59 protein-coding genes are annotated in these 54189 nt (G+C 67.7%); 26 read left to right on the top strand and 33 right to left on the bottom strand.

What is annotated here, in order from left to right; translation table 11 throughout:
- Positions 1-45: 45 nt before the first annotated feature.
- The 14 genes from AC1RVW_RS10665 to AC1RVW_RS10600 all read right to left on the bottom strand — a co-directional run bounded on the left by AC1RVW_RS10665 (position 46) and on the right by AC1RVW_RS10600 (position 11794).
- Positions 46-477, bottom strand: coding sequence for a hypothetical protein (locus AC1RVW_RS10665; RefSeq protein WP_493199756.1), 432 nt, complete (start codon positions 475-477; stop codon positions 46-48).
- A gap of 24 nt (positions 478-501) precedes the next feature.
- Entirely contained in the window at positions 502-789 is a 288-nt protein-coding gene (locus tag AC1RVW_RS10660) for a hypothetical protein (RefSeq protein WP_493199754.1), read from the bottom strand.
- Positions 786-1781, bottom strand: a complete 996-nt coding sequence (locus AC1RVW_RS10655; protein ID WP_493199871.1) for a glycerophosphodiester phosphodiesterase — start codon at positions 1779-1781, stop codon at positions 786-788. The genes AC1RVW_RS10660 and AC1RVW_RS10655 overlap by 4 nt, the downstream gene beginning before the upstream one ends.
- A 2-nt stretch (positions 1782-1783) precedes the next feature.
- Positions 1784-2383, bottom strand: coding sequence for a DUF1439 domain-containing protein (locus AC1RVW_RS10650; protein WP_493199752.1), 600 nt, complete (start codon positions 2381-2383; stop codon positions 1784-1786).
- Positions 2384-2450: 67 nt separating this feature from the next.
- Entirely contained in the window at positions 2451-5051 is a 2601-nt protein-coding gene (locus AC1RVW_RS10645; protein ID WP_493199750.1) for a PAS domain-containing protein, read from the bottom strand.
- A gap of 161 nt (positions 5052-5212) precedes the next feature.
- Entirely contained in the window at positions 5213-5737 is a 525-nt protein-coding gene (locus AC1RVW_RS10640; protein WP_493199748.1) for a GNAT family N-acetyltransferase, read from the bottom strand.
- Positions 5730-6236, bottom strand: coding sequence for a P-loop nucleotide/nucleoside kinase family protein (locus AC1RVW_RS10635; RefSeq protein WP_493199746.1), 507 nt, complete (start codon positions 6234-6236; stop codon positions 5730-5732). The genes AC1RVW_RS10640 and AC1RVW_RS10635 overlap by 8 nt, the downstream gene beginning before the upstream one ends.
- Before the next feature lie 199 nt (positions 6237-6435).
- Positions 6436-7221: an amino acid ABC transporter ATP-binding protein gene (locus AC1RVW_RS10630; protein ID WP_081271485.1), complete on the bottom strand. Its 786-nt coding sequence runs from the start codon at positions 7219-7221 to the stop codon at positions 6436-6438.
- A complete protein-coding gene (locus tag AC1RVW_RS10625) occupies positions 7205-7858 on the bottom strand; it encodes an amino acid ABC transporter permease (RefSeq protein ID WP_493199744.1) in 654 nt (217 codons plus the stop codon). The genes AC1RVW_RS10630 and AC1RVW_RS10625 overlap by 17 nt, the downstream gene beginning before the upstream one ends.
- A gap of 21 nt (positions 7859-7879) precedes the next feature.
- A complete protein-coding gene (locus AC1RVW_RS10620) occupies positions 7880-8542 on the bottom strand; it encodes an amino acid ABC transporter permease (protein WP_081271487.1) in 663 nt (220 codons plus the stop codon).
- Between the two features lie 116 nt (positions 8543-8658).
- Complete coding sequence (locus tag AC1RVW_RS10615) at positions 8659-9462, bottom strand: transporter substrate-binding domain-containing protein (protein WP_081271488.1); 804 nt, start codon at positions 9460-9462, stop codon at positions 8659-8661.
- The gene (locus AC1RVW_RS10610; protein ID WP_409195169.1) at positions 9459-10250 is read right to left on the bottom strand and encodes a GntR family transcriptional regulator; all 792 of its coding nucleotides are present in this window, start codon (positions 10248-10250) and stop codon (positions 9459-9461) included. The genes AC1RVW_RS10615 and AC1RVW_RS10610 overlap by 4 nt, the downstream gene beginning before the upstream one ends.
- Positions 10251-10346: 96 nt before the next feature.
- A complete protein-coding gene (locus AC1RVW_RS10605) occupies positions 10347-11312 on the bottom strand; it encodes a Bug family tripartite tricarboxylate transporter substrate binding protein (protein WP_493199741.1) in 966 nt (321 codons plus the stop codon).
- 41 nt (positions 11313-11353) lie between these two features.
- Entirely contained in the window at positions 11354-11794 is a 441-nt protein-coding gene (locus AC1RVW_RS10600; RefSeq protein WP_081271490.1) for an OsmC family protein, read from the bottom strand.
- A 229-nt stretch (positions 11795-12023) separates the two neighbouring features.
- On the opposite strand from AC1RVW_RS10600, the gene AC1RVW_RS10595 reads away from it, so the two are divergent.
- Positions 12024-13721, top strand: a complete 1698-nt coding sequence (locus tag AC1RVW_RS10595) for a long-chain fatty acid--CoA ligase (RefSeq protein ID WP_493199739.1) — start codon at positions 12024-12026, stop codon at positions 13719-13721.
- A gap of 12 nt (positions 13722-13733) precedes the next feature.
- Here AC1RVW_RS10595 and AC1RVW_RS10590 read toward each other — a convergent pair whose 3' ends face one another.
- Positions 13734-14216, bottom strand: coding sequence for a tetratricopeptide repeat protein (locus AC1RVW_RS10590; RefSeq protein WP_493199737.1), 483 nt, complete (start codon positions 14214-14216; stop codon positions 13734-13736).
- 118 nt (positions 14217-14334) lie between these two features.
- Here AC1RVW_RS10590 and AC1RVW_RS10585 point away from each other — a divergent pair, with 118 nt between their 5' ends.
- Entirely contained in the window at positions 14335-14859 is a 525-nt protein-coding gene (locus AC1RVW_RS10585) for a thermonuclease family protein (RefSeq protein ID WP_493199735.1), read from the top strand.
- 61 nt (positions 14860-14920) lie between these two features.
- Here AC1RVW_RS10585 and AC1RVW_RS10580 read toward each other — a convergent pair whose 3' ends face one another.
- The gene (locus AC1RVW_RS10580; protein ID WP_493199733.1) at positions 14921-16276 is read right to left on the bottom strand and encodes an NAD(P)/FAD-dependent oxidoreductase; all 1356 of its coding nucleotides are present in this window, start codon (positions 16274-16276) and stop codon (positions 14921-14923) included.
- 156 nt (positions 16277-16432) lie between these two features.
- Here AC1RVW_RS10580 and egtB point away from each other — a divergent pair, with 156 nt between their 5' ends.
- Positions 16433-17689, top strand: coding sequence for an ergothioneine biosynthesis protein EgtB (gene egtB / locus AC1RVW_RS10575; protein WP_493199731.1), 1257 nt, complete (start codon positions 16433-16435; stop codon positions 17687-17689).
- A gap of 2 nt (positions 17690-17691) precedes the next feature.
- Entirely contained in the window at positions 17692-18696 is a 1005-nt protein-coding gene (gene egtD, locus AC1RVW_RS10570; RefSeq protein ID WP_106935094.1) for an L-histidine N(alpha)-methyltransferase, read from the top strand.
- A gap of 569 nt (positions 18697-19265) precedes the next feature.
- Here the strand turns inward: egtD and AC1RVW_RS10565 are convergent.
- Positions 19266-20171: an AEC family transporter gene (locus AC1RVW_RS10565; protein WP_081267237.1), complete on the bottom strand. Its 906-nt coding sequence runs from the start codon at positions 20169-20171 to the stop codon at positions 19266-19268.
- A 117-nt stretch (positions 20172-20288) separates the two neighbouring features.
- On the opposite strand from AC1RVW_RS10565, the gene AC1RVW_RS10560 reads away from it, so the two are divergent.
- The 8 genes from AC1RVW_RS10560 (at position 20289) to AC1RVW_RS10525 (ending at position 27424) form a co-directional block, all read left to right on the top strand.
- The gene (locus AC1RVW_RS10560; protein ID WP_493199728.1) at positions 20289-21263 is read left to right on the top strand and encodes a tripartite tricarboxylate transporter substrate binding protein BugE; all 975 of its coding nucleotides are present in this window, start codon (positions 20289-20291) and stop codon (positions 21261-21263) included.
- A 76-nt stretch (positions 21264-21339) separates the two neighbouring features.
- Positions 21340-22251 carry a site-specific tyrosine recombinase XerD gene (gene xerD / locus AC1RVW_RS10555; RefSeq protein ID WP_081267235.1) on the top strand — a complete coding sequence of 304 codons (912 nt, stop codon included), beginning with the start codon at positions 21340-21342 and terminating at the stop codon, positions 22249-22251.
- The gene (locus AC1RVW_RS10550; protein ID WP_493199726.1) at positions 22226-23011 is read left to right on the top strand and encodes a DUF72 domain-containing protein; all 786 of its coding nucleotides are present in this window, start codon (positions 22226-22228) and stop codon (positions 23009-23011) included. The genes xerD and AC1RVW_RS10550 overlap by 26 nt, the downstream gene beginning before the upstream one ends.
- Complete coding sequence (locus tag AC1RVW_RS10545; RefSeq protein ID WP_493199724.1) at positions 23008-23988, top strand: Bug family tripartite tricarboxylate transporter substrate binding protein; 981 nt, start codon at positions 23008-23010, stop codon at positions 23986-23988. Before AC1RVW_RS10550 ends, AC1RVW_RS10545 begins: the two co-directional genes overlap by 4 nt.
- A 34-nt stretch (positions 23989-24022) precedes the next feature.
- Positions 24023-25015 carry a Bug family tripartite tricarboxylate transporter substrate binding protein gene (locus tag AC1RVW_RS10540; RefSeq protein ID WP_106933919.1) on the top strand — a complete coding sequence of 331 codons (993 nt, stop codon included), beginning with the start codon at positions 24023-24025 and terminating at the stop codon, positions 25013-25015.
- Positions 25016-25089: 74 nt separating this feature from the next.
- A complete protein-coding gene (locus AC1RVW_RS10535; protein WP_493199722.1) occupies positions 25090-25677 on the top strand; it encodes a TetR/AcrR family transcriptional regulator in 588 nt (195 codons plus the stop codon).
- A 94-nt stretch (positions 25678-25771) separates the two neighbouring features.
- Positions 25772-26905 (top strand): thiolase family protein, encoded by a 1134-nt coding sequence (locus AC1RVW_RS10530; protein WP_493199720.1) that lies wholly within the window; start codon positions 25772-25774, stop codon positions 26903-26905.
- 39 nt (positions 26906-26944) lie between these two features.
- The gene (locus tag AC1RVW_RS10525) at positions 26945-27424 is read left to right on the top strand and encodes a MaoC family dehydratase (RefSeq protein ID WP_081267229.1); all 480 of its coding nucleotides are present in this window, start codon (positions 26945-26947) and stop codon (positions 27422-27424) included.
- A gap of 74 nt (positions 27425-27498) precedes the next feature.
- Here the strand turns inward: AC1RVW_RS10525 and AC1RVW_RS10520 are convergent, their stop codons facing one another.
- Positions 27499-28311 carry a ferritin-like domain-containing protein gene (locus AC1RVW_RS10520; protein ID WP_081267228.1) on the bottom strand — a complete coding sequence of 271 codons (813 nt, stop codon included), beginning with the start codon at positions 28309-28311 and terminating at the stop codon, positions 27499-27501.
- A 37-nt stretch (positions 28312-28348) separates the two neighbouring features.
- Here AC1RVW_RS10520 and AC1RVW_RS10515 point away from each other — a divergent pair, with 37 nt between their 5' ends.
- Both AC1RVW_RS10515 and hslO read left to right on the top strand, forming a co-directional pair.
- Positions 28349-28873 (top strand): gamma carbonic anhydrase family protein, encoded by a 525-nt coding sequence (locus tag AC1RVW_RS10515; protein ID WP_081267227.1) that lies wholly within the window; start codon positions 28349-28351, stop codon positions 28871-28873.
- A 37-nt stretch (positions 28874-28910) separates the two neighbouring features.
- Positions 28911-29909 (top strand): Hsp33 family molecular chaperone HslO, encoded by a 999-nt coding sequence (hslO, locus tag AC1RVW_RS10510; RefSeq protein ID WP_493199717.1) that lies wholly within the window; start codon positions 28911-28913, stop codon positions 29907-29909.
- A 27-nt stretch (positions 29910-29936) separates the two neighbouring features.
- On the opposite strand, the gene AC1RVW_RS10505 is transcribed toward hslO, so the two are convergent.
- The 7 genes from AC1RVW_RS10505 to pyrG form a co-directional block, all read right to left on the bottom strand.
- Positions 29937-30911, bottom strand: a complete 975-nt coding sequence (locus AC1RVW_RS10505; protein WP_493199715.1) for a hypothetical protein — start codon at positions 30909-30911, stop codon at positions 29937-29939.
- Positions 30912-30948: 37 nt separating this feature from the next.
- Entirely contained in the window at positions 30949-31620 is a 672-nt protein-coding gene (locus AC1RVW_RS10500) for an AAA family ATPase (RefSeq protein WP_493199713.1), read from the bottom strand.
- Complete coding sequence (gene pnuC / locus AC1RVW_RS10495; RefSeq protein ID WP_493199869.1) at positions 31617-32246, bottom strand: nicotinamide riboside transporter PnuC; 630 nt, start codon at positions 32244-32246, stop codon at positions 31617-31619. The genes AC1RVW_RS10500 and pnuC overlap by 4 nt, the downstream gene beginning before the upstream one ends.
- 135 nt (positions 32247-32381) lie before the next feature.
- Positions 32382-32660 (bottom strand): cell division protein FtsB, encoded by a 279-nt coding sequence (gene ftsB, locus AC1RVW_RS10490; RefSeq protein WP_081267223.1) that lies wholly within the window; start codon positions 32658-32660, stop codon positions 32382-32384.
- A gap of 19 nt (positions 32661-32679) precedes the next feature.
- Positions 32680-33963 carry a phosphopyruvate hydratase gene (eno, locus tag AC1RVW_RS10485; protein ID WP_081267222.1) on the bottom strand — a complete coding sequence of 428 codons (1284 nt, stop codon included), beginning with the start codon at positions 33961-33963 and terminating at the stop codon, positions 32680-32682.
- Between the two features lie 55 nt (positions 33964-34018).
- Positions 34019-34309 (bottom strand): DUF1330 domain-containing protein, encoded by a 291-nt coding sequence (locus AC1RVW_RS10480; protein WP_081267221.1) that lies wholly within the window; start codon positions 34307-34309, stop codon positions 34019-34021.
- A complete protein-coding gene (gene pyrG / locus AC1RVW_RS10475; protein ID WP_081267220.1) occupies positions 34306-35988 on the bottom strand; it encodes a CTP synthase in 1683 nt (560 codons plus the stop codon). The genes AC1RVW_RS10480 and pyrG overlap by 4 nt, the downstream gene beginning before the upstream one ends.
- Before the next feature lie 123 nt (positions 35989-36111).
- Here pyrG and coaBC point away from each other — a divergent pair, with 123 nt between their 5' ends.
- The 4 genes from coaBC to AC1RVW_RS10455 all read left to right on the top strand — a co-directional run bounded on the left by coaBC (position 36112) and on the right by AC1RVW_RS10455 (position 38925).
- Positions 36112-37335: a bifunctional phosphopantothenoylcysteine decarboxylase/phosphopantothenate--cysteine ligase CoaBC gene (gene coaBC / locus AC1RVW_RS10470; protein ID WP_493199710.1), complete on the top strand. Its 1224-nt coding sequence runs from the start codon at positions 36112-36114 to the stop codon at positions 37333-37335.
- The gene (locus AC1RVW_RS10465) at positions 37335-37805 is read left to right on the top strand and encodes a hypothetical protein (RefSeq protein WP_493199708.1); all 471 of its coding nucleotides are present in this window, start codon (positions 37335-37337) and stop codon (positions 37803-37805) included. Before coaBC ends, AC1RVW_RS10465 begins: the two co-directional genes overlap by 1 nt.
- A 2-nt stretch (positions 37806-37807) precedes the next feature.
- Entirely contained in the window at positions 37808-38254 is a 447-nt protein-coding gene (gene dut, locus AC1RVW_RS10460; RefSeq protein ID WP_081267218.1) for a dUTP diphosphatase, read from the top strand.
- A gap of 170 nt (positions 38255-38424) precedes the next feature.
- Positions 38425-38925 carry a glycine zipper 2TM domain-containing protein gene (locus tag AC1RVW_RS10455; protein WP_081267217.1) on the top strand — a complete coding sequence of 167 codons (501 nt, stop codon included), beginning with the start codon at positions 38425-38427 and terminating at the stop codon, positions 38923-38925.
- A gap of 78 nt (positions 38926-39003) precedes the next feature.
- On the opposite strand, the gene AC1RVW_RS10450 is transcribed toward AC1RVW_RS10455, so the two are convergent.
- Positions 39004-39528, bottom strand: coding sequence for an FKBP-type peptidyl-prolyl cis-trans isomerase (locus AC1RVW_RS10450; protein WP_081267216.1), 525 nt, complete (start codon positions 39526-39528; stop codon positions 39004-39006).
- Between the two features lie 14 nt (positions 39529-39542).
- Between AC1RVW_RS10450 and AC1RVW_RS10445 the strand changes: the two genes are divergently transcribed.
- The 3 genes from AC1RVW_RS10445 (at position 39543) to AC1RVW_RS10435 (ending at position 41582) form a co-directional block, all read left to right on the top strand.
- Positions 39543-40685, top strand: a complete 1143-nt coding sequence (locus AC1RVW_RS10445) for a JmjC domain-containing protein (protein ID WP_493199705.1) — start codon at positions 39543-39545, stop codon at positions 40683-40685.
- The gene (locus AC1RVW_RS10440; protein ID WP_493199703.1) at positions 40682-41182 is read left to right on the top strand and encodes a hypothetical protein; all 501 of its coding nucleotides are present in this window, start codon (positions 40682-40684) and stop codon (positions 41180-41182) included. Before AC1RVW_RS10445 ends, AC1RVW_RS10440 begins: the two co-directional genes overlap by 4 nt.
- A gap of 94 nt (positions 41183-41276) precedes the next feature.
- Positions 41277-41582 carry a hypothetical protein gene (locus AC1RVW_RS10435; protein WP_081267213.1) on the top strand — a complete coding sequence of 102 codons (306 nt, stop codon included), beginning with the start codon at positions 41277-41279 and terminating at the stop codon, positions 41580-41582.
- Between the two features lie 86 nt (positions 41583-41668).
- Here AC1RVW_RS10435 and AC1RVW_RS10430 read toward each other — a convergent pair whose 3' ends face one another.
- From AC1RVW_RS10430 to AC1RVW_RS10405, 6 genes are all read right to left on the bottom strand, one after another.
- Positions 41669-42445 carry an MBL fold metallo-hydrolase gene (locus tag AC1RVW_RS10430; RefSeq protein ID WP_285409687.1) on the bottom strand — a complete coding sequence of 259 codons (777 nt, stop codon included), beginning with the start codon at positions 42443-42445 and terminating at the stop codon, positions 41669-41671.
- A 5-nt stretch (positions 42446-42450) separates the two neighbouring features.
- Positions 42451-43542 carry an NlpB/DapX family lipoprotein gene (gene bamC / locus AC1RVW_RS10425; RefSeq protein ID WP_081267211.1) on the bottom strand — a complete coding sequence of 364 codons (1092 nt, stop codon included), beginning with the start codon at positions 43540-43542 and terminating at the stop codon, positions 42451-42453.
- Positions 43543-43686: 144 nt separating this feature from the next.
- On the bottom strand, positions 43687-44577 hold the full coding sequence (dapA, locus tag AC1RVW_RS10420; protein ID WP_106933931.1) for a 4-hydroxy-tetrahydrodipicolinate synthase: 891 nt from the start codon (positions 44575-44577) through the stop codon (positions 43687-43689).
- A 78-nt stretch (positions 44578-44655) separates the two neighbouring features.
- Positions 44656-45225 (bottom strand): class I SAM-dependent methyltransferase, encoded by a 570-nt coding sequence (locus AC1RVW_RS10415; RefSeq protein WP_493199700.1) that lies wholly within the window; start codon positions 45223-45225, stop codon positions 44656-44658.
- 19 nt (positions 45226-45244) lie between these two features.
- Positions 45245-45385, bottom strand: coding sequence for a hypothetical protein (locus AC1RVW_RS10410; RefSeq protein WP_285409689.1), 141 nt, complete (start codon positions 45383-45385; stop codon positions 45245-45247).
- An 18-nt stretch (positions 45386-45403) separates the two neighbouring features.
- The gene (locus tag AC1RVW_RS10405) at positions 45404-46627 is read right to left on the bottom strand and encodes an MFS transporter (protein ID WP_285409690.1); all 1224 of its coding nucleotides are present in this window, start codon (positions 46625-46627) and stop codon (positions 45404-45406) included.
- 158 nt (positions 46628-46785) lie between these two features.
- Between AC1RVW_RS10405 and AC1RVW_RS10400 the strand changes: the two genes are divergently transcribed.
- Genes AC1RVW_RS10400 through AC1RVW_RS10380 form a run of 5 tightly spaced genes read left to right on the top strand, consistent with a single transcriptional unit; the run spans position 46786 to position 52841 of the window.
- A complete protein-coding gene (locus AC1RVW_RS10400) occupies positions 46786-48783 on the top strand; it encodes a DNA topoisomerase IV subunit B (RefSeq protein ID WP_106933934.1) in 1998 nt (665 codons plus the stop codon).
- Between the two features lie 30 nt (positions 48784-48813).
- A complete protein-coding gene (locus tag AC1RVW_RS10395) occupies positions 48814-49272 on the top strand; it encodes a hypothetical protein (RefSeq protein WP_493199697.1) in 459 nt (152 codons plus the stop codon).
- A 19-nt stretch (positions 49273-49291) separates the two neighbouring features.
- Positions 49292-50194, top strand: coding sequence for a lytic transglycosylase domain-containing protein (locus tag AC1RVW_RS10390; RefSeq protein WP_493199695.1), 903 nt, complete (start codon positions 49292-49294; stop codon positions 50192-50194).
- 50 nt (positions 50195-50244) lie between these two features.
- A complete protein-coding gene (gene parC, locus AC1RVW_RS10385) occupies positions 50245-52650 on the top strand; it encodes a DNA topoisomerase IV subunit A (protein WP_493199693.1) in 2406 nt (801 codons plus the stop codon).
- Positions 52650-52841 carry a hypothetical protein gene (locus tag AC1RVW_RS10380; RefSeq protein ID WP_493199691.1) on the top strand — a complete coding sequence of 64 codons (192 nt, stop codon included), beginning with the start codon at positions 52650-52652 and terminating at the stop codon, positions 52839-52841. Before parC ends, AC1RVW_RS10380 begins: the two co-directional genes overlap by 1 nt.
- A 29-nt stretch (positions 52842-52870) precedes the next feature.
- Here AC1RVW_RS10380 and AC1RVW_RS10375 read toward each other — a convergent pair whose 3' ends face one another.
- On the bottom strand, positions 52871-53992 hold the full coding sequence (locus AC1RVW_RS10375) for an MBL fold metallo-hydrolase (protein WP_493199689.1): 1122 nt from the start codon (positions 53990-53992) through the stop codon (positions 52871-52873).
- Between the last annotated feature and the right edge of the window lie 197 nt (positions 53993-54189).

The raw sequence follows: 54189 nt of genomic DNA, 5'->3' as shown, positions 1-54189 counted from the left end.
GCGAGCCGGGACAGGCTCACTGCGGACGGATTACGGGCAGGGAGATCAGGAAATGGGCGGCTTCAGGCCCGGGGCGGGCTCCGCGCTGGCGAAGCGGGTCGCGTGTGCGGCAGGCGGCGCCTGGGGCGCGCTGTGCACGATGTCGACGAGGGGCATGCCGCCGAGTGCCACCGTGTGGCAGACCTGGCAGGCGGTGCAGGTGCCACAGCCTTGGTGGCCGGCGTCGTCGTTGTCGCTGCCGTTGTGCTGCGAGCCGGCGTGGTGGTCGGCCATGGACATGGCCATGTGGTCCATGCCGTCGCCGGCTTCCACCGCCTCCATCGCGTCATGGCAATGGGCTTGGGCGGCCGCCGTTGCCATCGCCGCTGCGGAGGCCGCCGGCAGCGAGTGCCGCACCATCTCTACCGCCATGGCGTCGCCGAGCCAGCCGCGGATGGGCAGCAGGGCGATCATCAAGGCGAGCAGCAGGGTGCGCATGGGGCGGGATGATAAACCGGCGACTCATGCCACCAGCTGGCCACGGGCCTTGTCGGCCCACACCTTCAGGTTGTCGAGCAGGTCCTTCTGGCTGAAGGAGCAGCTTTCCTCGCTGAAGAGCGCGCTCGACTCGAGCCGGTCCAGCAGGTTCAGCAGCACCTCGCGGTAGCGCGGCGGCAGTGCGGCAAGCAGCTCGGCGCTGCCGCGTGCCTCGTTGGACAGCGCGGTGACCGGGCCGCCACCGCTGCCGCCGAGCGCCGCGATGCGCGCGGCCAGGGCGTCGAGCTGGGCCGTGGCGATTTCGCGGCTCATGGCGCGGCCTTTCCGGGTGGCGGCAGGGCCAGACCGCGTTCGCGCATCAGGTCGCGCAGCATGTCGGGGTAGTCGGTGATGATGCCGTCGGCACCCCAGTCCATCAGGCGCTGCATGTCGGCGCGCTGGTTCACGGTCCAGGGCAGCACGGTCATGCCGAGCTTCTGCGCCTCCTTGATGACCGCGGGCGACAGGTCGGCGTAGGCCGGCGACCAGATCACCGGGCCGGTCCCGTTGCCCGACGCGGCCTTGACCATCTGCGGCACCGAGGCGAAGTTCGAAAGCGCCAGGCCGGCGGTCCAGCGGGGGTCCTGCAGCGTGCGCGGCGTGGTGAGATAGGCGCGCGGCAGCTGCGGCGCGAGCTGGCCGACCAGCGCCAGCGTGCGCCAGTCGAAGCTCTGCACGGTCACCCGGCCGGCCATCTTCGCCTTGTCGATCTCGGCCAGCAGCGCGCGCACCATCGGCTCGGGCGCTGCGGTTTCGCCGGGCTTGTTCGGATCGATCTTGGTCTCGATGTTGAAGCGCACCGTGGCCGCATTGGCGCCGCGCGCCTGCACCCGCTCGAACAGCGAGGCCAGCGTCGGAATGCGTTCGCCGTCGCGCGGCTGCTGCAGCGCAAACTGCTTGCCGTAGTTGCTCGACGGGTTCAGCCGGCCCACGTCGTAGGTCTGCAGCTGCGCCAGCGTGAGCGAGCGGATCGCTGCGCCGCTCCTGGGCGCCAGCCAGGCGCCGCTGGCGTCGCGGGTGTGGTCGGGGTTGAGCGAGGTGTCGTGCGAGATCACGACGACGCCGTCGGCCGTGAGCCCGATGTCGAGTTCGAGCGTGGTCACGCCCAGGTCGATGGCGTTGTCGAACGCGGCCAGCGTGTTCTCCGGCGCCAGGCCCCGGCCGCCGCGATGGGCCTCGAGGTCGAAGTGCTGCTTGGCCGTGGGCAAGATGGCCGCGCAGCCGGCGGCGAGCAGCGCCGTGGCGGCGAGGAGGGTGAATTTCATCTTCATTTGAGTTGCACCTTGATGCCGTTGTCCGACACGGTGATGTCGCCGATCTCGTAGGTCTTGCGCCCGACCGTCAGCTCGTCGGCCGTGAAGCTGCGCAGCACCTGGCCTTGCAGCAGTTCCTGTGCGACCACCGCGCCGATCTTCTGCAGCCGCTCGGCGTCGCGTCCCTCGACGCCCTGAAGCTCGAGCCGCTCGGCCTTCGGCTGGTCGAGCCGCAGCGCGCGCGTGGCGGCGTCGTACTTCAGCGCGCTGCTGACCGACACCACGCCCTGCACCGGCGATGCGGCCAGCAGGGGGCTCGCGATGGTCAGCGTGGCGGTGATGGCCGCGCGGTTGTTGCGTGCGTCCAGGCCCAGTTGCGGATCGCGCAGGCCGACCATGAAGATCTCCGCGTAGCGCTCGGCCACCGGAAAGCGCCTGGCGATCTGCGCCTGCAGCTCGTCGCGCGTGGCGGTGTATTCGCTGGTGAAGAAGTTGAAGCCGGCCAGCGCCGCGAAGGGCGCCTGCAGGGCCGTGGCGCCCAGCAGCGCGCGCAGCATCCGGCGGCGCGCGGGCAGGGTCGGGAACGACGGGGAGGGTGGGAAGCGGAATGTCATACGGTTCGTCATGCGGCTCGCGAGCTTGCCACAGCCTGGGCGGGCCCGGATGCCGTGCCGGAAGGGTTCAGCGCTCGATCATCTCCTGCACCTTGGCCACCAGCGCGGCCACGTCGAAGGGCTTGGTGATCACTTCCATGCCGTATTCGAGCAGGCCGTTGCCCACTGCCGCATTCTCCGCGTAGCCGGTGATGAACAGCACCTTCAGCCCGGGGCGGGTCACGCGGCCCGCGTCGGCCACCTGGCGGCCGTTCAGCCCGCCGGGCAGGCCCACGTCGGTCAGCAGCAGGTCGATGCCCTCGTCCGACTGCAGCATCCTCAGCGCGGCGGCGCCGTCGGCCACCGAGACCACGCGGTAGCCGGCGTCTTCCAGCTCCTCGGCCACGATGGCGCGGATGGTGGCCTCATCCTCCACCACCAGCACCACCTCGCCTTCGCCGCGGTGATCGGCCGCCGGCTGCGGCAGCGGCAGGTCGGCCTCGGCCTCGCCGACGAAGCGCGGCAGGTACAGGCACATGGTCGTGCCCGCGCCGGGCTCGGAATAGATGCGCACCTGCCCGCCCGACTGCCGCACGAATCCGTACACCATCGACAGGCCCAGCCCGGTGCCCTGGCCCATGGGCTTGGTGGTGAAGAAAGGGTCGAAGGCGCGCGCCGCCACCTCGCTGCTCATGCCCGTGCCGGTGTCGCTGACGCACACCGAGATGTACTGCCCCGGCGGCAGTTCGCGCTCGGCCGCGCTGCGGTCGTCCAGCCACTTGTTGGCCGTCTCGATGGTCAGGCGCCCGCCGTGCGGCGACATGGCGTCGCGCGCGTTGATGCACAGGTTGAGCACCGCGTTCTCCAGCTGCGAGGCGTCCACCCGCGTCAGCCACAGCCCGCCCGCGCCCACCACCTCGACCACCACCGAGGGGCCCACGGTGCGGCGCACCATCTCCTCGATGCCCGCGACCAGCCGGTTCACGTCGGTCGGCTTGGGGTCCAGCGTCTGGCGGCGCGAGAAGGCCAGCAGCCGCTGCGTGAGCGATGCGGCCCTGCGTACCGCGTCCTGCGCCATGCCGATGTAGCGGCCGGCGTTGTCGAACTTCTGCAGCTGCAGCCGCTTTTCCAGCACCTGCAGGCTGGTGCTCATGCCTCCCAGCAGGTTGTTGAAGTCGTGCGCGATGCCGCCGGTGAGCTGGCCGATGGCTTCCATCTTCTGCGCCTGGCGGAACCGGGCCTCGACCTCCATCAGCTCCTGCGTGCGCTGCGCCACCTTCAGCTCCAGCGACTCGTTGGCCTCGCGCAGCGCGGCCTCGCTGCGCACGCGCTCCGCGGCGGTGCGCGTGCGCGCGGAAATCTCGCGCATGAAGGCGCCTTCCTCGGGCGTCCATTCGCGCACGTGCAGGTGGTTGACGAACAGCAGCGCCACCAGGCGACCCTGCTCCACCACCGGCACGTTCATGAAGGCGCGGGCGTGCCGTGCTTCCAGCGCGCCGGCGGTGGCGGCCGTGCGCGGGTCCAGCCGCACGTCGGGCACGGCCACGAACTCGTCGTTGCGCAGGCTGTCGACGAACGAGCCGTAGTCGCCCAGGTTCAGCACGCCGACCAGCGAGTCGCAGTCGGGCGAGTGCCAGTCGCGTTCCACCCGCAGCTCGCCGGTGTCGTGGTCGACGCTGCCGTACCCAGCGCGGCTCACGCCGAGCGTGGCGGCCAGCATTTCCGCTGCCGCCAGGCCCACGTCGGCCGCGCTGCGCAGGCCCCGCAGCTTGTCGGTGAAGTCGGCGAGCGCCGCGCGCCGGGCCTCCGCGGCCATGCGCGCGGTGACGTCCACGCCCTCCACGAAAACGCCCGACACCGCGCCCGACGCATCGCGGATCGGCTGGAACACGAAGTCCACATAGCACTCGCGCACCGGCCCGTTCGCCTCCACCTGCACGTCGTAGCGCGAGCCGTGCGCGGTGAAGGCCTCGCCGTCGCGGTACACCTTGTCGAGCAGCGCCACGTAGCCCTGGGCCGCCGCGTCGGGCAGCGCCTCGGCCACCGGCAGGCCGACCACCGGCCGGTTGCCGACCAGCCGCAGGTAGCCCGGGTTGGCCAGCACGATGCGGTGCTGCGGCCCCTCCAGCATGGCCATGAAGCTGGGGGCCTGCTCGAACAGCTGCGCGAAGCGCGCGCGGTCGTCCTGCAGCCGGCGCTCGGCCTGCACCTTGGCGGTGGTGTCGATCACCAGCGCCCACACGCCCACAGGGTTGCCGTGGTCGTCCAGCAGCGGCGAATAGTTCAGGTTCATCCACACCTGCTCGGCCACGCCGCGGCGGTTCAGCACCAGCTCCTGGTCCTGGAAGCTCAGGGTGCGCCCGGACAGGCCGACCTTCAGCACATGGTCGTTGAAGGCCGCCGCCTCCGACCAGGCCTCGCGCACGCGCATGCCCAGCACCTGGGGATGCCGGATGCCCGAGAACGCGGCGTAGGCGTCGTTGTAGATCAGCACGCCGTGCTCGCCCCACAGGGTGGCGATGGCCACGTCCGACCTGAGCATGATGGCCACCGCGCTGCGCATGTGGCCGGGCCAGGTCTCCAGCGGGCCGAGCCCGGTGGCGGCCCAGTCGAAGCCGGCGATCAGGCCGGCGAGTTCGCCGCCGCCCGCCAGGAAGGGATATGCCGTTGTCGATGTGCCGTTGAGCATGCGCGCTGCTTTCTACCGCCTGGGGCCGTTCGCCCGTTGTCACCCGTTTTGCCGCCAGCCCGGGAAGCTAGCAGAAGTCGGGCGGGGCATCGGTCGGACAAATCCGCCATGGCGCGGCGGCGCGCAGCCAGACAGGGTGCGGCGCGGCGCCGGTCGAAAGGCTATTCGGCGAGCGGCGGCACGGCCAGTTCGAAGCGGGCGAACGCGCGCTCGCCCTTGTGGACCACGCTGTGCAGCGAGAAGCCGAAGCCTTCGTACAGCGCACGCAGCGGCGCACGGTCGGCCACGCAGTCCAGCCGCAGCCAGGGCCGGCCGAGTCCGCGCGCATGCTCGCGCGCAAAGCCCAGCAGCGCGACCGGCACGCCTTGCCCGGCCCACGTCCTGCGCACCGCCAGCTTGTGCACGAACACCGAACTCCCGCTTTCGATCTCGGGCCAGAAGTGCGGGTCTTCGAGGTCGAGCCGGACGACGCCGGCCATCTCACCGTTATTGCGTGCGATGAAGTAGCCGCCGGCCTCGGTGTCGCGCCGGATGCGCTCGGGGGCGATGTCGCTGGCCGTCCACAGCGGACGGCCTTCGGCGGCGATCCACTGCGCGGCTTCATTCAATACGGCCGCGACGGTGGCGGCTTCCTCGGGGCGGGCTTGCTCGATCTGCATGGAGCCCGAGCTTAGCGGCTCAGGCATGGCGCACCACCTCGAAGCCTTCGTCCGGCGAGGGCGGCACGAAGTGGCTGCTGATCAGCTCGAACTGGGCGTCCGAAGTCTCGAAGGCGTGCGTGCCCGACGCGTTGCGCGCCCGCAGCCGCTGCTTGCAGACCTCATCGGGCACGTCCAGAAAATGCAGCCGGTGCGCTGCACCCGCCTTCTCGAAGATGCCGCGCGCCCAGGCCCGGTTGGCGACAGTGTTCGCGGGAAAGTCGAGCACCACCGACACGCCGGCCGCAAGCAGGGCCGCCACGTGGTCGGCCATCGCCGCCTTCAGCCGGCCGGATGCGCGCACGTAGTCGGGCAGCTCGCGGATCTCGTCCGGGTACAGCGTGGCGAGCCAGGTGTCTTCGCTGATGAGCACGGTGGCAGGCTCGGCCGCGAGGCGCTGGGTGAGGGTCGACTTGCCCGCGGCGATCTTGCCGCAGACCATGTGAAGCACGGGGCGAACTACGGGACGGGTGGGGTTCGATGACATCGTTCGATCTCCTGTCGTGGTCTTGAAGAAAACCCCAGGAGACAAAAAACCCGCCTCGTGGGGCGGGTTGCATGGCGTGAAGTCTGTAGAGGAACCGCGCGCTAACCCACCATCTTTCGAATGGTGCGAATAATCGACGCGATGTGCAGGCAGGCCATGGACGGAGGATAGCCCATGGCGCACGGCGCCCCTCGATCAGTCAGTCATGCAGCGACGACAGGAACTGCTTCAGCTCGGCCGTCTGCGGGTTGCCGAACAGCTCCGCCGGCGGTCCCATCTCGTGCACGCGGCCCTGGTGCATGAAGATCACGCGGTCGCTGACCTTGCGCGCGAAGCTCATCTCGTGCGTGACCATCAGCAGCGTCATGCCCTCGTCGGCCAGCGACTCCACCACGCGCAGCACTTCGCCCACCAGTTCGGGGTCGAGCGCCGACGTGATCTCGTCGCACAGCAGCACGGCCGGCTCCATCGCCAGCGCGCGGGCAATCGCCACGCGCTGCTGCTGGCCGCCGGAGAGCTGGTCGGGCATGGCGTCGAACTTCTCGGCCAGGCCCACGCGCGTGAGCAGCTTGCGCGCCTGCGAGGCGGCTTCGAGCCCGGCGCGCTTCTTCACCAGCGTGGGCGCGAGCATCACGTTCTTGCCGACCGTGAGATGCGGGAACAGGTTGAAGCTCTGGAAGATCATGCCCACGCGCTGGCGCAGCTCGCGCATGGCCATGGCGCTTTCATGCAGCAGGGGCTTGCCGTCGACGGTGAGCGAGCCTTCCTGGAATACCTCGAGCCCGTTGATGCAGCGCAGCAGCGTGCTCTTGCCCGAGCCGCTCTTGCCGATGATGGCGATCACCTCGCCGCGCTTCACGTCCAGGTCGATGCCCTTGAGCACCTCGTTGGTGCCGTAGGACTTGCGCAGCGCGGTGATGCGCACGATGGGCGCACCCACCGAGGTGGCGGGCTGTTGTTGCGATTCGTCAAGCACGGCGGCCATGGGTTTTCCTCTCGAGGGTCTTGGCGTACAGGCTCACGGGAAAGCACAGTACGAAATAAAGCAGGGCCACGCAGCTGAACACCACGAAGGGCTTGAAGGTGGCGTTCGAAATCATGCTGCCGGCCTTGGTGAGTTCGACGAAGCCGATCACCGAGGCCAGCGCCGTGCCCTTGATGACCTGCACCAGGAAGCCGACCGTCGGCGCGATGGCGATCTTCACGGCCTGCGGAAGAATGACGTGGCGCATCTGCTCGCCGAAGCCCAGCGCCAGGCTGCCCGAGGCTTCCCACTGGCCCTTGGGGATAGAAGCCACGCAGCCGCGCCAGATCTCGGCGAGGAAGGCGCTGGTGTACAGCGTGAGCGCCACGCTGGCGGCCGTCCATGCCGACACGTCGATGCCGAACAGCGCAATGCCGAAGTACGCCAGGAACAGCTGCATCAGCAGCGGCGTGCCCTGGAAGAGCTGCACGTACAGGCCCACGGCCTTGTTCGCGAACCTGCCGCCGCGCAGCCGCAGGAACAGCAGCAGCGCCCCCACGATGCCGCCGCCGATGAAGGCGATGAGCGACAGCACGACGGTCCAGCGCAACGCCATCAGCAGGTTGCGCAGGATGTCCCAGAGAGAAAAATCGACCATGGTGAAAGGGCCCGTGTTCGGTCAGCGGCCGAAGAAGAACTTCGGCCCCGCCCAGTCGAGCAGCCGGCGCAACGCGACCGACAGCGCGAGATAGATGAGCGTGGCGACGATGAAGGCTTCGAAGGCGCGGAAGTTGCGGCTCTGGATGAGGTTGGCCGCGTAGCTCAGCTCCTCGGTGGAGATCTGGCCGCACACGGCGGAGCCCAGCATCACGATGACGATCTGGCTCACCATCGCGGGCCACACCTTCTTCAGCGCCGGCGGCAGCACCACCCGCAGGAACACCTGCGACTTGCTCAGCGCCAGGCTCACCGCAGCTTCGATCTGCCCCTTGGGCGTGGCCTCGATGCCGGCGCGGATGATCTCGGTGGAATAGGCGCCGAGGTTCATCACCATCGCGATCACCGAAGCCACCTCCGGCGAGAGCTTGACGCCCGCCGCCGGCAGCCCGAAGAAGATGAAGAACAGCTGCACGATGAAGGGCGTGTTGCGGATCAGCTCCACATACGTGCCCACCACGATGCGCAGCCATGCCGCCCCGTTCGCGCGCGCCCATGCGCAGAAGGTGCCGACGATCATGCCCAGCACGGTGCCCACGGCCGTGAGGCCGATGGTCCACGCCACGCCGCGAAGCAGCAGCGGCCACTCGGAGAGCACCGCACCGAAATCAAACTCGATGTTCATAGGTCAGTCTGTTCGTGGAACGCCGCGGAACCGGCTTCGCCGGGCCGCAGGCGTTGCCCCCGGCGAGGGGGTGTGCGCAGCGACACGAAGTGCGCGAAGCATGGGGGAGTGCCTATTCAGACGGGCAGGTCGCCTGCGGCCTTGCCGAGCCACTTCTTGGACATTGCGTCGAGCGTGCCGTCCTTCTTGGCGGCGGCAATGATCTCGTTCACCTTGGTCTTCAGTGCGGTCTCGCCCTTGGCGACGCCGACGAAGCAGGGGCTGTCTTTCAGCAGCAGCTTGAACTCGGCGCTCACCTTGGGGTTCTTGGCGAGCATGTCGCCGGCGACCGCCGCGCTGGTCGCGATGGTCTGCGTCTGGCCGGCCACGAAGGCGGCGATGGTCGCGTTGTTGTCCTCGAAGCGGCGGTAGTCGACGTTCGGCGGCGCCACCTTGTTCAGCTCCTGGTCTTCCATCGCGCCGCGCGTCACGGCCACGGTCTTGCCCGCCATGTCGGCGAAGCTGGTGAGCTTCATGCTCTTGGCTGCGTACACGGCCTGGAAGAAGGGCGCGTAGGCGGAAGAGAAGTCGATCACCTTCTCGCGCTCGGGGTTCTTGCCGAGCGTGGAAATCACCAGGTCGGCCTTGCGGGTCTGCAGGTAGGGAATGCGGTTGGCGCTGGTCACGGGCACCAGCTCGACCTTCACGCCCAGCTTGGCGGCGATGAGCTCGGCCATTTCCACGTCGAGGCCCTGCGGCTTCATGTTCTTGTCGACCGAGCCGTAGGGCGGGTAGTCGGTCGGCACGGCGATCTTGATGGTCTTGGCCTTGAGCACGTTGTCGAGCGCGTTCTGGGCCTGCGCCGCGCCGGTGGCGGCCAGCATGGCCACGGACACCATGGCGAGCGCGAACTGGCGTTTGGACAGAAAAGAGAAGGTCATAGCAAGGCTCCTAGGTAAGTCGAAGAATCGGAATCGGGGGGCGTGGCGCCCGGCTTGCGGCGCTTGGCCTTTGGCGCCGCAGCCGCGGCGGCCTGGGTGTTCTGCAGCGGCGCCAGCGCGTCGCGCAGCTGCGCGAGCGGGTCGGTGGGCGCCTGCACGCGCAGTGCCGACTGCACCGTGCCGATGTGCTCGGCCATCAGCGCCTCGGCGGCGGCGTGGTCGCCGCGTTCCAGCGCCGCGACGATCTGCACATGGTCTTCGCACGACTGCACCGCATCGTGCGTGGACTGGTAGAGCATGGCGATCAGCGTGGTGCGCGCGGTGTAGTCGCGCAGCGTGTCGGCCAGCAGCGTGTTGCCCAGGCATTCGGCCAAGCACACGTGGAAATCGCCGAGCAGGAAGCTGCGGTTGCCGACGTCGCTCTCTTTCAGTGCGGCTTTTTCACGCTGCAGGTGCGCCTTCAATTGGCGCAGGGCGGCTTTCTCGATCTTCCCGGTGCGGCCCGCGCTGCCTGCGCTCCGAATGAGCCCCAGTTCGATGACGCGCCGCGCCTCGAAGGCTTCGCGCGCTTCGTCCTGCGAAGGCTCGATGACGAACCAGCCGCGCCGCGCGCTCACCGTGACGATGCCGCGCGCCGCCAGCCGGGTGAGGGCCTCGCGCACGATGGTGCGGCTGCAGTCGAACAGCATCGCCAGTTGCTGCTCGCCCAGGCGCGAACCCGGCGCGAGCTTCTGCGCCATCACCGCTTCGACGATGCGTGCACTGATTTCGGATGCGGAAATGGCCATATGCCTGCATACCAGCAGCTTCTGTGCCAACTGGTATGCAAGCTGTGTGCACCTGAATGGAGCGCAGGCCCGGTGCGGAGGCCTTGAACGGAACCCTCAGTCCATCCGCGCGCCGGACGCCTTCACCGCCTTCTCCCAGCGCGGCGTTTCCGTTGCCAGGAAGCGCGCGAAGTCCTCGCTGCCCAGGTAGGCCGGGTCGGCGCCCTGGCTCACCATGCGGTCGCGCACCTCGGGGTTGTTCAGCACCTGCCTGAAGGCGTCGCCGAGCTTGGCGACCACGTCTTTCGGCGTGTCTTTCGGGGCGAGAAAACCGTAGAAGCCCACCACCTCGAAGCCCTTGACGCCCGACTCGATCACGGTCGGCACCTCGGGCAGGGCGGGGTTGCGTTCGCGGCTGGTCACGGCCAGCGCGCGCACCTTGCCCTGCTTGTGATAGTTGGCCGCCTGCGGAATCGATTCGGCCATGAACTGCACCTGCCCGCCCATCAGGTCGGTGAACGCCGGGGCGCTGCCGCGGTAAGGGATGTGCACCATGAAGATGCCGGTGGCGGTCTTGAACATCTCGGGCACCAGGTGGCTGATGCCGCCGTTGCCGGCCGAGCCGTAGTTGACCTGGCCCGGCCGCGCCTTGGCGTAATCGACGAATTGCTTGAGGTTCTGCACCGGCAGCTTGGGCGTGACCAGCAGCGCCAGCGGCTGCATGGCGGTGCGGGCGATGGGCACGAAGTCGCGCTGCGTGTTGTAGGGCAGCTTGCTGTAGAGCGCGCCGTTGATCACCGCCACGCCGGTGTTGGCGAGCATCAGCGTGTAGCCGTCGGCGGGGCTCTTGGCGACCGCGTCGGCGCCCACGGAGCCGCCGGCGCCGGGCTTGTAGTCGATGATGATCGGCTGGCCGAGCACGGCGTGCAGCTTGTCGGTCAGCAGGCGCGCATGCTGGTCGAGCGGGCCGCCGGCCGGAAAGCCGATGACGAGCTTGATCGGCTTGTCGGGGTAGGCGGCCAGCGCTGCGGTGCCGAGGCTGAAAGAAAGGACCGCCAGGGCGGTCCGGATGGGCTTGTTCATGATCCGTCTCCTTGTTGTGGAGACGATCATAAGCAGCCCGGTCAGCCGGCCAGCGTGGCTTTCAGCGTGATTTCGGGCACGCTCGCCAGCGCCTTCGACAGCGGGCAGCCGGCCTTGGCGGCGGCCGCGATCTGCTGGAACTTCGCTTCGTCGAGCTTCGGCACTGCGGCGTCGAGTTCGAGCGCGATGCGGTCGATCTTGAAGCCCTCGCCATCCTTGGCCAGCCGCACGGCGGCACGGGTGTCGATGCGGGTGGCGGTGAAGCCTTCTTTCTCGAGCGCGAAGGCAAAGGCCATCGTGAGGCAGGCCGCGTGGGCCGCGCCGACGATTTCCTCGGGGTTGGTGCCGCGCTTGTCGTCCTCGAAGCGGCTGGCGAAGCCGTAGGGGTAGTCCTTGAGTGCGCCGGTCTCGGTGCTGACCAGGCCCTTGCCGGTCTTGCCGGCGCCTTCCCAGTGAACGCTTGCGTGCTTGTCTGCTGCCATGTCGACTCCTTGGTGCGGTGGGTGGGGGGAAGGGCAGGTATCGCCGATGGGCCGCCCGTTGTCTGTAGTCGCATGGCGCAAGCGTGTATCTCGGCGGTGTCAGAAAAATTGGCGTCACCTAGGCGACGCTCCACGGGCTTCCCCGATGGGAGCGGCGTGATTGGCGGCTTAGGCTGCGTGCAGCCGCTTTTTTCCTCTCTCCCCTCTGCTTTCCCCGCCTGTTCTCACCATGCAACAACGCCCGCATCACAAGTTCTGGCCCAAACGCCTTCCGCATTCGATCACCGTCCCCGCCACCTCGCTCTGGCACAACCTGGCCACCTCGGCCGCCCGCTACCCGGACAAGCCGGCGCTCGTGTTCTTCGGCCGTGTGCTCAGCTATCGCGAATTCGCTGAACAGGCCGAGCGCCTGGCCGGGGCGCTGCATGCGCTGGGCGTGCAGCGCGGCGACCGCGTGATCCTGGACATGCAGAACTGCCCGCAGCTGGTGATTGCGCATTTCGCGATCCTGCGCGCCAATGCGGTGGTGGTGCCGGTCAACCCGATGAACCGGGCCGAGGAGCTCAAGCACTACATCACCGACCCCGACGCCAAGGTGGCGATCATCACCGGCGACCTCGCGCCCGAGCTTGCCAAGGCCAGCAACGCACTGCCGCCCGAGCAGCGGCTGTCGCACATGATCGTGACGCAGTTCACCGACGCCTTCGACGCCGACATCTCCGGCGAGGACGCCCCGGCACCGGCCTGGAAGGAATGGCTCACCACGCGCCATCCGCTGCCCGCGCTGGCCGGCGGCGAGGCGCTGGCCTGGACCGACGTGCTGGCCGCCGGCCATCCGCCGCCCGCGCACGTGGTGGGCGCCAACGACATGGCGCTGCTGCCCTACACCAGCGGCACCACCGGCTTGCCCAAGGGCTGCGTGCACCACCATTCGAGCCTGATGCACAACGCGATGGCCGGGCAGCTCTGGGGCTGTTCCACCTCCGAGACGGTGGTGCTGGCGGTGGTGCCCATGTTCCACATCACCGGCGTGGTCAGCATGATGCACACCGCCATCCTGGCGGCGGCCACGCTGATCATCATGCCGCGCTGGGACCGCGACGTGGCCGGCCGGCTCATCTCGCGCTGGAAGGTCACGGCCTGGACCAACATCCCGACCATGGTCATCGACCTCATGGCCAGCCCCAACTTCGCGAGCTACGACCTGTCGAGCATGACCTACATCGGCGGCGGCGGCGCGGCCATGCCGCAGGCCGTGGCGCAGCGCCTGTTCGAGCAGTACGGGCTGAAGTACCAGGAAGGCTACGGCCTCACCGAGACCGCCGCGCCCTCGCACACCAACCCGTCGGACCACCCCAAGCAGCAGTGCCTGGGCATTCCGTTCATGAGCACCGACGCGCGGGTGGTCGACCCCGACACCCTAGCCGAAATGCCCATCGGCGAATCGGGCGAGATCATCATCCACGGCCCGGAGGTGTTCCAGGGCTACTGGAAACGGCCCGATGCCACCGCGGCGGCTTTCGTCGAGTTCGAGGGCAAGCGCTTCTTCCGCTCGGGCGACATGGGCCGCATGGACGAGGACGGCTACTTCTTCATCACCGACCGCCTCAAGCGGATGATCAACGCCAGCGGCTTCAAGGTGTGGCCGGCCGAGGTCGAGCTGCTGATGTTCCGCCACCCCGCCATCCAGGAGGCCTGCGTCATCTCGACCAAGGACGACTACCGCGGCGAATCGGTCAAGGCGGTGGTGGTGCTGCGAGCCACGCACAAGGACACCACCGAGCAGCAGATCATCGACTGGTGCCGCGAGAACATGGCGGTCTACAAGATTCCGCGCAAGGTGCAGTTCGTGGATGCGCTGCCCAAGAGCGGCAGCGGCAAGGTGATGTGGCGGCTGCTGCAGGAAGACGAGAGCCGCGCGAACTGAGGAGGGCGGGCCTTATTTCGTGAGGCGCAGCGACTTCAGCAGCGCCCCCGCCTCGGTGCGTCCGTTCGGCGTGATGGACTGCGAGGCCACCGCCTTGCCCAGGTAGTCCACCACCTTGTGCCGGTTCTGGTTCGGACCTTCCCACAGGAAGAGCCGGCCCAGTTCCAGCGCAGCGTCGCCGTCGCCCTGCGCATAGGCCTTCTCGAACCAGAAGCGCGCCCAGCGGAAGTTGCCCTCGTCGCGATAGCAGATGGCAAGGTTGGCGCAGCCCGCCACGTCGCCTGCCTTGGCCGCTTTGCGATACCAGTCGCGCGCCGCCTCGGGATTTTTCTTCACGCCGATGCCGTGGTCGAGGAAATAGCCGACGCTGTTCAGCGCGTGGGTCTCGCCCGCCGCCGCGGCCTTGAGGAACAGCGAGAGGGCCTTCTTGTGCGCGCCGGCATCCCATGCGTCGTTGGCCGCGAGGAACCAGTCGTCCTGGGTGGGTTCTTGCATGGTGCGTGCTCTCCTTCGAAACGTGGTTCAAAAGAAAAAGTCTGTGTACCGGCCGGTTCCGGCGAGTGGATCACTTAGCCTCGATCGGTCCCGCATTCTGCCTATCTCCCGCTTCTTCATGCATTCGCGCGCGCTGCTGCTTTCCTGCCTTCTTGCCTTCCTTCCCCTCCTGACCCAAGCCGCCCCGCGTTCCTGCCTCGTCGTGGGCATCAGCGACGGCGACACGCTCACCGCGCGCTGCGGGCGCATCGGCGCCTACGAACGCGTGAAGGTGCGCATCGCGGCCATCGACGCCCCCGAGAAGGCGCAGCCGTACGGCCAGCGCAGCCGGCAAGCGCTCGGCAGTCTGTGCTTCAACGAAACCGCGCTCATCACCGAGGTCGACACCGACCGCTACGGCCGCACGGTGGCCGACGTCAGCTGCAACGGCGAGGACGTCGGCAGCCGCATGGTGTCCGACGGCTGGGCCTGGGTCTACGACTACAACAAGCTCGCCACCAGGCGCGGCGGCGGCCTCTTCAAGCTGGAGGCCAGGGCCCGGGGCAAGCGCCTGGGCCTGTGGGCCGACCCGAGGCCGACGCCGCCTTGGGAGTGGCGCCGCAGCGAGCGCGACTCGCGGCAACACGGTTTCTTTTTCTTCTGAACCTCAGCGGGCGCCGCAGCCCTGGCAGCGCAGCGCCGGCTGCACATCGGCGCCCGGATCTTCAGGATTCGCCCTTGCCCTGCACGTCGGCCACCACGCGCGCATTGCGCTGGAAGCTCCAGTAGGCGCCGGCCCAGTCCATCATCACGACGATGCGGTTGCGAAAGCCGATCAGGAAGTACGCGTGCGCGAACAGCCAGAACAGCCACGCCAGGCGGCCGCTGAAGCGCAACGGACCGAAGGGCGTGCCCAGGTCGACCACGGCCGAGTTGCGGCCGATGGTGGCCAGGTTGCCGTAGTCGGCGTAGCGGAACGGCACCGTCGGCTGGCCTGAAATGCGGCGCAGGATGTTGGCCGCCGCCGCGCGCCCCATCTGCTTGGCGCCGGGCGACACGCCGGGCACCGGCTTCGGCGGCTTGCCGGGCGCATGGCTCATGGCGGCGGCGAGGTCGCCCACCACGCTGATCGATGAATAACCCGCCAGGCTCAGGTCGGGCTCGACCTTGATGCGGCCCGCGCGGTCGCATTCGACGCCGGTGGCGGCGCCCAGCATGCGCCCCAGCGGCGAGGCCGCGACGCCGGCGGCCCACACCACGCAGCTGCTATCGATTCGGTAGCTGGCCGCGGGCGCGCCGTCCGCGCCGCCGCCAGTCTGCACTTCGAGGCCGGTGGGGTCGATGGCGGTGACGCGGGCGTTCAGCCGCACCTCGACGCCCAGTTTCTCCAACTGCTCCAGCGCTTTCTGGCTCAACGACTCGGGCATGGCCTGCAGCACGCGCGGGCCGCCCTCGACCAGCAGCACCTGCGCGCTGGCCGGGTCGATGTGGCGGAACTCGCCCGACAGCGTGTGCTTGGCGATCTCGGCCAGCGTGCCGGCCATCTCGACGCCGGTCGGCCCGGCGCCGATCACCACGAAGGTGAGCAGCGCGCGGCGGCGGTCCGGGTCGGTGGTGATCTCGGCCGTCTCGAACGACAGCAGAACGCGGCGGCGGATCTCGAAGGCATCGGCCAGCGTCTTCAGGCCGGGAGCGATCGGCGCCCACTGGTCGTTGCCGAAGTAGCTGTGCGTGGCGCCGGCCGCGACGATCAGGTGGTCGTAGGGCACGCTGTCGCCGTTGGCCAGTTGCACCGCGCGCGCTGCGGGGTCGATGCCCGTGACCTCGCCCAGCAGCGTGGTGATGCGCGGCTGCTTGCGAAAGAGCGCGCGCACCGGCGCTGCGATCGACGGTGCCGCGAGCCCGGCGGTCGCCACCTGGTAGAGCAGGGGCTGGAACAGGTGATGGTTGGTCTTGTCGATCACCGTCACGTCGACGTCCGCGTGCTGGAGCTTGCGCGCCGCTTCCAGTCCGCCGAAACCGCAGCCGACGATGACGATTCGCGGCCTGCCCGATGTGCCCGATGGGTTGGTCGTTTGCATCTGATGGATGATACGCAGCCCGTCATGCAAGCCCGCGCGTCTTGTGCCACAGTGCCTGTCCGCCGATTTTTCGGCTGCGAGCCCGCGGCGTTTTGTCCTACGCGCCTTCTTCACGCGAATGGGCTACAAAGTGCGGCTGACCCGACTGGAGACCCCATGACGCTTTCCCGGCCGATCACACAGGCGGCTAGCGCACTGCGCGACAAGTTCCGCGATGTGCGCGCCACCAGCCTGGCGCTTGCCGCCCCGCTTTCCGCCGAAGACCAGTGCGTCCAGTCGATGCCCGATGCGAGCCCGACCAAGTGGCACCTGGCGCACACCACTTGGTTCTTCGAGACGGTGCTGCTGCAGCCGCATGCCACGGGTTACCTGCCCTTCGACAAACGCTTTCACTACCTCTTCAACTCGTACTACGAAGCGCTCGGCCCGCGCCATCCGCGCCCGCAGCGCGGGCTGCTCACCCGGCCGTCGGTGGACGAGGTGCATGCGTACCGCAGGCATGTCGACGAGGCAGTGGTCGCGCTGCTCGAAGCGGGCGGCGGCGACTGGGCGGCCATCGAGCCCATCGTCACGCTGGGGCTCAACCACGAGCAGCAGCACCAGGAGCTGCTGCTCACCGACATCCTGCATGCGCTGTCGTGCAACCCGATGCTGCCCGCCTACAAGCCCGCGAGCGGGCCGGCGCTGAGGCTGGCCGCCGTGCCGCCCGCCATGCGCTGGATCGAGCAGCGCGGCGGCGTGGTCGAGGTGGGCTTTGGCGGCAGCGAGTTTTCTTTCGACAACGAGACACCGCGCCACCAGGCGCTGGTGCAGCCGCATGCCATTGCCGACCGGCTGGTGAACTGCGGCGACTTCGCCCAGTTCATTGCCGACGGCGGCTACCAGCGGCCCGAGCTGTGGCTGTCCGACGGATGGGCGGCGGTGCAGGCGAACGGCTGGCGCCACCCGGCCTATTGGCTCGCGCCCGACGATCCGCGGCTGGGCTTCGGCCTGCAGCCGCAAGGGCCTTCCGCCGGCTGGCATGTGTTCGGCCTGCACGGCGTGCGCCCGCTGGAGGCCGACGCGCCGGTGTCGCAGCTCAGTTTCTACGAAGCCGCCGCGTACGCCGAATGGGCCGGCGCGCGGCTGCCGACCGAGTTCGAATGGGAGGCCGCATACGACGCCCCCGGCATCACCCAGATGACCGGCCACGTCTGGCAATGGACGCGTTCGTCGTACGACCCATACCCCGGCTTCCGGCCGATGCCCGGCATCGCGGCGGAATACAACGGCAAGTTCATGGTGGGGCAACTGGTGCTGCGCGGCGGCAGCGTGGCCACGCCGGCCGGGCACACGCGGCCCAGCTACCGCAATTTCTTTCCGCCGGCAGCGCGCTGGCAGTTCTCGGGGCTGCGGCTCGCGAAAGACATCTGATCATGCGAAATCCGACTTCCTCTTCTTCCCTGTCGTTCGCGCCCGCCAAGGCGCGCGCCGCTGCCACTGCATCCGAATCCGCAGCGCCGCTGTCGGAGTTCGGGCGCGAGATGCAGGCGGGGCTTGCGCGCTCGCCGCGCAGCATTTCGCCGAAGTTCTTCTACGACGTGGCGGGGTCGCAGCTGTTCGACCGGATCTGCGATCTGCCCGAGTACTACCCGACGCGCACCGAACTGCGCATTCTTGGCGAATGCGCGGGAGAGATCGCCCAGCAGGTCGGCCCGAATGCGGAGATCGTCGAGTTCGGGGCCGGGTCGCTCACGAAAGTGCGGCTGCTGCTCGATGCGCTGGAGACCCCCAAGCGCTATCTGCCCATCGACATTTCCGGCGAGCACCTGGAAGCGGCCGCGGCACGGTTGAGGGCGGACTATCCGGAGCTCGTGGTGCAGCCCATTGCGGCTGACTACACGATGCCGATGGTGCTGCCTGCGCCCATGCCCGGGGCGGGGCGGCGAGTCGGCTTCTTCCCGGGGTCGACGATCGGAAATTTCGAGCCCGACGAGGCGCTGGCCTTCCTGCAGCTGGCTGCGCGCATGCTGCGTGGCGGAGGGCTGTTGATCGGTGTCGACCTGGTGAAAGACCCGGCGCGGCTGCATGCGGCTTACAACGATGCGCAAGGGGTGACGGGGGAGTTCAATCTCAACCTGCTGCGTCGTGCCAATTCGGAGCTGAACGCCGACTTCGATCTGGACGGGTTCTCGCACGCGGCGTTCTACAACGCGCCTCGGCGGCGGATCGAGATGCATCTGGTGAGCCGGCGGGCCCAGAGCGTTTGCTTGAATGGTGAACGGTTCGGGTTCGAGGAGGGCGAGACTATTCATACGGAGTACTCGCACAAGTTCACCGTTGAAGGGTTGCGGGCTTTGGCTGTTCGGGCGGGGTTTCGTCCGGGGGCTGTCTGGACGGATCCTGAGAGGCTCTTTAGCGTGCATTGGTTGGCTGCCTAGGTTTGGTTTCGGGGCCGGGACTCGCCCCGGCGGGCGACTCACTTTCTTTTGCTTCGCCAAAAGAAAGTAAGCAAAGAAAAGGCGACCCCGCTGTCTGCGACCCCTTCGCTGCGCTACGGGGCAACCTGCGGTGCTCGCGTTTCGCGGGGTCTCGCAGAACTCGCTTCGCTCAAACAGCTGCGAGCCCTTATCCGCGAAACGCTCCGCTCCTCGGCGCAGCCAGAGGGGAGGGGAAACTGGCCGGGCCTTTGCCCGCTCGGCCCCATGTGGCACAGCCGCGCAGCGGCTGTGCCACCACGCCGAGCGCAGCGGTGGCGCGTCCGGTTCCAAATCCCTTCTGGCTGCGCCGAGGAGCGCAGACGTAGGCGGGATCAGGGCCTCAGCTGTCTGAGCGAAGCGAGTTCTGCGGACCCCCGCCGTAGTCGAGCACCGCAGTTTGCCCGTAGCGAAGCGAAGGGACGCAGACAGCAGGGTCGCCTTTCTTTTGCCTACTTTTCTTTGGCGAAGCAAAGAAAAGTTGGTCGGCCGCCGGGCCGAGACCCGGCCCCGGAATACAAAAAGAAAAGCAACTACCGAGGCAACGCCAAGGCAAACGGCAAGCTGAGCACCCCCAACAGCGTAGACAGCGTCACCAACCCCGCCACATAAGCCCCGTTGTATCCCATCCGCGCAGCCAGCACATAAGCACTCGAAGCAGTCGGCACCGCAGAAAAAGCCATCAGCACCGAAGCCTGCATCGCATCGAGCCGCAACGCCAGAGCCAGCCCCCATGCGACCAGCGGCAGGACGAGGTGCCGAATGCCCAGTATCGACACCGCCAGCACCTTGCCCGTGCCCAGCGTCGAGAACTTCATGCCCGCACCTGCGGCCAGCAGCCCCAATGCGAGCGATGCGGCGCCGATGCGCGTGAGCGTGGGCGTGGCCCAGCCCGGCACGGTGATCCCCAGCACATTGGCCAGCAGCCCCGCGACTGTCGCGACGATCAGCGGGTTGCGCACCAGCTGCTGCAAGAAGCCGGTCTGCGCATGGCGCGTCATCGGCCACACGGCCGCGATGTTGAAGATGGGCACGCACACGCCGATCAGCACGGCAATGAGCAGCAGGCCTTCGGACCCGGCCAGCCGCTCGGCCAGCGCGAGGCAGATGAACGAATTGAAGCGGAACGCGACCTGGGCGCTGGCCGCGTGGTCGCGCCGGTCGATGTGGGATCCGATGCCGGGCATGAAGGGCAGGGCGTAGGCCAAGCCGATGCCGACCGCGCCGATGCACAGGCCCGCTGTCAGCAGGTTCGACGTGGCACCGAAGTCCAGCGGGCTGCGCACGATCGAGTGGAACAGCAGCACAGGAAAAAGAAAGTAGTAGACAAGGCTCTCGACCTGGTCCCACACGCGGCGGTCGAGGGCGGTGTAGCGGCACAGGAGCCAGCCGATGGCGATGAGCGAAAAGTCGGGGAAGAGCAGCTGCGCGTAGTTCACCGCTTCGAGGATAAACCGGACGGACCATGGGTAATCCACAGCACGGGTGCGGGCCGTGAGCCGCTAGCATCCGGGCTTTCGTTTTTTCGACATCAAAGTCAAGTCAAGGAGTTTTCGATGCAACGTCGTCAATGGAGCGCTCTGGTGGGCGCCGCCGCACTGGTCGCGGTAGCGGGCCCGAGCTTCGCGCAGGGATACCCCAGCAAGCCCGTCGAGCTGAGCGTGCCCTTCGCACCGGGCGGCACGACCGACATCGTGGCGCGCGTGATCTCCGACCCGCTGGGCAAGGTGCTGGGCCAGCCGGTGGTGGTGATCAACCGTGCCGGTGGCGGCGGCATCGTGGGTGCGGCCGAGACGGCACGCGCCGCGCCCGACGGCTACAAGCTCGGCATCGCCACGGTGTCGAGCACGGCGGCCAACCCGGCCATCAACCCGAAGACGCCGTACGACCCGATCAACGACTTCACGCCGATCATCAACATCGCGGCCACGCCGAACATCATCGCCGTCAACCCGAGCTTCCCGGCCAAGAACTATGCCGAGTTCGTGGCCGAGCTGAAGAAGAACCCCGGCAAGTATTCGTATGCCTCGTCGGGCACGGGCGGCATCGGCCACCTGCTGATGGAGCTGTACAAGAGCCTGACCAACACCTTCGTCACGCACATTCCGTACCGCGGCGCGGGCCCGGCGCTGAACGACGTGGTGGCCGGCCAGGTGCCGATCATGTTCGACAACATTCCCTCGGCCATGCCCTTCATCACCAGCGGCCGGCTGATCCCGATCGTGGTGTCCGCGCCCCAGCGCCTGGCCGCGCTGCCCAACGTGCCGACCTTCAAGGAGGTCGGCCTGGAGCCGGTGAACCGCATGGCTTACTACGGCATCCTCGGCCCCAAGGGCCTGCCGAAGGAAGTGGTCGAGAAGATCAGCGCCGGCGTGAAGAAGTCGGTGGAAGAGCCGGCGGTGCGCAAGCGCATCGAGGACACGGGCTCGCTGATCGTGGCCAATACGCCCGAGCAGTTCGCCGCGCAGATCAAGGCCGAGTACGAGGTCTACAAGGACGTGGTGAAGAAGCAGAACCTGAAGCTCGACTGAGCCCGGTTTTTTCTTTCTTTAGACGCAAGCCGCCCGTGCCCCGGGCGGCTTTTTCTTTTTTGCTATCTTGCAACGCATGACCGAGGCCGCCGCCGCACCCACTCCCGATATCGACGACTTCATCGACGCCCTCTGGCTCGAGGACGGCTTGTCGAAGAACACGCTCGCCGCCTACCGCCGCGACCTCGCGCTGTTCGCGCAGTGGCTCGGCAAGCAGCAAGGCGGCGCCACGCTCGCCACCGCGCGGGAGACCGACCTGCAGGCCTACATGGGCGCGCGGCTCACCAACAAGGGCAAGGCAACGTCGGCCAACCGCCGGCTCACTGTGTTCAAGCGCTACTACCGCTGGGCGCTGCGCGAGCGACGCATCACGGCCGACCCGAGCATCCGTCTCATGCCCGCGCGCCAGATGCCGCGCGCCATCAAGACGCTGTCGGAGAAGCAGGTCGACGACCTGCTGGCCGCGCCCGATGTCGAATCGCCCCTGGGCCTGCGCGACCGCGCGATGCTGGAACTGATGTACGCGAGCGGCCTGCGCGTGAGCGAACTGGTGGCGCTCAAGGCCATCGACATGAGCCTGAACGACGGCGTGCTGCGCGTGCTGGGCAAGGGAAGCAAGGAGCGGCTGGTGCCCTTCGGCGGCGAGGCTCGGCGCTGGATTGAACGCTACCTGGAGGAATCGCGCCCCGCGATCCTCGACGGCCAGCAGACGCCCGACCTGTTCGTCACAGCGCGCGGCGCGGGCATGACGCGCGTGATGTTCTGGATCATCGTGAAGAAGCATGCGACCGCGGCGGGCATCCACGTGCCGCTGTCGCCGCACACGCTGCGCCACGCCTTTGCCACGCACCTGCTGAACCACGGGGTCGACCTGCGCGCGGTGCAGCTGCTGCTGGGGCACGCGGACATCTCGACCACCACCATCTACACGCATGTGGCGCGCGAGCGCCTGAAGCAGCTTCATGCCAAGCACCACCCGCGCGGCTGAACATGTGCAGCCCTGGCGCATCGGCTGCGCCGGATGGAGCCTGCCGCGCGCGCTGTGGCCGGTGTTTCCGCCCGAGGGCTCGCACCTGGAGCGCTATGCGCAGCGCTTCGACGCGGTCGAGATCGACACCTCGTTCTACCGGCCGCACCGGCGCGAGACCTACGAACGCTGGGCCGCGAGCACGCCCGAAGGATTCCGCTTCGCGGTCAAGCTGCCGAAGGCGGTGACGCACGAACGCCGGCTGGTCGATGCGATGCCGGCGTTCGAAGAGTTTGCCGCGCAGGTCGGGGGGCTCGGGAACAAGCTCGGTGCGCTGGTCGTGCAGTTGCCGCCGAGCCTGGCGTTCGATGCCGGGGTGGTGCGCGGTTTTTTCAGCGCGCTTCGGCGCAGGCACACGGGCGCTGTGGTGCTGGAGCCCCGTCATCGCAGCTGGTTCACGCCGGAGGTCGAAGGGCTGCTGTCGGATTTCGAAGTGGCCCGCGTGCTCTCGGACCCGGTGCTGTTCGACGAAGCCGCGGCCCCCGGCGGCTGGCCGGGCCTTGTCTATCTGCGGTTGCACGGCTCGCCGCGGCGCTACTGGTCGGCCTACGGCGACGACCTGCTTGCGCGGCTCGCGCAGCGGCTGCAGCTTGCGAAGGAAGAAGGCGCGCAGTGCTGGTGCGTGTTCGATAACACGGCCGGCGGCGAGGCGACAGGCAACGCGCTGGCGCTGCAGCGGCTGCTGGAGAATCAACGATCAACAAGAGGAGACGGATCATGAAATTCACAAGACTCTGCGCCGGCCTGGGCCTTGGCTTTGCAATGGCCGCGGCCACCGGCCTTGCCGCCGCCCAAGGCTTCCCGGGCGCCAGGCCCATTCGCCTGATCGTCGGCTATCCGCCCGGCGGTGGCATCGACTTTGCGGCGCGCACGGTGCAAGTGCCGCTGCAGGAGGCGCTCAAGCAGCAACTGGTGGTCGACTACAAGCCCGGCGCCAGTGGCATGATCGCGGCCACCGAACTCACGCGTCAGCCCGCCGACGGCTATACGCTGCTGCTGGCCAACACCGGGCCCTTCGCCATCGCGCCCTACCTGCAGAGCAAGCCGCCGTACGACCCGATCAGACAGTTCACCTACATCGGGCAGATCAGCCAGGGCAGCTACATCGCGGTGACGCGGCCCGACCATCCGGCGAAGAACCTCAAGGAGTTCGTGGCGTGGGCCAAGGGGCAGCCGGGCAAGGTCAACTTTGCCTCGGGCGGCAACGGCACCTCGACACACCTGAACGGCGAGCTGATGAACCAGGTGACGGGGCTCGACATGACGCACGTGCCCTACAAGGGCAGCGCGCCGGCGGTGCAGGACCTGATCGGCGGGCAGACGCAGATCCTCATCGACGCGGGCAGCGTGCTGCTGCCGCAGGTCAAGGGCGGCAAGCTCAAGGCGCTGGCCGTGACCGGCCCGGTGCGAGACCCGCAGCTGCCCGACGTGCCGACCGTGAAGGAACTGGGGCTGGCGGGCATGGAGTCGGTCGGCTTCCAGGGGCTGGTGGGGCCGGCGAACATGCCCAAGGACGTGGTCGATCGGCTCTCGGGCGAGCTGGCCAAGGCGCTGGCGCAGCCCGAGATCAAGGCCAAGTTCGCGACGGCGGGGGCCGAGGTGCATTCGCTGGGCCCGGTCGAGTTCGCGGCCTTCGTGAAGGCGGACAATGAGAAGTGGTCCAGGCTGATCAAGGAGCGCAAGCTGCAGCTGGACTGACGCAATCACGCAGACGACCCGATCCACAGACACCATGAATTTCCTCGCTTCCTCGAAGCCATCGCGCCGCACGGCGACCCGACTCCTCGCCGCCGCCGCGCTGTGCGCCGCTTCCGGCGCCTACGCGCAGGCCGTGCCCAAGACCGTGCGGCTCATCGTCGCCTACCCGGCGGGCGGCGTCAGCGACGTGGTCGCGCGGGCGCTGGGCGACCGGCTCGCGGCGCAGATGGGCATCACGGTGATCGTGGACAACCGTGCCGGCGCAAGCGGCGCCATCGGCATGGACGCGGTGGCCAAGGCCGCGCCCGACGGCGCGACGCTGGGCTTCTCGGCCATCAGTCCGCTGGTGCTGAGCCCGCACCTGGGCAAGCTGCCCTTCGATCCGCTCAAGGACGTGGCGCCCGTGGCCAGCGTGATGTATTCGCCGGTGCTGCTGATCGCCACGCCGGCGAGCAAGGCCAAGGACTTCAAGGCGCTCATCGACGACGCCAAGGCGCACCCGGGCGCGGTGCGCTGGGCCACTTCCGGCCCGGCGTCGCTGGGCCACATCGTGCTGGAGCAACTTCATGCGGCGGCGGGCGTGGACATCACGCACGTGCCGTACAAGGGCGGCGGCCAGCAGCTCAACGATGCGATCGGCGGGCAGTTCGAGATTCTGTCGACCAACGCGAGCCCGACGCTGTCGTCGCACATCCAGTCGGGCAAGCTGCGCCCGCTGGCCGTGGGAGCGCCGGCCCGGCTCGACAGCCTGCCCCAGGTGCCCACGCTGGGCGAGTTGGGCTACAAGGCGGCCAACATCAACTCGCTGTTCGGCGTGTTCGCGCCGGCCGCCACGCCGGCTGCGCTGGTCGCGCGATACAACGCCGAGATCAACAAGGCGCTGGCCAGCCCCGAGCTGCGCGCCAAGCTCACGGCCACCGACAACGTGCCGACCGGCGGTACCTCTGCAGCCTTTGCGAAGGAAATCGCCAGCGAGTTCGAAAGCAACGGCCGCATCATCAAGGCGGCGAACATCAAGGCCGACTGAGCCGTCTCGCACCACCTGACGCCTGGAAGACACCTGCGCTTGTGGTTCGACCCTCCCTACCTTATAGTAGGTAGATGACCAGCGCCACAGCAGCCGTTCCCGCCCTAGCCACCGGCAGCACCCGCGAGCAGATCCTCGCGGTGGCGCGCGGCTTCATCGAAACCCGTTCCTACCTGGGCTTCAGCTTCCAGGACGTGGCCGATGCGGTTGGCGTGCGCAAGGCCAGCCTCTATCACCACTTTCCCAGCAAGGAAGCACTGGGCATCGCGGTGATCCGCTCCGCCACCCAGGGCTTCAAGGACTGGGATGCCGCCCGCGAGCGCGAGCCGAAGGACGCGCTCGAATCGTATTTCCGCATGTACCGCAACACGCTGAAGGCCGGCTCCGGCATCTGCCCGGCAGGCGCGCTGGCGCCGGGCTGGGACGTCATCAACGACGAACTGCGCGAGGCGGTGCGCGAACTGCGCAGCACCCAGGTGACGTGGCTCACGGGCGTGCTGGGTGCGCTGATGCCGGGACGCAAGAAGGGCGTTTCGGTCGCTTCGCTGGCGGCTTTCGTGTTTTCTTCCTGCCAGGGGGCGCTGCTGTCGGCGCGCATGACAGGGCGCGTGGACGAGTTCGACGAAGCCATCGCGCAACTCAGGAGTTCATTGCCCGGCTGAGCGCCGGGCCTGACGCAGGTGCGCTTCGGCGTGCTTATTTTTTGACCTCGTAGCCTACCGATTGGATGGTAGGTTTCATCTGTTGGAGCCATTCATGAAAGCCGTCATTTCCGCCTATGCCCGTTCTCCCTTCCACTTCGCGAAGAAAGGCGCGCTGACCGAGGTGCGCCCCGACACGCTGGCCGCCGACGTGGTGAAGGGCCTGCTGCAGCGCACCGACCTCGATCCCGCGCTGCTCGAAGACATCATCCTGGGCTGCGCCTACCCGGAGGCCTCGCAGGGCAACAACCTCGCGCGCATCGTCGGTCTGCTGGCCGGCCTGCCGCACGAGGTGGGCGGCATGACGGTGAACCGCTTCTGCGGCTCGTCGATGCAGGCGGTGCACATCGCCGCCGCGCAGATCGAGGCGGGCATGGGCGACGCGTTCCTGTGCGTGGGCGTGGAATCGATGACGGCGGTGCCGCAGGGCGGCTTCAACTTCTCGCCCAGCCCGCAGCTGCTGGCCAACACCGACGCCTACATCTCCATGGGCGAAACCGCCGAGAACGTGGCGCAGCGCTGGAACGTGAGCCGCGCCGACCAGGAGGCCTTCGCGGTGGAGTCGCACCGCAAGGCCGCCGCCGCACGCGCGGAAGGCCGGCTGGCGGGCGAGATCGTGCCGGTGCGGCTGGCCTCGGGCGACATCGTCGATGCCGACGGCTGCATCCGCCCGAGCACTTCCGCCGAGGCGCTGGCGAACCTCAAGCCCGCATTCCGCCCCGACGGCGTGGTGACGGCCGGCACCTCGTCTCCGCTGACCGACGGCGCGGCGGTGGTGCTCGTCACCAGCGATGCGTTTGCCGCCAGGCACGGCCTGCAGGCGCTGGCACGCATCCGCTCGTTCGCGACCGTGGGCGTCGATCCCGCCGTCATGGGCATCGGCCCGATCCCCGCGACGCGCAAGGCACTGGCGCGCGCCGGCCTGAGCGCGGCCGACCTGGACGTGATCGAGATCAACGAAGCCTTCTCGTCGCAGGCGCTGGCCTGCATCCGCGACCTGGGCCTCGACCCCGCGAAGATCAACCTCGACGGTGGCGGCCTCTCCATCGGCCATCCGCTGGGCGCGACCGGCGCACGCATCACCGGCAAGGCCGCGTCGCTGCTGGTGCGCGAGAAGGGACGCTATGCGCTGGCCACGCAATGCATCGGCGGCGGGCAGGGCATCGCGACGATCCTCGAGCGCGCTTGAACGGTCCGAGAATGCGGCCACGAACCCCAAGGAGAACCGATGACGGCAACCCCTGAAACCGGCGCCAGGCCCAAGCTGTACCTCGAAGACCTGTCCGTCGGCGACCGCTTCCGCAGCGCCGAACACGCGCTGGACGTGGCACAGATCCAGGCCTTCGCGCGGCAGTTCGACCCTCAGCCCTTCCACACCGACGAAGAGGCCGCGAAGAAGACTTTCTTCGGCGGGCTGGCCGCGAGCGGCTGGCACACCGCGGCGCTCACCATGAAGCTTCTGGTCGAAAGCGGCATCCCGCTGGCCGACGGCATCATCGGTTCAGGTGGCGAGCTGCAATGGCCCAAGCCCACGCGGCCCGGCGACGTGCTGCATGTGGTGAGCGAAGTGGTCGACATCGTGCCCTCGCGCTCCAAGCCCGGCCGCGCGATGGTCACCATGCGCTGCCAGACGCTCAACCAGCGCGGCGATGTGCTCCAGCACTTCACGCCCAGGCTGGTGGTGCACGCCAGGCCGGCGGCGGCCTGAGTCGGGGTTTCAAAAAACCCGCAGGCCCAGTTCCTCGACCAGCGAGGCGGCCTGCCGGTGCGAGATCGCCTCGGTCATTCGGGGCGGGAGTCGGCCAGGGCGCGCAGTTCTTCGGGGCTGAAGCCGGCGCGGCTGCGCGCCTCGAGATTGAAGGGCGGCTTGTGGCGCGGCGCGTCGTAGCGCGCGACCAAGGCCGGATAGGTGGCCTCGGGGTCGATGCCGGCGCGCTCGCACAGCCAGCGGTACCAGTGGTTGCCGATGGCCACATGACCCACTTCGTCGCGCAGGATGATGTCCAGGATCTCGACCGCCCGCAGCGCATCGGGCGTGTTCACCCGCTTGAGCTTGGCCTGGATCAGCGGCGTGGCGTCCAGCCCGCGCGCCTCCAGCGTGCGCGGCACCAGCGCCATGCGGCCGAGCACATCGTCCTTGGTCTTCTCGCACATGTTCCAGAGGCCGTCATGGCCCGGAAAGTCGCCGTAGCGCCAGCCCATGTCCTGCAGGTGCGTGTGCAGCAGCGTGAAGTGCAGCGCTTCTTCGTCGGCCACGCGCAGCCAGTCGCGGTAGTAGGCCTCGGGCATGCCGTCGTAGCGCCACACGGCGTCGAGCGCGAGGTTGATGGCATTGAACTCGATGTGGCAGATCGAATGGATCAGCGCGGCCCGGCCATCGGGCGTGAACGGCGAGCGCTTCTGCACGGCGGTGGCGGCCACGCGCACGGGCTTTTCCGGGCGGCCGGGCACGCCGGTGTCGTCGCCGGGCGTGCGGATCGGGTCGGTTGCTATGGAATCGGTAGCGCCGTGCAGAGAAATGGCGCGCGTTGCAGCCACCTTCTGTTCGGGATCGGAGAGGCGCAGCGCGGCCAGCGCGCTCAATCGGGGGTGCATCCCTACAATTCTAGTTTTGCCCCCGGAGACAACCACGATGGCGATTTATGAATTGGACGGCGTTGCACCGACCCTCGGCGAAGGCGCATGGGTGGCCGACAGCGCGCAGGTCATGGGCAACGTCAAGCTGGCCGACAACGCGAGCGTGTGGTTCGGCGCGGTGCTGCGCGGCGACACCGAGACGCTGACCATCGGACGCAACAGCAACATCCAGGACCTGTCGGTGCTGCATGCCGACATCGGCTGCCCGCTGACCATCGGCGACAACGTCACCGTGGGCCACCAGGTGATGCTGCACGGCTGCACCGTCGGCGACAACTCGCTGATCGGCATCCAGGCCGTGGTCTTGAATAACGCGAAGATCGGCCGCAATTCGATCGTTGGCGCCGGCAGCGTCGTGACCGAGGGCAAGGAGTTTCCGGACAACTCGCTCATCATCGGCTCGCCGGCCAAGGTGGTGCGCACCCTCGATGACGCCGCGGCCGCCCGGCTGCGCCAGAGCGCCGAGCACTATGTAGAGAACGCCCATCGCTTCGCGAAGGGCCTCAAGAAGATCGCCTGACCGGTTCGGTTGCAGGCACACAGAGAAAGAAAACGTTTTGAGCGAGCTGCACAAATTCCTGTTCGATGGCCTGCCGGTGCGCGGCATGATCGTGCGCCTGACAGATGCGTGGCAGGAGATCCTTGCGCGGCGCGCCTCCAACACCGCCACCGGCGCGTACCCGCCGCCCGTGGCCGAACTGCTCGGCGAAATGACGGCCGCCGCCACGCTGATGCAGGCCAACATCAAGTTCAACGGCGCGCTGATCCTGCAGATCTTCGGCGACGGCCCGGTCAAGGTGGCCGTGGCCGAGGCCAAGCCCGACCTGAGCCTGCGCGCCACCGCCAAGGTGATCGGCGAGCTGCCGGCCGACGCTCGGCTGCCCGACATGGTCAACGTGAACAACAAGGGCCGCTGCGCCATCACGCTCGACCCCAAGGACAAGCTGCCGGGCACCACGCCTTACCAGGGCGTGGTGCCGCTGTTCGACGACAACGGCGAAAAGCTCGGCAAGCTCAGCGACGTGCTGCAGCACTACATGCTGCAGAGCGAGCAGCTCGACACCACCCTGGTGCTCGCGGCCGACGACAAGGTGGCCGCGGGCCTTTTGATCCAGCGCCTGCCCGTGAAGGGCGAGGGCAACCTCGAAGGCACCTCCAGCAAGGACCACGACCAGGCCAACGAAGACCAGATCGGCCTGAACGAGGACTACAACCGCATCTCGATCCTCGCCTCCAGCCTGACGCGCGACGAATTGCTCACGCTCGACATCGAGACCATTCTTCGCCGCCTGTTCTGGGAAGAGAGGCTGCTGCGCTTCGAGCCGCAGGCCGGCCTGCTGGGCCCGCACTTCGCCTGCACCTGCGGGCGCGAGCGCGTGGCGCAGATGATCCGCGGCCTGGGCGTGGAGGAAGCCGAGAGCATCCTCGCCGAGCGCGGCGACATCGAGGTGGGGTGCGACTTCTGCGGCAAGCAGTACCGCTTCGACGCGGTCGACACCGCGCAGATCTTCAGGCCGCCGACGGACCAGATTCCGGGCAGCCCGGTCGTCCAGTAGGCAGCCTGTCGAAGCGCGCTCGCGGGCTCAGCGCGCTTCGCTGCTGTCGAAGCCGCCGAACGAAATGTCCGGCGCGCTCGTGTTGTGCTTCGACGGCAGGCTTCGGCCGAATCGCACCTGCGTGGCCTGCAGGCTCTTGACCTCTGGCAGCGGCAGCACCTGCTGCGCGGCTTGCGGCGCGGCCTGCCAGCGCACTTCGCTCACGTCGGCGTTGTCCGGCGTCACGTACATCGAGCGCAGCACCGCAAAGGGCTGCGCATTCACCGTCGGCTTCGACAGGGTGACGTCGAGCGCGGTGCGCGTGCGGCTGATTTCGTCGACACGCGCCACCGCGCTGCCGCCGTTCGTGAAGCGCACGTGGATCGCCAGCGGCTTCGGCACGATGCGGATCGACGCGATGCTCACCACCGGCCGCGCCGCCGCCTCCACCGGCCCGAGCAGGAACGAAGAGCCGTACACGCCGTCGCCGAAGCGCGGGTCCGGCAGCGGCTTGAGCCGCCAGTAGCCGTCCGACGGATAGAGCACGATGGCCTCGAGCGCCTTGCCGTTCTCCTTCCTGAACACCTGCAGCAGATGGAAGCCACGGTCGCTGCGCTTGCCCACGGTCACGGGCACGCTCTGCGGGCGCCAGAAGGTCGGCAGCGTCATGCCGACGATGCGCCACTCGGCGTTGTCCAGCAGCACCACGGTGCGCTTCTTGAAGCGGTGCGCGGGGTCGGTGGGGTGGGCGCCGCCGTCGAAGTTGCAGCCCGAGAAGTCGGGCGCCGTGACGTCGTTGCCGATCTTGTCGAGGTAGTCGGGCTGCAGCGCCTCGATGCGCATGTGGCGGATGCCGTCGCCGCGCAGGGTGAGGGAGACGTTGTCTTCCTCTGCGCAGGCGGTGGTCGTGGTGCCGTTCTCTATGGTGGCCGCGACGGGGGCGGCAGCGGCATGGCCCACGGCCAGCAGCAGGGCGATGAATGTGGTGGCAGGGGCGAGGCGCGCGGCTGTCGAAAGGTGCATCGGGTCTCCGGTGAAGGGGATGGTGCGCGCCGCTGGCTTATTCGCGGCGCGCGATCAGGTCGCTGAAGAGCTTATGTTCGCATTCCGGGTCGGAGCATTTCTCGCAAGGCCATGACCACGAGGCGGGCTTGGCTTCGAGCCGGCCGCGTGCGCGCGTGCGGCCTTCGTTGCCCGCGATCGAGTTGATCGCGTTCCAGGCGTTGGCAAGGCGCTCGCCGCCGCTGCCATGCACCACGGCGAACGAGAGCCTGGCGCCGATGAGCGCGGCGCGCACCAGCGTGTCGGTCGGCTGCTGCGCATGCGGACCGTCGCGCATGTCGTCGGCCACCCAGGGTAGGTCGAGCGCGGTGAGCAGCGTGATGGCATAGCGCCGCTGCGCCGCCAGGGCACCTTCGTAGAGCGAGGTGTCGGCGAACAGCTGTTCGCTGTAGACCGCCGTCATGAGCGCGGTGGTATCGGCCACCACCACGCCCGACGCGGCGGCGACGCCGATGCGGCGGGTCTGCTCGTCGGCAATGGCCTGCTGTTCGTCGGGGCGCGGCGTGCGGCCTTCGCGCTCGCACCATTCGCGCAGGTATTCGCCGACGAGCGTTACCGGGGTTCCGCGGTCCTGCAGGCGCTGCGCGATGGCGCGCGCCAGCTCGGTCTTGCCGGTGCTTTCGGCGCCCAGCAGCGCGATGACGCAGCCGGTCGGCAGGGTGGGCGTCATGCGCGTGCCGCCTGCGCCGCTTTCGGCAGGCGCTGCCGCCATGCCAGGTAGCCGGCCACGCTGAGCGCGGCGAACACCGCGTACAGGCCGACCGTGAGCCACAGGCCCTTGTGGATGAACAGGCCCACGCTGACCACGTTCACCGCCAGCCAGACCAGCCAGTTCTCGATGAACTTGCGCCCGAGCAGGAACTGCCCGACCAGGCTCAGCCCGGTGGCGAAGCCGTCCCACCAGGGCACGTCGGTGTCGGTGAAGCGGCGCAGGAAGAGGGCGACGGCCGGCCACGCCAAGGCGCAGGCGGCCAGCGCGAGGGCAATGCCGCGCGGCGAAAGCCGGCTGACATGCAGGACGCTCCCGTCCGCCCGATGGCCGCGCAGCCACTGCGCCCAGCCCCACAGGGCGACGAAAGCGAAGAAGACCTGGAGCGAGGCGTCGCCGTAGATGCGCGCCTTGGCGAAGACGGCCACATAGAGCAGCGAACTGACGATGGCCAGCGGCCATCCCCAGTGGATCTCGCGCATGTTGCACCCGACCATGGCGAGCGCGAGGAGCGCGGCGACAAGCTCGAGCCAGCTGACGGGTGAGCCCCAGAGCAGGAAAGCAGGGGCCGAGAGAAGCTCAAGAATCAGATTCGCCCCCAGAGGGCACCGACGCGGTCTGTTCGTGGGACACCGCGGAACCGGCTTTGCCGGGCCGCCGGTGTCGCCCCCTGGAAGGGGGTTGGCGAAGCGACACGAAGTGCGCGAAGACTGGGGGTCATCTTAGTGCGCGATCTGGACGAACACTTCGTTCGGCTTCACCATGCCGAGTTCCGCCCGCGCGCGTTCCTCGACCATTTCGAGGCCTTCCTTGAGGTCGTTGACCTCCGAGGTCAGGCGCTCGTTGTTCAGCGTGGCCTTGGCGTTGGCTTCCTTCTGGTCGGCCAGCTTGGTCCGCAGCTGCGCCACGTCGCGCACGCTGCCGCGCCCGTTCCACAGCTGCCACTGCAGGACGCCCAGCAGAAGCAGCAGGATGATCGGTGGAACGAGTCGGGCGCGCATGCGCGGGGCGTCCGGTGCGTTACTTCAGGTTGTAGAACGCGCCGCGGCCCGGGTACACGGCGATGTCGCCGAGGTCTTCTTCGATGCGCAGCAGCTGGTTGTACTTGGCGATGCGGTCCGAGCGCGACAGCGAGCCGGTCTTGATCTGGCCGGCGTTGGTGCCCACCGCGATGTCGGCGATGGTGCTGTCTTCGGTTTCGCCCGAGCGGTGCGAGATCACGGCCGTGTAGCCCGCGCGCTTGGCCATCTCGATGGCGGCGAAGGTCTCGGTCAGCGTGCCGATCTGGTTGATCTTGATGAGGATCGAGTTGGCGATGCCCTTGTCGATGCCCTCTTGCAGGATCTTGGTGTTGGTGACGAACAGGTCGTCGCCCACCAGCTGCACGCGCTTGCCCAGGCGTTCGGTCAGGTGCTTCCAGCCGTCCCAGTCGCCTTCGTGCATGCCGTCTTCGATGCTGATGATCGGGTACTTGTCGACCCAGGTCGCGAGCATGTCGGTCCAGCTTTCGGACGTGAGCGAGAGGTTTTCGCCCGACAGCACGTACTTGCCGTCCTTGTAGAACTCGCTGGCCGCGCAGTCCAGGCCCAGGGCGATCTGCTCGCCCGCCGTGTAGCCGGCCTTGTCGATGGCTTCCAGGATCAGCTGGATGGCCGCTTCATGGCTCTCGACGCTGGGGGCGAAGCCGCCTTCGTCGCCCACGGCCGTGCTGATGCCGCGGTCGCCCAGGATCTTCTTGAGTGCATGGAACACCTCGGCGCCGTAGCGCACGGCCTCGCGGAAGCTCTTGGCGCCCACGGGGATGATCATGAACTCCTGCAGGTCGAGGCTGTTGTTGGCGTGCGCGCCGCCGTTGATGACGTTCATCATCGGCACCGGCAGCTGCATGCCGCCCATGCCGCCGAAGTAGCGGTACAGCGGCAGGCCGGACTCTTCGGCCGCGGCGCGGGCCACGGCCATCGACACGGCGAGGGTGGCGTTGGCGCCCAGGCGGCCCTTGTTGTCGGTGCCGTCGAGGTCGATCATCGTGCGATCGAGGAAGGCCTGTTCGCTGGCGTCGAGGCCGAGCACGGCTTCCGAGATCTCGGTGTTGATGTTCTCCACGGCCTTGAGCACGCCCTTGCCCAGGTAGCGGCTCTTGTCGCCGTCGCGCAGCTCGATGGCTTCGCGCGAACCGGTCGACGCGCCCGAGGGCACGGCCGCACGGCCCATGGTGCCCGACTCCAGCAGCACGTCGCACTCGACGGTGGGGTTGCCTCGGCTGTCGAGAATTTCGCGGCCGACGATGTCAACGATTGCACTCATCTTTTGTCTTTCTCTTTCGGTTCTCTTTGGCGGATGAATAAATGGGGCAGGAGGCTCAGAGGCCCTCGACGGCGATCATGTTCATGATCGCGGCGCCGGCACGCGCTTCGCGGGCCTTGAGGTATTCGGGCGTGTCGTAGAAGGCCTTGGCCTTCTCGAAGCTGGCGAACTTGAGGATGACGACGCGCGTGGGCTTCCAGTCGCCCTCCAGCGGCTGCACCTGGCCGCCGCGCACGCACACCTCGGCGCCGTGCGCCTGCATGGCGGCGCTCGACCACTTCTTGTATTCCTCGTACTGCGTCGGGTTGGTCACCTCGACGTGGGCGATGACGTATCCGCTGCTCATGCGACGGCCTTCAGTGCCTTGTTGGTGCTGCCCGCGCCCTTTTCCTTGTGTTCGAGCGCCGCCTTGATGAAGGCGTTGAACAGCGGATGGCCGCCCCACGGGGTCGACTTGAACTCGGGGTGGAACTGCACGCCCATGAACCACGGGTGCACGTCCTGCGGCAGCTCGACGATCTCGGTCAGGTGCTCGCGCTGCGTGAGCGCCGAGATCACGAGGCCGGCCTTGCGCAGTTCGTCGAGGTAGTTGACGTTGGCTTCGTAGCGGTGGCGGTGGCGCTCGGTGACCACGTCGCCGTAGATGCTGTGGGCCAGCGTGCCGGGCGAGACGTCGGAGCTCTGCGCGCCCAGGCGCATGGTGCCGCCGAGGTCGGACTTCTCGTCGCGCGTCTTCACGGTGCCGTCGGCGTCCTTCCACTCGGTGATCAGCGCGATCACGGGGGTGGGCGTCTCGGGGTCGAACTCGGTGCTGTTCGCGTTCTTCAGGCCGGCCACGTGGCGGGCGTACTCGATGGTGGCAACCTGCATGCCCAGGCAGATGCCCAGGTAGGGCACCTTGCCTTCGCGGGCGAAGCGGGCCGCCGAGATCTTGCCTTCCACGCCGCGCTGGCCGAAGCCGCCGGGCACCAGGATGGCGTCGTACTTGGCCAGGCGGGACACGTCCTGCGCGTTGATGGTCTCGGAGTCGATGTAGTCGATCTTCACGCGCGCATGGTTCTTCATGCCGGCGTGGCGCAGGGCTTCGTTCAGCGACTTGTAGCTGTCCGACAGGTCGACGTACTTGCCGACCATGGCAATCGACACTTCCTTTTGCGGATGCTCGACTTCGTAGACCAGGTCGTCCCAGCGCTGCAGCTTGGCGGGTGGGGTGTTGATGCGCAGCTTGTCGCAGATCAGGCCGTCCAGGCCCTGCTCGTGCAGCATGCGGGGCACCTTGTAGATGGTGTCCACGTCCCACATCGAGATCACGCCCCACTCGGGCACGTTCGAGAACAGCGAGATCTTGGCGCGCTCGTCGTCGGGGATCGGGCGATCGGCGCGGCACAGCAGGGCGTCGGCCTGGATGCCGATTTCACGCAGCTTCTGCGCGGTGTGCTGCGTGGGCTTGGTCTTGAGTTCGCCGGCGGCGGCGATCCAGGGCACGTAGCTCAGGTGCACGAAGGCCGAGTTGTTCGGGCCCATGCGCAGGCTCATCTGGCGCACGGCCTCCAGGAAGGGCAGCGACTCGATGTCGCCCACGGTGCCGCCGATTTCGACGATGGCCACGTCCACCTCGTGCGCAGTGCCGATGCCGGCGCCGCGCTTGATGTATTCCTGGATTTCGTTGGTGATGTGCGGAATCACCTGCACCGTCTTGCCGAGGTAGTCGCCGCGGCGCTCTTTTTCGAGCACGGTCTTGTAGATCTGGCCGGTCGTGAAGTTGTTGGCCTTGCGCATCCGCGTGTTGATGAAGCGCTCGTAGTGGCCGAGGTCGAGGTCGGTCTCTGCGCCGTCATCGGTGACGAACACTTCACCATGCTGGAAGGGCGACATCGTGCCGGGGTCGACATTGATGTACGGATCGAGCTTGATGAGGGTGACTTGGAGGCCGCGCGATTCGAGGATCGCGGCGAGCGAGGCGGAGGCGATTCCCTTGCCAAGGGAAGATACGACACCACCGGTGACGAAGACAAATTTGGTCATGCCAGTTCCGGACTTTGCAATCCGGGCAGTGGGAAATTGCGATTATAGGTGTGCCCTTCGCGACACTTTCCGCCAAGGGCTTGTTGCCGCGGGTCGGATGGCATGTGAGCAACAATACGGCCCATGCAAGATCTCGCCGGCAAACACATCGTCCTGGGCCTCACCGGAGGCATCGCATGCTACAAGTCGGCCGAGCTGTGCCGGCTGTTCGTCAAGGCGGGCGCGACCGTCCAGGTCGTCATGACCGAGGCGGCCGAGCAGTTCATCACGCCGGTGACCATGCAGGCGCTCTCGGGGCGCACCGTCTACACCTCGCAGTGGGACACCCGCGAGTCCAACAACATGCCGCACATCAACCTGAGCCGCGAGGCCGATGCGATCGTGCTGGCGCCCTGCAGCGCCGACTTCATCGCGCGGCTGGTGCAGGGCCGCTCCGACGACCTGCTGAGCCTGATGTGCCTGGCCCGCCCCATGGACCGAATTCCGCTGCTCATCGCGCCGGCCATGAACCGCGAGATGTGGGGCCATCCGGCCACGCAGCGCAACCTGGTGCAGGTGGCGGCCGACGGCGCCACGGTGCTGGGCGTGGGCAACGGCTGGCAGGCCTGCGGCGAAACCGGCGACGGGCGCATGCTCGAACCCGCCCAGCTGCTCGAGGACATCACGGCCTTCTTCAGCCCCAAGCTGCTGGCGGGGCAGAAGGTGCTGGTCACGGCCGGGCCGACCTTCGAGTCGCTCGACCCGATCCGCGGCATCACCAACCATTCGTCCGGCAAGATGGGCTTTGCCATTGCGCGCGCGGCCCGCGAAGCGGGCGCCGAGGTCACGCTGGTGGCCGGCCCGGTGCACTTGCCCACGCCGCGCGGCGTGACGCGCGTCGACGTGCTGTCCGCGCAGGACATGCTCGAAGCCACCACCCGTGCCGCGGAGTTTGCTAGCATTTTCGTAGCAACAGCCGCGGTAGCCGATTGGCGCCCGGCCACGCAGAGCGACCAGAAGATCAAGAAGGACGGCAGCGGCAAGACCCCGGTGCTGGAGTTCGTCGAGAACGCCGACATCCTGCTGACCGTTGCGCGCAGCGAGCGCGCCCAGTCGAAGAAGCTCTTCTGCGTAGGCTTTGCGGCCGAAAGCGAGAACCTCGCGGCGCACGCCAAGGCCAAGCGCGAGCGCAAGGGCATTCCGCTGCTGGTCGGGAACATCGGCCCGCTGACCTTCGGGCAGGACGACAACGCGCTGCTGCTGGTCGATGCCGACGGCGTGCGCGAGCTGCCGCGCGCGCCCAAGCTCACGCTGGCCCGTGAACTGATGACCGAGATCGCCGCACGACTTCCCGACTGGAGGGTCTGATGAACCTGAATCCCCAATGGAACACGCCGCCCAATGGCGATTTCGCGCGTTACGTCGAACGGCTGTCGGCCCAGGCCGCATTGCCCAGGCGCGCGCCGAAGGAGGGCGAACCGGGGCTCGATGTCGGCATGACGCAACCGCCCGGCCAGCAGGGCCCTGTCACGGCCGCCATGCAACGGCAGCAGCAACAGCAGGAACTCCCCAACGGCGAAGTACCCAAGGCCCAGCCCGGTGCGTTCGATCCGAAGGTGCTCAAGGTGATGGGCGCGGTCGGCGCGCTGGTGTTCCTCGTCCTGTGGGCTTCGGGCGTGCCTTTCGGCGTGCTCGTGCTCCTGCTGGGCATGGCCCTGTGGTTCGGCAAGAAATTGAAGGGCGTGAAGTTCACCCCCGGTGTCGCCAAGTGGCAGCAGCTGCTGGAAGTAGCGAACCGCAAGCAAAGAGAACAGCAACAGAAGCAAGGCAGCAATTAAAAGTGAAAGTCGACGTCCGTATCCTCGATCCGCGCATGGTGGATCAATTGCCCGCGTATGCCACCCCCGGCAGCGCCGGCCTCGACCTGCGGGCCTGCCTCGACGCTCCCATCACGCTGGAGCCCAACGGCTGGCAGCTGGTGGGCACCGGCATCGCGATCCACCTGGCCGACCCGGCCTATGCGGCGATGATCCTTCCGCGCTCGGGCCTGGGCCACAAGCACGGCATCGTGCTGGGCAACCTCGTCGGCCTGATCGACAGCGACTACCAGGGCGAACTGAAGATCAGCGCATGGAACCGCAGCGACACACCCTTCGTGCTGAACCCGATGGAGCGGCTCGCGCAACTGGTGATCGTGCCCGTGGTACAGGCGCAGTTTCGGGTCGTCACAGAATTTGCACCTACGCAACGCGGCGAGGGCGGCTACGGCTCCACGGGCAAGCATTGAGCGAATCCTGAGCGGAGCCTGAGTTTCCGGGCGGTAAAGAACGGAACCCGGCCAGCCCCATTGCCTCGAAGGTTTCAACGTGTGTTTTGCGTCATCGTGGCTCTGGCTGCGGCGTTAGACACACGCAGGCGCATTGTTCGTGCGCCGTTCTATCCGAGGAGCCTCTCAACATGAAGATTTCAATGCGCTTCGTTTCCGTTACCGCTTCCGTGCTGGCAGTGGCCACGCTCACGGCGTGCGTGGCGCCGGCGCCCGTCTACCAGACCTCGCGCTACCCTTACCAGGCACCGCCGCAGGCCATCCAGTACCGTGAAGCCTCCTACGTCGAATACGGCCATGTGGCCAACATCGAGGTGCTGCGCAGCGAAACCGCCGGCACCGGCACTTCGGGCGGCGGCGCAGTGGCCGGCGGCGTCATCGGCGGCGTGGTGGGCAACCAGTTCGGACGCGGCAACGGCCGTGCCGCGGCCACCGCGCTCGGCATCGTGGGCGGCGCCTTGCTGGGCAACACCATCGAGGCCCAGCAGAACGGTCCTCGCGTCTACGAGATGTACCGCGTGTCGGTGCAGACCGACCGAGGCGGCTACCGGGCGTTCGACGTGCAGAGCCCCGGCGACCTGCGCATCGGCGACCGCGTGCGCATCGACAACGGCCAGATCTCGCGCATGTGACCGATCTGCTCCCCGACCCATCGGGGGCATGAAAAAGCCGGGCAATGCCCGGCTTTTTCATGGGCGCCACCGCCGTCGTCAGTGCAGCGTCTCGTTGCCCGGCGCCATCGGCGCGACCTTGAAGAAGCCGGTGCCGGCAGTGCCGCGACCGACTTCCTCTTCCGTTGCCTCGCGCACCGAACGCACGGTGATGTCGAGCCGGATCGCGATGCCGGCCAGCGGATGATTGCCGTCGAGCACCAGGTGGTCGGGGTAGATCTCGGCCACGGTGTAGATCGCGTCCTTCGGAATGTCGGCGTTCACGCCCTTGGGCAGGGCGGAGCCGTCGAATGTCATTCCTTCTTCCGTGCCTTCTGGGAAGAGCGAGCGGGGCTCCAGGAAGAGCAGTTGATCGTTGAAGTCGCCGAAGCCCTGTTCGGGCTCGATCTGCAATTGGACCCGGGCACCGGGCTCATGGCCTTGCAGGGCCGCTTCGATCACGTCGAAGAGATCGTCGCCGCCGACCATGAATTCCACCGGCTCATCGAGCACGTCCAGCACGTCGCCGAGCGTGTCTTTCATCGTCCAGGTCAAGCCGACCACGCATTGTTCAGAGATTTCCATTGCAGAATTCTCCCATGGAGATTAATCAACCGCTGCCGTTGCTCGGCGGCCTGAGCGCCGCGCAGTTCATGCGGCGGTACTGGCAGAAAAAGCCCTTGCTGGTTCGCCAGGCCATTCCTGACATGGTGCCACCGATCGAGCGCAATGCGCTGTTTGCGCTCGCTGAACAGGAAGAAGTCGAGTCCCGCCTGATCCGGCACGGCAAGGCCGGCTGGTCGCTCAAGCACGGCCCGCTGCCGCGCCGTGCGTTGCCGCCGCTCAAGCAGCCGGCCTGGACGCTGCTGGTGCAGGGCGTCGACCTGCACCACGAGGGCGTGCACGAACTGTTGCGGCAGTTTCGCTTTTTGCCGGATGCCCGCCTCGACGACCTGATGATCAGCTACGCGAGCGACACCGGTGGTGTCGGCGCGCATTTCGACAGCTACGACGTGTTCCTGCTGCAGGCGCAGGGCCGGCGCCGCTGGTCCATCGGCAAGCAGAGCGACCTGCGGCTGCAGCCCGGCGTGCCGCTCAAGATCCTCGAGAACTTCGAGCCCGAGCAGACCTTCGTGCTCGAGCCCGGCGACATGCTGTACCTGCCGCCTCGCTATGCGCATGACGGCGTGGCCGTGGGTGACGACTGCATGACCTGCTCGATCGGCTTGCGTTCGTCCGCATTGGGCGAGCTTGGTGCCGACCTGCTTGCGCGCATGGCGCAGGCCTACTCGGAAGACCTGGAAGACGCCGGCCCGGCCGAACTGGCACGCTACCGCGACCCTACGCAACCGGCCGTCGACAACCCCGCTCAGATGCCCGCCGCATTGCAGGGCTTCGCGCGCAAGGCCGTGGAAGCCGCGCTGCGCGATGCCGACGCCGTCGATCGCGCGCTCGGCGAGTCGCTCACGGAGCCCAAGGCCAACGTGTGGTTCGGCGAGGGCAGCCAGGCGCCCGGCAACATGCAGCGCGTGGTGCTGGACCGCCGCACGCGCATGCTCTACGACACGCGGCACGTCTACATCAACGGCGAGAGCTTTCGTGCCGGCGGGGCCGACGCCACGCTGATGCGCCGCCTTGCCGACCAGCGCGCGCTGGGCCCGCGCGAACTGGGCCGCGCCAGCGAGGGTGCGCTCGCGCTGCTTGCCGATTGGTCGGAAGCGGGCTGGCTCCATGCCGAATGAATAACGAGGCCGCACCACTGCTGAACGAAGGGCGCTTCGACGGCCGCGAGGCCTTCGATGCGATCCTGCGCAAGGCGCTGGCCGCCGCCGCGCGCGAGGGCTGGAAAGAGATCGTCTTCAGCGATGCCGACTTCGCCGACTGGCCGCTCGGCGAGCGCGCGAGCATCGAGGCGCTGCAGGCATGGTCGGCCAGCGGACGACGCCTGGTGCTGCTTGCGCAGCGCTTCGACATTCTCGAGCGCGGCCATGCGCGCTTCGTTCCATGGCGCTGCATGTGGGACCACATCATCGAATGCCGCGCGACCGGCAAGGCCGCCGGCTCCGAAGTGCCCAGCGCCATCTGGACGCCCACATGGTTCGTGCATCGCATCGACCCCGAGCGCAGCCGCGGCGTGAGTGGCACCGATGCACGCGCGCGCCGTGCGCTTCGCGAGTCGATCGACGAGTGCTGGCGCATCGCGCGGCCCGCGTTTCCTGCGTCGACTCTGGGCTTGTAAGCCAATGCCGCGAATGCGGCTGCCAGACATATTCGAGGCGATATGCAGGTCTAGAATTTTTTCGTTCCAGACCTTCATTGCCAAAGGAGATTCCATGAAGAAGTCATCGTCCGTCCTGATCGCCTCGCTCATCGCCGCTGCCGCGCTCGTCGCCTGCGGAAAGAAGGAGGATGCAGCGCCGGCTGTCGTGACGCCGCCTCCTGCGCCCGTGACCGAACCCGCGCCCGCTCCTGCGCCCGCACCGTCTTCCGACGCGACTCCCGCGCCTGCCACCACCACTACGCCTGATGCGAGCACTTCGTCCGCTACGCCGGCGCCCGGTGCTTCGTCTTCGCTCGATGCCGCGAATGCAGCCACCGAGGCCGCGAAGAAGAACAACGAAGCGCCGAAGCAGCAATGAGCAAGGCACTTTCGCCTGAGCGATAAAAAAACCGCCACGAGGCGGTTTTTTTTATTAGGGGAGAGTGAGCAAGGCCGAGCCGAGGCTCACACGTCGAGCCAGGGCGAGCCCTCGGCGGCATCGGCCGTGAGCATCTCCGACTCGTCGCCGCCCAGTGCCTCGGCCATCAGGCGGCGCACGATCTCGGGCCGGTTGTTCTGCTCGCTCAGGTGCGCGGCGACCACATGGCGCAGGCCGCCGTGCAGCACCGCGCGCGCGATGTCCGCCGCGGCCGTGTTCGACAGGTGCCCGTAGTTGCCGCCCACACGGTGCTTGAGAAAGGCCGGGTAGGCCGAGCCGGCCAGCAGTTCGCTGTCGTGGTTGAACTCGAGCAGCAGCGAATGCACGCCGCTCAGGCGCGCGAGCACGTGCGCCGTGGCATGGCCGAGGTCGGTCAGCACGCCGAGCGTGCGATTGCCGTCGGTGCAGCGCAGCTGCAGCGGCTCGCGCGCATCGTGCGGAACGGTGAAAGGCTGCACGCCGATGTCGCCGACCGTGAACTCGGCGTCGTCGCGCGCGATGTTCAGCAGGCCCTCGAAATCGCGCCCGCCGGTGGCGAGCCACGTGCCTTCGCTCATCCACACGGGAATGCGGTTGCGCCGCGAGAGCGAATGGGCGCAGCCGATGTGGTCGCCGTGCTCGTGCGTGACGAAGACTGCATGGATGTCGCTGGCGGCAAGGCCTGCGCGGGCCAGCCGCAGGTCGAGCTGCTTGAGGCCGAAGCCGCAGTCGACCAACATGCGGGAGGTGCGGCCGCCGCTGGTCGCTTCGACCAGCGCGGCGTTGCCCGTGCTGCCGCTGCCGAGACTTCGGAAGCGGAGCATGCGGGTTACTTCAGGTCGTCGGCGATGACCTTGACGATGCGGTCGGCGTTGGCCGACGTTTCAGGCGCGCCGGCTTCGTTCATCACAACGACCGTGCTGCTCTCGCCCTGGCTCTTGACCGAGATGCGGAACTTCAGGGGTGCCTCGGCCTTGCTCGAGCCGCTGAACAGCTTGCCGAAGAAGCCGGGTTCCTTCTTGTCGGGGTTCGGCGGCACGTAGCGCACGAAGTACACGCCGGCGCTGCGGTCGCGGTCTTCCACGGTGAAGCCGGTGCGGTCGAGCGCCAGGCCGACACGGCGCCATGCGCGGTCGAAGCCTTCGCTGATCTGCACGGCCGGCTGGTTGCCGATCTTGGTGATGGTGGCGGTGCGTGCCGGCGCCGTGGTGGCGGCCAGGATCTTCGACTGTTCCTGCGACACGCCGAGCTTGACCATCAGGCGGCGCAGGAATTCGGTCTCGAGCTCGGGATCGCTGGGGCGGGGCTGCCACACGGTCTGGTCCTGGCGGGAGTTGTTGTAGACCTCCTGCATGCCGCGGTGGCTGATGAAGATCTCGGTGCCGTTGGGCGTGCGTTCCAGGCGGGTGCGGAAGCGGTCGAGTTCGCCGGTCGAGTAGACCGAGTCGACCAGCTTGCCCAGCGTGCCGCGGATGATGTCCTGCGGCAGCTTGGCGCGGTTCTCGGCCCAGTCGGTTTCCATGATGCCCAGGTTGCGCTGGTCGGTGGTCAGCAGGAAGCCGCTTTCCTGCCAGAAGTCGCGAACCGGCTCCCAGAGCTGGTCGGGCGTGCGGTTGACGACGATCCAGCGCTGCGTGCCCGAGCGTTCCATCTTGACGTCGCCGATGTTGCTCACCGCGGTGGGCACGCCCGGGGCGTTGGCAATGCCGGCCTGGTAGGCGTTGGCGGTCACGGCGCCGCCGGGAATGGCGTAGCGGTTGTCGCGCGAGAGTTGGGAGAGGTCGGGAGGGACTTCGAGCGTCGGGGCCTTGCCGGCGCTCTTGTAGTCGATCTTGTCGCTCTCGAGGACGGAGCAGGCGGCGAGGCTGGCAACCAGGGTGGCCAGCAATGCATATCGCGAAATTTGCGAAAGGTTCTTCAACGTCGTCTTCCTTGTTGGAATGGTTCGGTCTATCTGTGGGCCGCAATGCCCGCCATCTCAGAGCATGGTTCGGGCAAAAGGTTGCTTAACCTTGTTGCAGCCAGGGAAAAAGCAGATCGCAGGTCTGGAATGGGGTTTGGGGGCTCAGTTCTTGAGCAGGCCGGTGGCACGCAGCGCGCCTTCGACCGCCGGACGGCTGGCTTCGCCCAGTTCGGTGAGCGGCAGCCGCAGCGCGCCGCCGCACAGGCCGAGCCTGGCCATGGCCCACTTGAGCGGGATCGGGTTGGGCTCGACGAACAGGTTGCGGTGCAGCGGCATCAGTTCGAACTGGATCTGCATGGCGCGCTTGACGTCGCCCGCCAGCGCGGCGACGCACAGCTCGTGCATCTTGCGCGGCGCGATGTTGGCCGTGACGCTGATGTTGCCCTGGCCGCCGCACAGCATGAGCGCGACCGCGGTCGGGTCGTCGCCGGAGTAGACGGCGAAGTTCTTGGGCACGTCGCGGATGAGCCACTGGGCCCGCTCGATGTTGCCCGTGGCTTCCTTGATGCCGATGATGCCGGGCACCTGCGCCAGGCGCAGCACGGTGTCGTGCGCCATATCGGCCACCGTGCGGCCGGGCACGTTGTAGAGCACGATGGGCAGGTCGCCCACGGCCTCGGCAATGGCCTTGAAGTGCTGGTACTGGCCCTCTTGCGTGGGCTTGTTGTAGTACGGCACGACCTGGAGCTGGGAGTCGGCGCCCACGCCCTTGGCGAACTTGGCGAGCTCGATGGCTTCCTTGGTGGAGTTGGCGCCGCAGCCTGCCATCACGGGGACGCGGCCTTTGGCCTGTTCGACCGAGACGCGGATGATTTCGCAGTGCTCTTCGACATCGACCGTCGGCGATTCGCCGGTGGTGCCGACCACGCCGAGGCAGTCGGTGCCTTCGTCGATGTGCCAGTCAATGAGCCGCCGCAGGGCGGGGTAATCGACACTGCCGTCGTCGTGCATCGGCGTGACGAGCGCGACGATGCTGCCTGTCAGTTGCTCCAAGGGGAATCTCTTTGTCGGTGGACGAAAGCGCCGATTCTACTTACTCCGGCGCCGCCGGAAACACGCCCCCCGGCCCCCTCAGTTTCCCTTAAGGGCGTGGCGGGGCGGCTGGCCGGGGGCGTTCCCGGCCTCCCGCACGGCGGCGATGCGCTGGACGAAGCGGGGCGGCTCGGGCTCGAAACCGTCTTCGTAGGCCACCACGCGCAGGCCGGCGCAGGCGGCGAGCAACTCGCCCGGCTGCAGCAGGAAGTCGGGCCGCGAGGGCTTGCCCACGGTCTCGTTGCCCGCCGCGAAGGTCTCGTAGAGCAGCACGCCGCCAGGCGCCACCGCGGCCACGATGTCGGCCATGCGCGGCCGCCAGAGGTAGTGCGTGACGACCACGCCGCCGAAGGCCTGCCCGGCGAACGGCCACGGGCCCGATTCGATGTCGGCCTCGACCACGCTGCCGAAGGCGCCGGCCGCCGCCACGGCTTCGGGCGAGCGGTCGACGCCCGTCACGGCGTGGCCGCGCCCGGCGAACCAGCGCATGTGCCGCCCGGATCCGCAGGCCACGTCGAGCACGCTGGCGCGGGGCGCGAGCAGGTGCGACCAGCGGACGATCCATTCGGAAGGCGCGCCCGAGCCGTGCGCGGTGGCTGCATCTCTCATGGCGGATCAAGAAACGGGGTCAGAAACAGGACCAGATCTGGTCCACCAGCGTCACCAGGAACTCCGGATGCACGTACATGGCGAACACGCCGCCCAGCACCGCCAGCGCGGCGGCGAGCCAGCCGGCGTGCACGATGTGGTGGCGCATCCGTGGTGTCATGGCGCTCTTTATACGCAATCAGCCCGCCGCGCCCAACGGCCGGGGCGCCCGGGCGATGGCGCTTTCCTTCACCGGCAGGTTGATCAGCGCCGCGAACACGCCCAGCGCAATGGCGATGTACCAGACGATGTCGTAGCTGCCCGTGGTGTCGTACAGGTAGCCGCCCAGCCATACGCCCAGGAAAGAGCCGACCTGGTGGCTCAGGAACACGAAGCCGCTGAGCATCGACAGGTGCGCCACCCCGAAGATGCCCGCCACGATGGCGTTGGTCGCGGGCACGGTGGAAAGCCACAGGAAGCCCATGGCCGCCGAGAACACATACACGCTCATCGGCGAAATGGGCGCCAGCAGGAACAGCGCGATCGACACCGCCCGCGCGAAATAGATCGCCGCCAGTATCTTGCGCTTGGCCAGCGTCTGGCCCAGCAGGCCGACCGTGTAGGTGCCGAACACGTTGAACAGCCCGATCAGCGCCAGCGCATAGCCGGCCACGTCGGCCGGCAGGCTCTTGTCGCGCAGGTAGGTCGGCATGTGGATGCCGATGAACGCCAGCTGGAAGCCGCAGACGAAGTACCCCGCCATCAGCAGCCCGAAGCTGGGGTAGCGGAAGGCTTCGCCCACGGCCTGCAGCACCGACTGGTCGCGGTGGCCGGCCAGGGCTTCGGTCCTGGGCTCGCGCAGGCCGAAGGCCAGGGGGACGATGACCAGCACCAGCACCGCCACCACGGCCAGCGCCGTCTGCCAGCCCAGGTGGCCGATCAGCCAGCCTTCGACGGGCGCCATCAGGAACTGCCCGAACGAGCCGGCCGCCGCCGCCACGCCCATGGCCCAGGAGCGCCGCTCGGCCGGGATCTGCCGGCCGATCACGCCGTAGATCACCGCGTAGGTCGAGCCCGCCTGCGCGGCGCCGATCAGCACGCCGGCGCTCAGTGTGAACAGCAGCGGCGTCGGCGAATGCGCCATGCCGAACAGCCCCAGTGCATAGAACACAGAGCCGCCGATCAGTACCCGGAACGCGCCGAAGCGGTCGGCCAGCATGCCCGCGAACACGCCGAAGATGCCCCACGACAGGTTCTGCACGGCAAGCGCGAACGAGAAGGTCTGTCGGCTCCAGTCCTGCGCCTGCGTGATGGGCTGCAGCCACAGGCCGAAGCCGTGGCGGATGCCCATGGAGAGCGTGACGATCATCGCCCCGCAGAAGAGGACTTGCTTGATCGAAAGAGTGCGGGCTGGCGTTTGCATGATGGCGTCGAATGTAGCGACATGGCTGCTTCGGCAGGCGGCCCGGCGGCCAAAGCCATTGATGATTTATAGGCGCCGTTTCAATGCGCGCCGGGCATCAAAGCGCCTCCTGTATGGGTATCCAGTTGTTTGGCGGCGACTGACTACAATCCGCCCCCATGGCGACTCCCCCCAAGACTCCCCCCAATTCTTCGTCCGCGTCCTCCGGCTACTCGGAAGGCTCCATCCGCGTGCTCAAGGGCCTGGAGCCCGTCAAGCAGCGCCCGGGCATGTACACCCGCACCGACAACCCGCTGCACATCATTCAGGAAGTGATCGACAACGCCGCCGACGAGGCGCTCGCGGGCTACGGCAAGAAGATCAAGGTCACGCTGCATGCAGACGGCTCGGTCAGCATCGAGGACGACGGCCGCGGCATTCCCTTCGGCCTGCACCCCGAGGAAAAAGCGCCCGTGGTCGAGCTGGTCTACACCCGGCTGCATGCCGGCGGCAAGTTCGACAAGGGCTCGGGCGGCGCCTACAGCTTCTCGGGCGGCCTGCACGGCGTGGGCGTGTCGGTGACCAACGCGCTGTCGAAGCGGCTCGAGGTGTCGACCCACCGCGAGGGTTCGGTGGCGAAGCTGGCCTTCAGCGGCGGCGACGTGATCGAGCAACTCGAGGTGCGCAAGCTCGAGGCCGGCGAGCGCAAGCAGGGCACCACTGTGCGCGCATGGCCCGACGCCAAGTACTTCGAGACCTCCGCGCTGCCCATGGGCGAACTCACGCACCTGCTGCGCAGCAAGGCCGTGCTGATGCCCGGCGTGAGCGTCACGCTCACGAACGAAAAGACCAAGGAAAGCCAGCAGTGGCTCTACAAGGGCGGCCTGAGCGACTACCTGATGCAGACGCTCAACGGCGACCCCGTCATTCCGCTGTTCGAAGGCGGCGGCCATGCCGACAAGAACGCCGACAACTTCGCCGAAGGCGAGGGCGCCGACTGGTGCGTTGCCTTCACCGAAGACGGCCAGCCGGTGCGCGAGAGCTACGTCAACCTGATTCCCACCAGCGCCGGCGGCACGCATGAAAGCGGCCTGCGCGACGGGCTGTTCACCGCTGTGAAGGGCTTCATCGAGCTGCACTCGCTGCTGCCCAAGGGCGTGAAGCTGCTGCCAGAAGACGTGTTCGCGCGCGCCTCGTACGTGCTCAGCGCCAAGGTGCTCGACCCGCAGTTCCAGGGCCAGATCAAGGAGCGACTGAACTCGCGCGACGCGGTGCGCCTGGTGTCGAGCTTCGTGCGGCCCGCGCTCGAACTGTGGCTCAACCAGCACGTCGACTACGGCAAGAAGCTGGCCGAGTTGGCCATCAAGGCCGCGCAGACGCGCCAGCGCGCCGGCCAGAAGGTCGAGAAGCGCAAGGGCTCCGGCGTGGCCGTGCTGCCCGGCAAGCTGACCGACTGCGAGAGCAAGGACATCAGCCACAACGAGGTCTTCCTGGTCGAGGGCGACTCCGCCGGCGGCAGCGCCAAGATGGGCCGCGACAAGGAAAGCCAGGCCATCCTGCCGCTGCGCGGCAAGGTGCTCAACACCTGGGAAGTGGAGCGCGACCGCCTCTTCGCGAACACCGAAATCCACGACATCTCGGTGGCCGTGGGCGTCGACCCCCACGGCCCCAACGACACGCCCGACATGAGCGGCCTGCGCTACGGAAAGATCTGCATCCTGAGCGATGCCGACGTGGACGGCTCGCACATCCAGGTGCTGCTGCTCACGCTGTTCTTCCGCCATTTCCCCAAGCTCATCGAAGCCGGCCACGTGTATGTCGCAAAACCGCCATTGTTCCGGGTGGATGCCCCCGCGCGCGGCAAGAAGCCGGCCTCCAAGGTCTACGCGCTGGACGAGGGCGAACTGACCGCCACGCTCGACAAACTGCGCAAGGACGGCGTGCGCGAAGGCGCCTGGAGCATCAGCCGCTTCAAGGGCCTGGGTGAAATGAGCGCGGAACAATTGTGGGAAACCACGCTCAATCCAGACACCCGCCGCCTGATGCAGGTCCAATTGGGCCGTTTCGACTTCACGTCCACCCAGGGCGAGATCACCAAGCTGATGGGCAAGGGCGAAGCGGCGGCGCGGCGCGAGCTCATGGAACTGCGCGCCGACGACGTCGATATCGACGTCTGATTCCGACCGGAATATTCCTCAAGACAGGGCATGGACAGTCACAAGATCATTTGTGGTTCGCTGGCGGGGGCTTGCGCTTCTGGCGCAATCCTGATGCTGGTGCGCGCCTATCCGGACGTCACGCCGCCGGACCTGTTCTTTGCCGGCCTCGTCCTGTTGCTGGCGTTCCTATTCGTCTGGATGGGGTGGTGGGATGACGCGGTCAATGACAACGCCGAGCCCAGCCGAATCGAACGGATCGCCGCTGCCACGTGGCTCTGGACGCGCCGTATCCTTTGCTGGAGCGCCGCGCTGGTCTTCTTGGGCCTGGCCGTGTCGATGATCTTCACCGGCGTCGAACTCGAACACGTGCCCGTCTTTTTCCTCGTGCTTGCGCTGGGTGGCATGTCGCTCTGGGTCGGACTGAAGGGCGGCGGCCACGCACAAAGCATGGGCGACGACGCTGCGGTCCATGCCGAGCGCCGCAAGCGCTACGGCTGGCGGCTGTAAAGACCAGGACCGCATCGCAATGAAACCCTGGTTCCGCCCCTTCATGCTTTGTGCAGCCCTGGTGCTGTCGCAGCAGGGCGCGCACGCCGCCGACATCTACGGCTACATCGACAGCAAGGGCGTCGCGCACTTCGCCTCCGAAAAAATCGACGAGCGCTACCAGATCTTCTTTCGCGGCGGCCAGAGCTTCGACACGGCCAAGGGCATCTCCCCGCTCGGGCGCGGCGCGCGCGGCATCGACGGCAAGGTGCCGCAGGCCTCGCAGACGCTGCTCGCCATGTTCGAGGCCTCGCCCGGCTACAAGACCGCCAAGGCCGCGCTGCGCGACGCATCGAGCAAGCACGCCATCGACTACGAACTGCTGCAGGCGCTGGTCGCCACCGAGTCGGGCTTCGACGCGCAGGCGGTCTCGCCCAAGGGCGCGATGGGCCTGATGCAGCTGATGCCCGCCACCGCGCAGCGCTACGGCGTGTCGGCGGACAAGCGCAGCACCATCGAGAAGAAGCTGTTCGACCCGCGCATCAACATCGCCGCCGGCTCGCGCTACCTGCGCGACCTGATCGCGATGTTCCCGGGCCAGATCGAACTCGCCATTGCCGCCTACAACGCGGGCGAGGGCGCCGTGCAGCGCGCTGGCAACAAGATCCCGAACTACAAGGAAACGCAGAACTACGTGCAGACCGTGCTGCAGCTCTATGCGTACCTGAAGCCCTCCGTGGCGACGGGTGGCGGCGTGCGCGGCGGCAAGACGCCGGGGCGCATCCGCATGGAGCTGACGGTGCCGCAGGGCGGCGCGATCAACCGGGGCAACATGCCGTCGGACACGCCGCGCAACATGCCGACCATGCCCGACATTCCCGAGCCGCCAGCCACGCCGACCGGCGCGGCCGAGGCATCGGACGAGGCAGTCAATCCGGGCTGAGCGCGCAAGCAAGCACGCAGCCCGCAACAGTTTTTCTTTCTCTCTTCTTCATGGACTCCCAACCACCGCTCGATCTCCAGGGTCCCACCGACGGCGACACCACCCTCACCCTTGCCGACTACGCGCAGACCGCCTACCTCGAATACGCCCTCAGCGTGGTCAAGGGCCGCGCGCTGCCCGATGTGTCCGACGGCCAGAAGCCGGTGCAGCGGCGCATCCTGTATTCGATGTCGCGCATGGGGCTGGGCTTTGGCGGCACCAACGGCACCGTGGGCGCCAAGCCGGTCAAGAGCGCGCGCGTGGTCGGCGACGTGCTCGGCCGCTTCCACCCGCACAGCGACCAGGCGGCCTACGACGCGCTGGTGCGCATGGCGCAAGACTTCTCGCAGCGCTATCCGCTGGTCGACGGCCAGGGCAACTTCGGCAGCCGCGACGGCGACGGCGCCGCCGCCATGCGCTACACCGAAGCGCGCCTGGCGCGCATCACCAGCCTGCTGCTCGACGAGATCGACGAGGGCACGGTCGACTTCATTCCCAACTACGACGGCAGCACCGAAGAACCGCGCCTGCTGCCCGCGCGGCTGCCGTTCACGCTGCTCAATGGCGCGAGCGGCATCGCGGTGGGCCTGGCCACCGAAATCCCGAGCCACAACCTGCGCGAGATTGCCGACGCCTGCGTGGCGCTGATCAAGTCGAACGGCAAGCTCAGCGAGGAAGAACTCTTCGCCATCGTGCCCGGCCCCGACTACCCGGGCGGCGCGCAGATCATCAGCAACGCGAGCGACATCGCCGATGCCTACCGCACCGGCCGCGGTTCGCTCAAGGTGCGTGCGCGCTGGAAGATCGAGGAACTGGCGCGCGGCCAGTGGCAGCTGGTGGTCAACGAGCTGCCGCCGGGCGTCAGCACGCAGAAGGTGCTCGAGGAAATCGAGGAAATCACCAACCCCAAGGTCAAGGCCGGCAAGAAGGCCCTGAGCGCCGACCAGACCCAGTTGAAGGCCGCGATGCTGTCGGTGCTGGACGTGGTGCGCGACGAGTCCAGCAAGGACGCCGCCGTGCGCCTGGTGTTCGAGCCCAAGACCTCGCGCATCAGCCAGGACGAGTTCATCACCACGCTGCTCGCGCAGACCTCGCTGGAGACTTCGTCGCCGATCAACCTCACGATGGTCGGCATCGACGGCAAGCCCACGCAGAAGTCGCTGCGCCAGATGCTCAACGAGTGGATCGCGTTCCGCGAAGTCACCGTCGAGAAGCGCTCGCGGCATCGGCTCAACAAGGTGATGGACCGCATCCACATCCTCGAAGGCCGGCAGCTGGTGCTGCTGAACATCGACGAGGTGATTGCCATCATCCGCGCGGCGGAAGACCCGAAGGCGGCGCTCATCGCGCGCTTCAACCTCAGCGAACGCCAGGCCGAGGACATCCTCGAAATCCGGCTGCGCCAGCTCGCGCGGCTCGAAGCCATCAAGATCGAACAGGAGCTGTCGGGCCTGCGCGACGAGCAGAAGAAGCTCGAAGACATCCTCGGCAGCCCCGCCGCGCTGCGCCGCCTGCTGGTGAAGGAAATCGAGGCCGACGCCAAGACCTTCGAGGACCCGCGCCGCACGCTCATCCAGGCCGAGAAGCGTGCGGTGGCCGAGGTGAAGGTGGTCGACGAGCCCGTCACCGTCATCGTGTCGCAGAAGGGCTGGGTCCGCGCGCAGAAGGGCTGGGCCAGCGAGAAGGCGGCCGCCGCGAACGGCGGCAACGGCGCTTCGGCCCCCGAATACAGCTTCAAGTCGGGCGACTCGCTGTACGGCGCCTTCGAATGCCGCAGCGTCGACACGCTGCTCGTGTTCGGCAGCGCCAAGGACAAGAGCGTTCGCGTCTACACCGTGCCCGTGGCTTCGCTGCCCGGCGCGCGCGGCGACGGCCAGCCCGTCACCACGCTCATCGAGCTGGATGCCGGCACGCACGTCACGCACTTCTTCGCCGGCCCGGTGGGCGCCAGCGTGCTGCTGGCCAACACCGGCGGCTACGGCTTCATCGCCACCGTCGAGAACATGATGTCGCGCCAGCGCGGCGGCAAGGCCTTCATCGACGTGGGCGAGGGCGAACAGCTCTGCCGTCCGTCGCTGGTCGGCGGCGCGAGCGGCGCCGAGCCGATGCCGGCCGCCACGCACGTGGCCTGCGCCTCGACCGGCGGCCGCATCCTGACCTTCGACATCACCGAGCTCAAGAGCCTGCCCAAGGGCGGCCGCGGCCTGACGCTGATCGACCTCGAGCCCAAGGACACCCTGGCCGGAGCCGCCGCCTACACGCGCAGCGTGAAGATCGAAGGCATCGGCCGCGGCGGCAAGGAGCGCGAAGAGACACTGGAGATCCGCACCCTCAACAACGCCCGCGGCAACCGCGCGCGCAAGGGCAAGGCGGCCGACCTCGGCTTCAAGCCGTCGAGCATCGTGCGGGTGCAGTGATGGGCGGCATCGACTTCAGCGTCATCGGCATCTTCATTGCCGTGGTGACCGGCATCGGCAGCTACGTGCTGGGCAAGCGCATGCGCGAGAAGCGGGCCGCCAAGAAGCGCGAGAAGGACCGGATTGCCGCGCAGGCTGGTGAGAGCCGGCAGGTGCGAAGGGCGCGGGAGCGCAAGGAGCGCGGCGAATAGGCGGCTGCCTGGTTTAGGCGGTGGGCCGCTCAGCGCAGCCCCTGCCACCACCGCGTATTCGTCCGCGCCTGCCCCACCGTCACCACCTCCCCGATCACCGGCGTCGCCAGCTCGATCTTCTTCGCGGCGGTGAGGTCGGCGATGCGGTCCAGCGGGTCGTGCCAGGTGTGGAACGCGAGGTCGAAGGTGCTGTTGTGCACCGAGAAGAAGACCTTGCCGCGCAGGTCTTCGAAGGCCTGCACGCTTTGCTCGGGCGTCATGTGCACGGCGGGCCACATGGCGTCGTAGGCGCCGTTTTCCATCAGCGCGATGTCGAAGCCGCCGAAGCGGTCGCCGATCTGCTTGAAGCCCGGGAAGTAGCCCGAATCGCCGCTGTAGAAGATGCGCTGGTCGCCGCTTTGCACCACCCATGAGGCCCAGAGCGTGCGGTCGCGGTCGCCGAGGGTGCGGCCGGAGAAGTGTTGTGCGGGCGTGGCGGTGAGCTTCACGCCGTCGTGCTCGCTGTCTTGCCACCAGTCGAGTTCGGTCACGCGCTCGGCAGGCACGCCCATGACCACCAGCCGCGTGCGCACGCCCAGCGGCACGAAGTAGCGTTTCACGTCTTTCGCGAGGTATTGGATGGTCGCGAGGTCGAGGTGGTCGTAGTGGTCGTGCGAAAGAATGACACCCTCGATGGGCGGCAGTTGCTCGAGCGTGATCGGCGGCTTGTGAAAGCGCTTCGGGCCGGCCCATTGCACAGGGGACACACGCTCGCTGAACACGGGATCGATGAGCCAGTATTTGCCGCGCAGCTTGAGCAGGTGCGAAGAATGGCCGAGGCGCACGACGTGGTTGGTGTTGGTGTCGAGTGCATCGAGTGCGCTGCGTTCGAGGGCTCTCACCGGAATGGCGTCGACGGGCACGCTGTCGACTTTGCTGCCGACGATGAAGCGGGACCAGATGCGCCAGGCGCTGGCCTGTTGGGGCAGGTCGGGGTTGGCCATGTTGTGGAAGCCGCCGTCGCGGAATTGGGGCGAGCTGTCGTAGCGTGTTTCGCCGCTTCCGGCGGCGCCGCATCCCGCGACGAAGGCGCAGCCGGCGGCCGCGAGTGCGGTGCCGCGGCGCAGCAGTTGAGGCAGGTAGGAGCCCTGCGAACCTGAGTCGTCAGCCATGGGAGTGCCTTCTGGATTTGTGTTTGTCGGATGGGGCGAGACTAGCCACTAAGCGCGGTTCAATGGTTTCAGCGGTAGAAACATTTGGGGAGCGGGGGTATATCGCGGGCTCTTGTTTCAGGGCGCGTGCACAGGCCACCGGGTACTCCCCTCCGCGAATGTCCCCCGGCCTGCGGCCTCCTCCTTTATTTCGCTGC

The sequence above is a fragment of the Variovorax sp. MPBD4-3 genome (assembly GCF_058809745.1).
This window is presented reverse-complemented; position numbering and strand designations above follow the sequence as displayed.

Bases quoted from the DNA above. Each gene is read 5' to 3' on its own strand.
- AC1RVW_RS10640 (WP_493199748.1), bottom strand. From the start codon at position 5,737: ATGCCTGAGCCGCTAAGCTCGGGCTCCATGCAGATCGAGCAAGCCCGC.
- AC1RVW_RS10375 (WP_493199689.1), bottom strand. From the start codon at position 53,992: ATGGCTGACGACTCAGGTTCGCAGGGCTCCTACCTGCCTCAACTGCTG.
- AC1RVW_RS10585 (WP_493199735.1), top strand. From the start codon at position 14,335: ATGCATTCGCGCGCGCTGCTGCTTTCCTGCCTTCTTGCCTTCCTTCCC.
- AC1RVW_RS10650 (WP_493199752.1), bottom strand. From the start codon at position 2,383: ATGACATTCCGCTTCCCACCCTCCCCGTCGTTCCCGACCCTGCCCGCG.
- AC1RVW_RS10530 (WP_493199720.1), top strand. From the start codon at position 25,772: ATGAAAGCCGTCATTTCCGCCTATGCCCGTTCTCCCTTCCACTTCGCG.
- AC1RVW_RS10395 (WP_493199697.1), top strand. From the start codon at position 48,814: ATGGACAGTCACAAGATCATTTGTGGTTCGCTGGCGGGGGCTTGCGCT.
- AC1RVW_RS10645 (WP_493199750.1), bottom strand. From the start codon at position 5,051: ATGCTCAACGGCACATCGACAACGGCATATCCCTTCCTGGCGGGCGGC.
- AC1RVW_RS10465 (WP_493199708.1), top strand. From the start codon at position 37,335: ATGAACCTGAATCCCCAATGGAACACGCCGCCCAATGGCGATTTCGCG.
- AC1RVW_RS10400 (WP_106933934.1), top strand. From the start codon at position 46,786: ATGGCGACTCCCCCCAAGACTCCCCCCAATTCTTCGTCCGCGTCCTCC.
- eno (WP_081267222.1), bottom strand. From the start codon at position 33,963: ATGAGTGCAATCGTTGACATCGTCGGCCGCGAAATTCTCGACAGCCGA.
- AC1RVW_RS10445 (WP_493199705.1), top strand. From the start codon at position 39,543: ATGGAGATTAATCAACCGCTGCCGTTGCTCGGCGGCCTGAGCGCCGCG.
- AC1RVW_RS10405 (WP_285409690.1), bottom strand. From the start codon at position 46,627: ATGCAAACGCCAGCCCGCACTCTTTCGATCAAGCAAGTCCTCTTCTGC.
- AC1RVW_RS10665 (WP_493199756.1), bottom strand. From the start codon at position 477: ATGCGCACCCTGCTGCTCGCCTTGATGATCGCCCTGCTGCCCATCCGC.
- AC1RVW_RS10455 (WP_081267217.1), top strand. From the start codon at position 38,425: ATGAAGATTTCAATGCGCTTCGTTTCCGTTACCGCTTCCGTGCTGGCA.
- AC1RVW_RS10480 (WP_081267221.1), bottom strand. From the start codon at position 34,309: ATGAGCAGCGGATACGTCATCGCCCACGTCGAGGTGACCAACCCGACG.
- AC1RVW_RS10595 (WP_493199739.1), top strand. From the start codon at position 12,024: ATGCAACAACGCCCGCATCACAAGTTCTGGCCCAAACGCCTTCCGCAT.
- parC (WP_493199693.1), top strand. From the start codon at position 50,245: ATGGACTCCCAACCACCGCTCGATCTCCAGGGTCCCACCGACGGCGAC.
- xerD (WP_081267235.1), top strand. From the start codon at position 21,340: ATGACCGAGGCCGCCGCCGCACCCACTCCCGATATCGACGACTTCATC.
- coaBC (WP_493199710.1), top strand. From the start codon at position 36,112: ATGCAAGATCTCGCCGGCAAACACATCGTCCTGGGCCTCACCGGAGGC.
- AC1RVW_RS10540 (WP_106933919.1), top strand. From the start codon at position 24,023: ATGAATTTCCTCGCTTCCTCGAAGCCATCGCGCCGCACGGCGACCCGA.
- AC1RVW_RS10590 (WP_493199737.1), bottom strand. From the start codon at position 14,216: ATGCAAGAACCCACCCAGGACGACTGGTTCCTCGCGGCCAACGACGCA.
- AC1RVW_RS10560 (WP_493199728.1), top strand. From the start codon at position 20,289: ATGCAACGTCGTCAATGGAGCGCTCTGGTGGGCGCCGCCGCACTGGTC.
- AC1RVW_RS10615 (WP_081271488.1), bottom strand. From the start codon at position 9,462: ATGACCTTCTCTTTTCTGTCCAAACGCCAGTTCGCGCTCGCCATGGTG.
- AC1RVW_RS10430 (WP_285409687.1), bottom strand. From the start codon at position 42,445: ATGCTCCGCTTCCGAAGTCTCGGCAGCGGCAGCACGGGCAACGCCGCG.
- AC1RVW_RS10610 (WP_409195169.1), bottom strand. From the start codon at position 10,250: ATGGCCATTTCCGCATCCGAAATCAGTGCACGCATCGTCGAAGCGGTG.
- AC1RVW_RS10380 (WP_493199691.1), top strand. From the start codon at position 52,650: ATGGGCGGCATCGACTTCAGCGTCATCGGCATCTTCATTGCCGTGGTG.
- pyrG (WP_081267220.1), bottom strand. From the start codon at position 35,988: ATGACCAAATTTGTCTTCGTCACCGGTGGTGTCGTATCTTCCCTTGGC.
- AC1RVW_RS10450 (WP_081267216.1), bottom strand. From the start codon at position 39,528: ATGGAAATCTCTGAACAATGCGTGGTCGGCTTGACCTGGACGATGAAA.
- AC1RVW_RS10515 (WP_081267227.1), top strand. From the start codon at position 28,349: ATGGCGATTTATGAATTGGACGGCGTTGCACCGACCCTCGGCGAAGGC.
- AC1RVW_RS10655 (WP_493199871.1), bottom strand. From the start codon at position 1,781: ATGAAATTCACCCTCCTCGCCGCCACGGCGCTGCTCGCCGCCGGCTGC.
- ftsB (WP_081267223.1), bottom strand. From the start codon at position 32,660: ATGCGCGCCCGACTCGTTCCACCGATCATCCTGCTGCTTCTGCTGGGC.
- AC1RVW_RS10630 (WP_081271485.1), bottom strand. From the start codon at position 7,221: ATGGCCGCCGTGCTTGACGAATCGCAACAACAGCCCGCCACCTCGGTG.
- AC1RVW_RS10625 (WP_493199744.1), bottom strand. From the start codon at position 7,858: ATGGTCGATTTTTCTCTCTGGGACATCCTGCGCAACCTGCTGATGGCG.
- AC1RVW_RS10605 (WP_493199741.1), bottom strand. From the start codon at position 11,312: ATGAACAAGCCCATCCGGACCGCCCTGGCGGTCCTTTCTTTCAGCCTC.
- AC1RVW_RS10620 (WP_081271487.1), bottom strand. From the start codon at position 8,542: ATGAACATCGAGTTTGATTTCGGTGCGGTGCTCTCCGAGTGGCCGCTG.
- AC1RVW_RS10505 (WP_493199715.1), bottom strand. From the start codon at position 30,911: ATGCACCTTTCGACAGCCGCGCGCCTCGCCCCTGCCACCACATTCATC.
- AC1RVW_RS10390 (WP_493199695.1), top strand. From the start codon at position 49,292: ATGAAACCCTGGTTCCGCCCCTTCATGCTTTGTGCAGCCCTGGTGCTG.
- AC1RVW_RS10580 (WP_493199733.1), bottom strand. From the start codon at position 16,276: ATGCAAACGACCAACCCATCGGGCACATCGGGCAGGCCGCGAATCGTC.
- AC1RVW_RS10525 (WP_081267229.1), top strand. From the start codon at position 26,945: ATGACGGCAACCCCTGAAACCGGCGCCAGGCCCAAGCTGTACCTCGAA.
- AC1RVW_RS10660 (WP_493199754.1), bottom strand. From the start codon at position 789: ATGAGCCGCGAAATCGCCACGGCCCAGCTCGACGCCCTGGCCGCGCGC.
- AC1RVW_RS10535 (WP_493199722.1), top strand. From the start codon at position 25,090: ATGACCAGCGCCACAGCAGCCGTTCCCGCCCTAGCCACCGGCAGCACC.
- AC1RVW_RS10550 (WP_493199726.1), top strand. From the start codon at position 22,226: ATGCCAAGCACCACCCGCGCGGCTGAACATGTGCAGCCCTGGCGCATC.
- AC1RVW_RS10520 (WP_081267228.1), bottom strand. From the start codon at position 28,311: ATGCACCCCCGATTGAGCGCGCTGGCCGCGCTGCGCCTCTCCGATCCC.
- AC1RVW_RS10440 (WP_493199703.1), top strand. From the start codon at position 40,682: ATGAATAACGAGGCCGCACCACTGCTGAACGAAGGGCGCTTCGACGGC.
- egtB (WP_493199731.1), top strand. From the start codon at position 16,433: ATGACGCTTTCCCGGCCGATCACACAGGCGGCTAGCGCACTGCGCGAC.
- AC1RVW_RS10600 (WP_081271490.1), bottom strand. From the start codon at position 11,794: ATGGCAGCAGACAAGCACGCAAGCGTTCACTGGGAAGGCGCCGGCAAG.
- egtD (WP_106935094.1), top strand. From the start codon at position 17,692: ATGCGAAATCCGACTTCCTCTTCTTCCCTGTCGTTCGCGCCCGCCAAG.
- AC1RVW_RS10545 (WP_493199724.1), top strand. From the start codon at position 23,008: ATGAAATTCACAAGACTCTGCGCCGGCCTGGGCCTTGGCTTTGCAATG.
- AC1RVW_RS10435 (WP_081267213.1), top strand. From the start codon at position 41,277: ATGAAGAAGTCATCGTCCGTCCTGATCGCCTCGCTCATCGCCGCTGCC.
- AC1RVW_RS10410 (WP_285409689.1), bottom strand. From the start codon at position 45,385: ATGACACCACGGATGCGCCACCACATCGTGCACGCCGGCTGGCTCGCC.
- AC1RVW_RS10635 (WP_493199746.1), bottom strand. From the start codon at position 6,236: ATGTCATCGAACCCCACCCGTCCCGTAGTTCGCCCCGTGCTTCACATG.
- AC1RVW_RS10500 (WP_493199713.1), bottom strand. From the start codon at position 31,620: ATGACGCCCACCCTGCCGACCGGCTGCGTCATCGCGCTGCTGGGCGCC.
- AC1RVW_RS10415 (WP_493199700.1), bottom strand. From the start codon at position 45,225: ATGAGAGATGCAGCCACCGCGCACGGCTCGGGCGCGCCTTCCGAATGG.